At 58.9% G+C, this 57,671-nt stretch carries 49 protein-coding genes and 1 pseudogene (2 of these 50 cut by a window edge); 20 read left to right on the forward strand and 30 right to left on the reverse strand.

The window, feature by feature from the left end; all coding sequences use genetic code 11:
* Positions 1-948 carry the 5' portion of a mechanosensitive ion channel family protein gene (locus ACOQOY_RS10635; RefSeq protein ID WP_420585401.1) on the reverse strand. The gene continues 405 nt to the left of window position 1, outside the view, so only the first 948 of its 1,353 coding nucleotides appear in the window; it begins with the start codon at positions 946-948; its stop codon lies beyond the left edge, outside the window.
* 102 nt (positions 949-1,050) lie between these two features.
* On the opposite strand from ACOQOY_RS10635, the gene ACOQOY_RS10640 reads away from it, so the two are divergent.
* The 7 genes from ACOQOY_RS10640 to ACOQOY_RS10670 all read left to right on the forward strand — a co-directional run bounded on the left by ACOQOY_RS10640 (position 1,051) and on the right by ACOQOY_RS10670 (position 6,987).
* Complete coding sequence (locus ACOQOY_RS10640; RefSeq protein WP_420585402.1) at positions 1,051-1,146, forward strand: isopropylmalate isomerase; 96 nt, start codon at positions 1,051-1,053, stop codon at positions 1,144-1,146.
* 44 nt (positions 1,147-1,190) lie between these two features.
* Positions 1,191-2,594, forward strand: a complete 1,404-nt coding sequence (gene leuC / locus ACOQOY_RS10645; protein WP_420585403.1) for a 3-isopropylmalate dehydratase large subunit — start codon at positions 1,191-1,193, stop codon at positions 2,592-2,594.
* A gap of 37 nt (positions 2,595-2,631) precedes the next feature.
* Entirely contained in the window at positions 2,632-3,186 is a 555-nt protein-coding gene (locus ACOQOY_RS10650) for an HdeD family acid-resistance protein (RefSeq protein WP_420585404.1), read from the forward strand.
* A 42-nt stretch (positions 3,187-3,228) separates the two neighbouring features.
* On the forward strand, positions 3,229-3,834 hold the full coding sequence (leuD, locus tag ACOQOY_RS10655; protein ID WP_420585405.1) for a 3-isopropylmalate dehydratase small subunit: 606 nt from the start codon (positions 3,229-3,231) through the stop codon (positions 3,832-3,834).
* Positions 3,835-4,216: 382 nt separating this feature from the next.
* Positions 4,217-4,996 (forward strand): hypothetical protein, encoded by a 780-nt coding sequence (locus tag ACOQOY_RS10660; protein WP_420587235.1) that lies wholly within the window; start codon positions 4,217-4,219, stop codon positions 4,994-4,996.
* On the forward strand, positions 4,993-6,036 hold the full coding sequence (locus tag ACOQOY_RS10665; protein WP_420585406.1) for an endonuclease/exonuclease/phosphatase family protein: 1,044 nt from the start codon (positions 4,993-4,995) through the stop codon (positions 6,034-6,036). The genes ACOQOY_RS10660 and ACOQOY_RS10665 overlap by 4 nt, the downstream gene beginning before the upstream one ends.
* Before the next feature lie 57 nt (positions 6,037-6,093).
* Positions 6,094-6,987 (forward strand): LysR family transcriptional regulator, encoded by an 894-nt coding sequence (locus ACOQOY_RS10670; RefSeq protein WP_420585407.1) that lies wholly within the window; start codon positions 6,094-6,096, stop codon positions 6,985-6,987.
* Between the two features lie 3 nt (positions 6,988-6,990).
* On the opposite strand, the gene ACOQOY_RS10675 is transcribed toward ACOQOY_RS10670, so the two are convergent.
* Positions 6,991-7,518, reverse strand: coding sequence for a redoxin domain-containing protein (locus tag ACOQOY_RS10675; protein WP_420585408.1), 528 nt, complete (start codon positions 7,516-7,518; stop codon positions 6,991-6,993).
* A 91-nt stretch (positions 7,519-7,609) separates the two neighbouring features.
* Between ACOQOY_RS10675 and leuB the strand changes: the two genes are divergently transcribed.
* Entirely contained in the window at positions 7,610-8,713 is a 1,104-nt protein-coding gene (gene leuB / locus ACOQOY_RS10680) for a 3-isopropylmalate dehydrogenase (RefSeq protein ID WP_420585409.1), read from the forward strand.
* A 60-nt stretch (positions 8,714-8,773) separates the two neighbouring features.
* Here the strand turns inward: leuB and ACOQOY_RS10685 are convergent, their stop codons facing one another.
* Positions 8,774-10,960, reverse strand: a complete 2,187-nt coding sequence (locus ACOQOY_RS10685) for a transglycosylase domain-containing protein (RefSeq protein WP_420585410.1) — start codon at positions 10,958-10,960, stop codon at positions 8,774-8,776.
* A gap of 259 nt (positions 10,961-11,219) precedes the next feature.
* Between ACOQOY_RS10685 and ACOQOY_RS10690 the strand changes: the two genes are divergently transcribed.
* Together ACOQOY_RS10690 and ACOQOY_RS10695 are read left to right on the forward strand one after the other, a co-directional pair.
* Entirely contained in the window at positions 11,220-11,558 is a 339-nt protein-coding gene (locus ACOQOY_RS10690) for a P-II family nitrogen regulator (RefSeq protein WP_039541190.1), read from the forward strand.
* A 33-nt stretch (positions 11,559-11,591) separates the two neighbouring features.
* Positions 11,592-12,905: an ammonium transporter gene (locus ACOQOY_RS10695; RefSeq protein WP_420585411.1), complete on the forward strand. Its 1,314-nt coding sequence runs from the start codon at positions 11,592-11,594 to the stop codon at positions 12,903-12,905.
* A 55-nt stretch (positions 12,906-12,960) separates the two neighbouring features.
* On the opposite strand, the gene ACOQOY_RS10700 is transcribed toward ACOQOY_RS10695, so the two are convergent.
* The 5 genes from ACOQOY_RS10700 to ACOQOY_RS10720 form a co-directional block, all read right to left on the reverse strand.
* Positions 12,961-13,257, reverse strand: a complete 297-nt coding sequence (locus ACOQOY_RS10700; protein WP_420585412.1) for a YciI family protein — start codon at positions 13,255-13,257, stop codon at positions 12,961-12,963.
* A gap of 141 nt (positions 13,258-13,398) precedes the next feature.
* Positions 13,399-14,583 (reverse strand): aromatic amino acid transaminase, encoded by a 1,185-nt coding sequence (locus ACOQOY_RS10705; RefSeq protein WP_420585413.1) that lies wholly within the window; start codon positions 14,581-14,583, stop codon positions 13,399-13,401.
* Entirely contained in the window at positions 14,583-15,437 is an 855-nt protein-coding gene (sseA, locus tag ACOQOY_RS10710; protein WP_420585414.1) for a 3-mercaptopyruvate sulfurtransferase, read from the reverse strand. Before sseA ends, ACOQOY_RS10705 begins: the two co-directional genes overlap by 1 nt.
* A gap of 80 nt (positions 15,438-15,517) precedes the next feature.
* Positions 15,518-15,787, reverse strand: coding sequence for a CBU_0592 family membrane protein (locus ACOQOY_RS10715; protein WP_420585415.1), 270 nt, complete (start codon positions 15,785-15,787; stop codon positions 15,518-15,520).
* Positions 15,788-15,791: 4 nt separating this feature from the next.
* Positions 15,792-16,355 carry a helix-turn-helix domain-containing protein gene (locus ACOQOY_RS10720; protein ID WP_420585416.1) on the reverse strand — a complete coding sequence of 188 codons (564 nt, stop codon included), beginning with the start codon at positions 16,353-16,355 and terminating at the stop codon, positions 15,792-15,794.
* Between the two features lie 106 nt (positions 16,356-16,461).
* Between ACOQOY_RS10720 and ilvD the strand changes: the two genes are divergently transcribed.
* Positions 16,462-18,294: a dihydroxy-acid dehydratase gene (gene ilvD / locus ACOQOY_RS10725; RefSeq protein ID WP_420585417.1), complete on the forward strand. Its 1,833-nt coding sequence runs from the start codon at positions 16,462-16,464 to the stop codon at positions 18,292-18,294.
* A gap of 171 nt (positions 18,295-18,465) precedes the next feature.
* Positions 18,466-19,038, forward strand: coding sequence for a putative glycolipid-binding domain-containing protein (locus ACOQOY_RS10730; protein WP_420585418.1), 573 nt, complete (start codon positions 18,466-18,468; stop codon positions 19,036-19,038).
* 487 nt (positions 19,039-19,525) lie between these two features.
* On the opposite strand, the gene ACOQOY_RS10735 is transcribed toward ACOQOY_RS10730, so the two are convergent.
* The 12 genes from ACOQOY_RS10735 to ACOQOY_RS10790 form a co-directional block, all read right to left on the reverse strand.
* Positions 19,526-20,455, reverse strand: a complete 930-nt coding sequence (locus tag ACOQOY_RS10735) for an SMP-30/gluconolactonase/LRE family protein (RefSeq protein WP_420585419.1) — start codon at positions 20,453-20,455, stop codon at positions 19,526-19,528.
* Between the two features lie 42 nt (positions 20,456-20,497).
* Entirely contained in the window at positions 20,498-22,000 is a 1,503-nt protein-coding gene (locus tag ACOQOY_RS10740; RefSeq protein ID WP_420585420.1) for an aldehyde dehydrogenase (NADP(+)), read from the reverse strand.
* Position 22,001: 1 nt separating this feature from the next.
* On the reverse strand, positions 22,002-22,910 hold the full coding sequence (locus ACOQOY_RS10745; protein WP_420585421.1) for a dihydrodipicolinate synthase family protein: 909 nt from the start codon (positions 22,908-22,910) through the stop codon (positions 22,002-22,004).
* 3 nt (positions 22,911-22,913) lie between these two features.
* The gene (locus ACOQOY_RS10750) at positions 22,914-24,089 is read right to left on the reverse strand and encodes an L-rhamnonate dehydratase (protein ID WP_420585422.1); all 1,176 of its coding nucleotides are present in this window, start codon (positions 24,087-24,089) and stop codon (positions 22,914-22,916) included.
* 10 nt (positions 24,090-24,099) lie between these two features.
* Entirely contained in the window at positions 24,100-25,104 is a 1,005-nt protein-coding gene (locus ACOQOY_RS10755) for a 4-hydroxythreonine-4-phosphate dehydrogenase PdxA (RefSeq protein ID WP_420585423.1), read from the reverse strand.
* Complete coding sequence (locus ACOQOY_RS10760) at positions 25,101-26,051, reverse strand: YncE family protein (protein WP_420585424.1); 951 nt, start codon at positions 26,049-26,051, stop codon at positions 25,101-25,103. The genes ACOQOY_RS10755 and ACOQOY_RS10760 overlap by 4 nt, the downstream gene beginning before the upstream one ends.
* Positions 26,052-26,137: 86 nt before the next feature.
* On the reverse strand, positions 26,138-27,283 hold the full coding sequence (locus ACOQOY_RS10765) for a substrate-binding domain-containing protein (protein ID WP_420585425.1): 1,146 nt from the start codon (positions 27,281-27,283) through the stop codon (positions 26,138-26,140).
* A gap of 84 nt (positions 27,284-27,367) precedes the next feature.
* Entirely contained in the window at positions 27,368-28,495 is a 1,128-nt protein-coding gene (locus ACOQOY_RS10770) for an ABC transporter permease (protein WP_420585426.1), read from the reverse strand.
* An 11-nt stretch (positions 28,496-28,506) separates the two neighbouring features.
* Positions 28,507-29,268 carry an ATP-binding cassette domain-containing protein gene (locus ACOQOY_RS10775; protein WP_420585427.1) on the reverse strand — a complete coding sequence of 254 codons (762 nt, stop codon included), beginning with the start codon at positions 29,266-29,268 and terminating at the stop codon, positions 28,507-28,509.
* 119 nt (positions 29,269-29,387) lie between these two features.
* On the reverse strand, positions 29,388-30,434 hold the full coding sequence (locus ACOQOY_RS10780; RefSeq protein WP_420585428.1) for a substrate-binding domain-containing protein: 1,047 nt from the start codon (positions 30,432-30,434) through the stop codon (positions 29,388-29,390).
* Between the two features lie 20 nt (positions 30,435-30,454).
* On the reverse strand, positions 30,455-31,474 hold the full coding sequence (locus tag ACOQOY_RS10785) for an ABC transporter permease (RefSeq protein WP_420585429.1): 1,020 nt from the start codon (positions 31,472-31,474) through the stop codon (positions 30,455-30,457).
* Between the two features lie 11 nt (positions 31,475-31,485).
* Entirely contained in the window at positions 31,486-32,991 is a 1,506-nt protein-coding gene (locus ACOQOY_RS10790) for a sugar ABC transporter ATP-binding protein (protein WP_420585430.1), read from the reverse strand.
* A 127-nt stretch (positions 32,992-33,118) separates the two neighbouring features.
* Here ACOQOY_RS10790 and ACOQOY_RS10795 point away from each other — a divergent pair, with 127 nt between their 5' ends.
* A complete protein-coding gene (locus ACOQOY_RS10795; protein WP_420585431.1) occupies positions 33,119-34,168 on the forward strand; it encodes a LacI family DNA-binding transcriptional regulator in 1,050 nt (349 codons plus the stop codon).
* Positions 34,169-34,733: 565 nt separating this feature from the next.
* Here the strand turns inward: ACOQOY_RS10795 and ACOQOY_RS10800 are convergent.
* Positions 34,734-36,122, reverse strand: a pseudogene (locus ACOQOY_RS10800) (transposase).
* Between the two features lie 196 nt (positions 36,123-36,318).
* Positions 36,319-37,137, reverse strand: a complete 819-nt coding sequence (locus ACOQOY_RS10805; protein WP_420585432.1) for a sulfotransferase family protein — start codon at positions 37,135-37,137, stop codon at positions 36,319-36,321.
* A gap of 141 nt (positions 37,138-37,278) precedes the next feature.
* On the opposite strand from ACOQOY_RS10805, the gene ACOQOY_RS10810 reads away from it, so the two are divergent.
* Complete coding sequence (locus ACOQOY_RS10810) at positions 37,279-38,856, forward strand: DUF5928 domain-containing protein (protein WP_420585433.1); 1,578 nt, start codon at positions 37,279-37,281, stop codon at positions 38,854-38,856.
* Between the two features lie 36 nt (positions 38,857-38,892).
* Here ACOQOY_RS10810 and ACOQOY_RS10815 read toward each other — a convergent pair whose 3' ends face one another.
* The 7 genes from ACOQOY_RS10815 to ACOQOY_RS10845 all read right to left on the reverse strand — a co-directional run bounded on the left by ACOQOY_RS10815 (position 38,893) and on the right by ACOQOY_RS10845 (position 48,762).
* Positions 38,893-40,404 (reverse strand): aldehyde dehydrogenase family protein, encoded by a 1,512-nt coding sequence (locus tag ACOQOY_RS10815; protein ID WP_420585434.1) that lies wholly within the window; start codon positions 40,402-40,404, stop codon positions 38,893-38,895.
* Between the two features lie 3 nt (positions 40,405-40,407).
* Positions 40,408-41,514, reverse strand: coding sequence for a saccharopine dehydrogenase family protein (locus tag ACOQOY_RS10820; protein WP_420585435.1), 1,107 nt, complete (start codon positions 41,512-41,514; stop codon positions 40,408-40,410).
* Positions 41,515-41,789: 275 nt separating this feature from the next.
* Positions 41,790-43,499 carry an ABC transporter ATP-binding protein gene (locus ACOQOY_RS10825; RefSeq protein ID WP_420585436.1) on the reverse strand — a complete coding sequence of 570 codons (1,710 nt, stop codon included), beginning with the start codon at positions 43,497-43,499 and terminating at the stop codon, positions 41,790-41,792.
* A 4-nt stretch (positions 43,500-43,503) separates the two neighbouring features.
* A complete protein-coding gene (locus tag ACOQOY_RS10830) occupies positions 43,504-44,454 on the reverse strand; it encodes an ABC transporter permease (protein WP_420585437.1) in 951 nt (316 codons plus the stop codon).
* Positions 44,451-45,428 carry an ABC transporter permease gene (locus tag ACOQOY_RS10835; protein WP_420585438.1) on the reverse strand — a complete coding sequence of 326 codons (978 nt, stop codon included), beginning with the start codon at positions 45,426-45,428 and terminating at the stop codon, positions 44,451-44,453. Before ACOQOY_RS10835 ends, ACOQOY_RS10830 begins: the two co-directional genes overlap by 4 nt.
* 83 nt (positions 45,429-45,511) lie before the next feature.
* Positions 45,512-47,077: an ABC transporter substrate-binding protein gene (locus ACOQOY_RS10840; RefSeq protein ID WP_420585439.1), complete on the reverse strand. Its 1,566-nt coding sequence runs from the start codon at positions 47,075-47,077 to the stop codon at positions 45,512-45,514.
* Between the two features lie 104 nt (positions 47,078-47,181).
* A complete protein-coding gene (locus tag ACOQOY_RS10845) occupies positions 47,182-48,762 on the reverse strand; it encodes an ABC transporter substrate-binding protein (RefSeq protein WP_420585440.1) in 1,581 nt (526 codons plus the stop codon).
* Positions 48,763-49,174: 412 nt separating this feature from the next.
* On the opposite strand from ACOQOY_RS10845, the gene ACOQOY_RS10850 reads away from it, so the two are divergent.
* Positions 49,175-49,861: a sugar transferase gene (locus ACOQOY_RS10850; protein WP_420585441.1), complete on the forward strand. Its 687-nt coding sequence runs from the start codon at positions 49,175-49,177 to the stop codon at positions 49,859-49,861.
* Between the two features lie 85 nt (positions 49,862-49,946).
* Positions 49,947-52,070 carry a polysaccharide biosynthesis tyrosine autokinase gene (locus ACOQOY_RS10855; protein ID WP_420585442.1) on the forward strand — a complete coding sequence of 708 codons (2,124 nt, stop codon included), beginning with the start codon at positions 49,947-49,949 and terminating at the stop codon, positions 52,068-52,070.
* A 56-nt stretch (positions 52,071-52,126) separates the two neighbouring features.
* On the opposite strand, the gene ACOQOY_RS10860 is transcribed toward ACOQOY_RS10855, so the two are convergent.
* Complete coding sequence (locus ACOQOY_RS10860) at positions 52,127-52,378, reverse strand: hypothetical protein (RefSeq protein ID WP_420585443.1); 252 nt, start codon at positions 52,376-52,378, stop codon at positions 52,127-52,129.
* Positions 52,379-52,712: 334 nt separating this feature from the next.
* Here ACOQOY_RS10860 and ACOQOY_RS10865 point away from each other — a divergent pair, with 334 nt between their 5' ends.
* From ACOQOY_RS10865 to ACOQOY_RS10880, 4 genes are all read left to right on the forward strand, one after another.
* Positions 52,713-54,761 (forward strand): YjbH domain-containing protein, encoded by a 2,049-nt coding sequence (locus tag ACOQOY_RS10865; RefSeq protein ID WP_420585444.1) that lies wholly within the window; start codon positions 52,713-52,715, stop codon positions 54,759-54,761.
* Positions 54,758-55,399 carry a YjbF family lipoprotein gene (locus ACOQOY_RS10870; protein ID WP_420585445.1) on the forward strand — a complete coding sequence of 214 codons (642 nt, stop codon included), beginning with the start codon at positions 54,758-54,760 and terminating at the stop codon, positions 55,397-55,399. The genes ACOQOY_RS10865 and ACOQOY_RS10870 overlap by 4 nt, the downstream gene beginning before the upstream one ends.
* A 25-nt stretch (positions 55,400-55,424) precedes the next feature.
* Positions 55,425-56,804 (forward strand): polysaccharide biosynthesis/export family protein, encoded by a 1,380-nt coding sequence (locus tag ACOQOY_RS10875; protein ID WP_420585446.1) that lies wholly within the window; start codon positions 55,425-55,427, stop codon positions 56,802-56,804.
* A gap of 124 nt (positions 56,805-56,928) precedes the next feature.
* Positions 56,929-57,671, forward strand: partial view of a nucleotide sugar dehydrogenase gene (locus ACOQOY_RS10880; protein WP_420585447.1) — the 5' portion only. It continues 424 nt past the right edge of the window; the window shows 743 of its 1,167 coding nt (coding positions 1-743); the start codon lies at positions 56,929-56,931; its stop codon lies beyond the right edge, outside the window.

Below are 57,671 nucleotides of genomic sequence, written 5' to 3' on the forward strand. Positions count from 1 at the left end.
GCGCCCATCCCGCGTGACGACCGAGACATAGCGCGCGCCCAGCGCATTGATCCAACCGAAGGTATCGCCCAGAGAGATCACGTCACCGGGTTTGATCGACCGGTCCATCAGGATGATGATCCCCGAAATCAGGTTCGACACCACCTTTTGCAGCCCAAACCCGATACCCACACCAATCGCACCGGACAACAGCGCAATACCCGTCAGGTCAAAGCCCAGTGTGCGAATGGCCACCATGAAAACCGCGCCATACAGCAGCACCTGAATGCCCTTGGCCAGAAGCACCTGCATCGAAGGGGTGATGTCGTCATTGTTCATCAACCCCCGCTCGGCAGCGCGGGTCCCGACACGGGCCAGTGTCAGCAGGATGCCAATCAGCAGAACCGCCTTGAGAATCCCCAACGCCGAGATGTGCAGATCACCGATCGAGATCGCCACCCCGTCCAGAAACTCGGCCACATCATCGGTCAGATTCAGCGCAACCAGCGTTGCATAGACCCACATCGCCCATTTGAAGATCCGCCGCAGGGTGCGGTTGCGCACCAGCCGCGCCACCAATGCAATGGCCAGCCACGCCAGGGCCAGAGTCGCCACGACTCCGATGATATAACTGCGCGAGGGCCATGTGATGTGCTGCATCAGCAGGTACAGCGCCCAGGACATAACCACGAAATAAACCAGCGTCAGGCGCTGCATCAGTTGCACCAAAGTCCGCAGCCGCCATTTCGGCCAACCGGTGCGAGATCGCGCCCAGGCGTCCCACCGACCCTGAGTCACCAGTTTCAGGACATAAGCTAGCGCCCACATGGCAAGAATGATGACCAATTGATGCTGCCGCCAGCCCGGCGTCACGATCAGCTCGACAAGGTTTTCGAATTGCACGGAAAAGCCCGCGACCATGTTGTCATAAAGGTCCGACAGCGAGCTGGGGATCAGGTCCTGGTTCATACGGTCAGCTTGAACAGCGTTGCCGCGGGATGCAAGCCCGACCCCGTATTGAACCTTGATTGACGGCAAACCCCGATATATCTGGAGCGCATGAGACTCAATGTGGCCCAACTTCAGAATCTGGAAGACCGCGCGCGCCTGCGTGAACGGTTCTTTGGGGCTGCCCGCACGGTTCTGGCGCGCCTACGCGCGGCCTAAGCCACCTCGCCAGCTATTTCTCATTTACACACGGGAGAGGACCGATGTCCCCCAAAACACTCTATGACAAGATCTGGGATGCCCATGTCGCGCACGAAGCCGATGATGGCACCTGCCTGCTTTATATTGACCGCCACTTGGTCCACGAAGTGACCAGCCCGCAGGCGTTCGAAGGCCTGCGCATGGCCGGTCGCAAGGTGCGCGCGCCGGAAAAGACCATCGCCGTGCCGGACCATAACGTTCCGACCACGCCGGATCGTGCGAACGGGATCGAGAACCCGGAATCGCGCATTCAGGTCGAAGCGCTGGACAAGAACGCCAAGGATTTCGGCATTCACTATTACCCAGTGCACGATGTGCGTCAGGGCATCGTCCATATCGTCGGCCCCGAACAGGGCTGGACCCTGCCCGGCATGACCGTTGTTTGCGGCGACAGCCACACCGCCACCCACGGCGCGTTTGGTGCGCTGGCCCATGGCATTGGCACTTCTGAGGTCGAACACGTTCTGGCCACCCAGACTCTGATCCAGAAGAAATCCAAGAACATGAAGGTGGAAATCACCGGCAAATTGCAGCCGGGCGTGACCGCCAAGGATATCACTCTGGCCGTTATCGGTGAGACTGGCACCGCCGGCGGAACCGGCTATGTCATCGAATATTGCGGCGAAGCGATCCGCGATCTGTCGATGGAAGGCCGCATGACCGTCTGCAACATGGCCATCGAAGGCGGCGCACGCGCTGGCCTGATTGCCCCGGACGAAACCACCTTTGAATATGTCAAAGGCCGCCCCCATGCGCCGAAAGGCGCGCAATGGGAAGCGGCGATGGACTGGTGGAAGACGCTCTTCACCGATGAAGGCGCGCATTTCGACAAGGTCATCACCCTGCGTGGCGAAGACATCGCGCCTGTCGTCACCTGGGGCACCAGCCCCGAAGACGTGCTGCCGATCACTGCAACTGTTCCGAACCCTGAAGATTTCGAAGGCGGCAAAGTCGACGCGGCCCGCCGGTCGATCGAATACATGGGTCTGGAAGCTGGTCAAAAGCTGAGTGATGTCGAAATCGATACCGTCTTTATCGGGTCCTGCACCAACGGCCGGATCGAAGACCTGCGAGCCGCCGCCGAAATCCTCAAGGGCAAAAAGATCAAAGACGGCATGCGCGCCATGGTCGTGCCCGGCTCTGGTCTGGTCCGCGCTCAGGCCGAAGAAGAAGGACTGGCCGACATCTTCAAAGAGGCCGGTTTCGAATGGCGTCTGGCGGGATGCTCGATGTGTCTGGCGATGAACCCTGACCAGTTGCAACCGGGCGAGCGCTGTGCCGCGACCTCGAACCGCAACTTCGAAGGGCGTCAAGGCCGTGGCGGACGCACCCACCTGCTGAGCCCGGCAATGGCTGCCGCAGCGGCACTCACAGGGCGGCTGACAGACGTCCGTGAATTGATGTAAGGTCTCCTCATATCTAGATATTTGAGGGATTGAAAACATGAGTGACTGGATCAAATGGCTCCTGCTGGGGCTTCTGTCCATAGCGTTTGGTATCTTCATACTGGGCGCGCCTGTTGTGGCGTCGATTGCCGTGACGGTGGTGACCGGGGTGTTGCTGCTGATTTCCGGCGTGCTGCAAATTGTGGGTGGCTTTACTGTTGAAGGCACCGGCAACAAGATCCTGTCACTCATCATGGGTGTGGTGATGCTGTTTCTTGGGTGGTCCTTTTGGGCGCACCCGCTTGAGGGCACGCTGACACTGGCGACGGTTGTGTTGATCCTGTTCTTTGCAGGCGGCATCGCCCGGGTGATCCTGTCGTTCCAGATGCGCGGAACACAGTTTTTCTGGGCAACGTTGATCTCGGGCCTGATGTCGATTGTTCTGGCGATCATGATCTGGCGCTTTGCCAGCGTGGATCCGACCGTGATGGCGCAGTTGCTGGGCATCCTGTTGGGCATCGAGATGATCTTCAACGGACTCGGCCTTGTCTTCATGGCGTTCTACGTCAAGGACGCACCCAAAGACGAAACTACGGAAGCAAAACAAGCTTAAACGCGGGGCATGGGGTCGGCCCTCTCCCGCAGGAGTGTGAACATGGAAAAGTTTGACAAAGTCCACGGGGTGGCCGCCCCCATGCCGCTGATCAATATCGACACCGATATGATCATCCCCAAAGTGCACCTGAAAACCATCAAACGGTCCGGCCTTGGCGTCGTGCTGTTTGACGAGATGCGGTATCACGATGACGGGCAGGAGAACGAAGAGTTCGTCCTGAACAAACCCGCCTATCGCGAGGCCGAGATTCTGGTGGCCGGTGACAACTTTGGCTGTGGCTCGTCGCGCGAACACGCGCCGTGGGCGATCAAGGATTTTGGCATCAAGGTTGTGATCTCGACCAGCTTTGCCGACATCTTCTTCAACAACTGCTTCAAGAACGGCATCCTGCCTATCGTGGTTGAAGAAGAACATCACGCGGTTCTGATGGAAGACGCGCATAAAGGCGAAAACGCCCGCATGACCGTGCATCTGGAAGATCAGCAGATCACCACCTCGGATGGCGTGGTCATCGAGTTCGACATCGACCCGCACCGCAAGCACTGCCTGCTGAACGGTCTGGACGATATCGGCCTGACGATGGAAAAAGACCATCATATCGACAAGTTCGAAGAGCACGCAGGTCAAGCCCGTCCCTGGGTCTGATTCTGAGACCGAATCTGTGGATACTCAACTTTTTGGGGTCGCCAGGGCGGCCCCAATCGCATTCTTGGGGTTGTAAATTTAATAACCACAACATCTAGGTATCATATTGAGATACACGTCGGATTTGCGTCAAAATTGATGCAATCCCGCACCAGTTGCGCCATCTTTTTGCCCGAAATGGCGTGTTTTCTGCACCTCGGCTTGAGCGAAATGCCGCTTATCTCCAATGTGAACGAGATTAAGGCATCCGTCAGAAAACATACGCGGCGGGCTCAAGTTGGAATTAAGTCGGCATAGAATCGGCTACTCCGGTTTGGAAAGGGTTCGGATAGTGATTGCGCGCACAACAGGGGCGGCGATTCGGGGAATTTTAGTGGCATTGATGGTGCTGACCCCCGCGTTGTACCTGCCCGTATCGTCAACGAATGGTACCGAGATTGTCGTCTTTCTCGCCATTCTCGCGTTTTTCCTGACCTTTGCTGAATATAACTCGGCTTTTCCCAGCTTTATTGAATTCCGTGACGCGCCGCCGGTGAACCGTTTGCGATTTGTCGGGTTGATGACAATGGTCACGTTCCTGACGCTGATCTGCAAAAACGTCTATGCGCCGACCGATCTGACGGCGGCGGCGTTTGCGGTTGGCCGGGGCGTCGCCAATGTGGTCGATTTCCCGTATTCGCCGGTCCGCCTGATCGTGCTCATGCTGCCTGCGGATGCCAGCGCAGCGCTGATCGAGCTGGTGCGCATTTCCGCCAGCGTCGCCTATGTTGCCGCATTGGTCACAGTGGGCAGCTTTTACTATGCGGTGAAACTGCGCGGATGGCCCACAGGTAATGGCGCGTTTAACGTCTGGACCAACCTGCCCCTGTTCGATCCGACCAAGGGCGGAGACGTCGTGACCCGCCTGCAACGGGACGGTCGACTGAACATCTCGATCGGGGTGTTGCTGCCATTCCTGATCCCTGCCGTCATTAAGTTGCTGACTGACTACGCCAGCCCGATCTCGCTGACCAACCCTCAGACCCTGATCTGGACCATGAGCGCCTGGGCCTTCCTGCCCGCCAGCATGATCATGCGCGGCATGGCGACACTGCGCATCGCCAACCTGATCGTTGAAAAGCGCCGCGCCTATTCCACAGCCGAGTCCACTCAGGCCGCATGATCCGCGCCCTTCTACTGTTGCTGTTGCCGGTGATGGCACAGGCAGAGACAGTGCGTATTGCCACCTACAACACCGAACTGGGCCGCGACGGACCGGGCCTGTTGTTGCGGGACATCCGCCGTGGCGATTCACAGGTGAAAGCAGTTATCGAGGTAATGGTCGCGGCGCGGCCGGATATCGTCTCATTGCAAGGTGTCGACTGGGATATGGACGGCCTGGCCCTGTTGGCACTGGCAGACCAACTGCGCCGGGCCGGGCTGGACTACCCTTATCATTTTGCAGCCCAGCCCAATACCGGGCTTGAGACATCGCTGGACCTGAACGGAGACGGTCGCACCCATGGCCCGGCAGATGCGCAAGGTTGGGGTCGCTTCACCGGACACGGCGGGCTGGCATTGTTGTCTCGCTATCCCATTCTCGCCGACCAAGTGCAGGACTTCACCGACCTTCTGTGGCGCGACTTGCCGGGTGCGAAATTGCCGACCACCGAGGATGGCCCGTTCCCCTCGGAAGAGGCCCAGCGCATTCAGCGCCTCTCTGCCGTCGCCCATTGGATCGTTCCGGTTGAAACGCCTCTCGGCCGGTTGGAAGTGATGACTTTTCACGCCGCCCCCCCGGTCTTTGACGGCCCCGAGGACCGCAATGGCTTGCGTAACCGAGATGAGGTTCGCCTCTGGTCTGTAGTTCTGGACGGCAAACTGGGACGCAGGCCCAGCGGCCCTTTCGTTATCGCCGGGGATGCCAATCTGGACCCGGATCAGGGTGAGGGTCGCAAAGAGGCCATTCAGGCCCTTCTGGAGGACCCCCGCCTGCAAGACTCGCGCCCGAGTGACGCCATGGGCGCGTTGACCACAGTCGAATGGAAGGCGGTTGGCGAAATGCGCGTGGATTACGTGCTGCCCTCGGCCGACCTTCGGGTGACAGGGGCGGGCGTTCTCTGGCCGGAAAAAGATACGCCCCTGCGCACGGCAGCAGAGCAGGCCAGCAGGCACCGGCTGGTCTGGGTCGATGTGACCACACCGGATACACCTTTGAATTGACCTATTCGGGATTCATGGGGAATTGCCGCGACGCACACAACGTGTATTCATATCTGAATGGACAAATCTCTCACCCATGCGGACTGGTCACTGATCCAAAGTTTTTTGGCAGTGGCCGAAACCGGCTCACTGTCGGCGGCGGCGCGGCAGCTGGATCGCAGCCAGCCGACGCTGGGCCGCCATATCCACGCGCTGGAGGAGGAACTGGGCGTGTCCCTCTTTGACCGCCATGCACGTGGCCTGAAGCTGAGCGAGGTGGGTGCAGAGCTGCTGCCGATGGCAAAACAGATGCACGGGGCCATGACCGCGTTCAGCCTGACCGCAGCCGGGCAGGCACAGCAATTGGAAGGGTCAGTGCGCATCACCGCCTCGGTCTTTGCCTCTCACCACCTGTTACCACCGATTCTGGCCCAGATCCGGGCGCAGGAACCAGCCATTCAGCTGGAACTGGTGGCAACCGATACCATCGAAAATCTGCTGTACCGCGAGGCCGACATAGCCGTGCGTGGAAACCGCCCCGAGCAGATGGACCTGATCTCGCGCTATTTGGGGGATATCGAACTGTGCTTCTGCGCCGCCCGTTCCTATCTGGATCGCGCCGGGCGACCGGAAAAGCCCGAAGACCTGTTCACCCATGATCTGGTCGGGTTTGACGCCAATGAGCAGATAATCACCCGGATGCGCGCCCGTGGCTGGCCTGCCAGCAAGGACAGCTTTGCCACCAGATGCGATCTGCAAAGCGCCTATTGGCAGTTGGTGCGCGCAGGGTGTGGCATCGGCTTTACGCAGGTTCAGGTGGCGCAGGCCGACCCGGATATCGAGATTGTGCTGCCCGATCTTGAGGTATTGGCGCTGCCAATATGGCTGGCCGCGCCGCAAGCCATGCGCCAGACCCCGCGTAATCGCAGGGTCTGGGATTTGCTGGCCGCCGGGCTGAAAGCCAGCCTCTAGCGATTACACCGCGCCGGTATAGGTGCCGCGCGGCGGATAGCCGTTGTCCAACGCATATTTGATCCCACCGTGGATATCCGCCGTCGATGGGCGGGCAAAGGGTGTGGTCTGTTGCCAGGCGAAATACAGCGTCCGGTCGGGTGCGATATAGAAATGCCCCGGCTCGGCAAACAGTTGCGCCTCGGCCGTGCCTTCGCGCCCCTGCGACAGATGCAGGCCCCAGTCTTCGCGCGCAGCCGCCAGCGGCAGGCTGTGCCCCACGCGCAACCGGGTCGTCCCTGCCTTTTCCACGGTTTCGGCCGCGCGGTCGGCAGTGTCCGTGCTCAGCATGATGACCTCGACACCGATGGCTGCGAAATCGTCCAGCGCGGCCTCGACCTCTTTCATTTGGCGAATGCAGATGGGGCAGTGCAATCCGCGATATTGAATGACCAGCGTGCCATTTTCGCCTTTGTCAGCCTCAAGATCAAAGGTTCCATGGCCAACGGTTTCGATTTTCAGGCCTGGGACGGGATTTCCCGGTATCAACATGTGTTTTCCTCGTGATTCTGCCGGATCGTCTCATTGACCCGATGCGGCGCAGACGCTAGGGCGTGTGCGACAAAACGCAAGGAGACTGTCCATGTCCAACCCCTCGCTCCTCATCCTGCCCGGAGACGGAATTGGCCCGGAAGTTATGGCCGAAGTGCGCAGAATCATCGACTGGTTCGGCGACAAACGCGGCCTTCACTTTGACGTGAGCGAGGATCTGGTCGGCGGTGCGGCCTATGACGCCCACGGCAAACCCCTGTCGGATGAGACCATGGCCAAGGCGCAAGAGGTGGACGCAGTTCTGCTGGGCGCGGTTGGTGGTCCGAAATACGACGATCTGGATTTCAGCCTCAAGCCCGAGCGCGGCCTGCTGCGTCTGCGCAAAGAAATGGACCTGTATTCCAACCTGCGTCCTGCCCAGTGCTTTGACGCGCTGGCTGACTTCTCGTCGCTGAAGAAAGACATCGTGGCTGGCCTCGACATCATGATCGTGCGCGAGCTGACCTCAGGCGTCTATTTCGGCGAGCCGCGCGGTATCTTCGAGGAAGGCAATGAGCGCGTCGGCATCAACACCCAGCGTTACACTGAATCCGAGATCGAACGCGCCGCGCGCTCGGCCTTTGAACTGGCGATGCGTCGGAACAAAAAACTGTGCTCGATGGAAAAAGCCAATGTGATGGAGTCGGGCATCCTGTGGCGCGAGGTTGTGAACCGTGTCGCTGCCGATTACCCCGAGGTCGAGCTGAGCCATATGTATGCCGACAACGGCGCGATGCAGCTGGTGCGTGCGCCGAAACAGTTCGATGTGATCCTGACCGACAACCTGTTCGGCGACATCCTGTCCGACTGTGCTGCGATGCTGACCGGCTCGCTGGGTATGTTGCCCTCGGCCTCTTTGGGCGCGCCGATGGCCAATGGTCGCCCCAAGGCGATGTACGAGCCGGTACATGGCTCGGCCCCGGACATCGCGGGTGAAGGCAAGGCCAACCCGATCGCTTGCATCCTCAGCTTCGCCATGGCGCTGCGCTACAGCTTTGATCAGGGCGATGAAGCCGACCGTCTGGAAGCCGCGATCGAGAAAGTGCTGGCCGATGGCGTGCGCACCGGCGATTTGCTGGCGGATGAGGGCGTGACCCCGGTCTCGACCACTGAGATGGGCAATGCCATTCTGGCAGCGCTGGACAGCAGCCTCTGATCAGGCTTAAACTCGAATTGAAAAGGCGGTGCCGCGTGCGCCGCCTTTTTCTTTTGCGCCTCAGTTACCGAAGATGTTCTTGAACAGGTTGTTGATGGCCTCTTCAAAGCCACGCCCCTGACGGCGGCGCTGTTGTTGGGGCTGGGCCGTTCGAACGGGGGGATCGGGGGCAACCATCGGCAGCGGCGTGGGCGTCATGCCTTCGGTCACGCGCAGCATGGTTTCCTTCCAGATTTCGGCTGGCAACCCGCCCCCGGTGACACCGGACAGCGGGGTGTTGTCGTCATACCCCATCCAAACCCCGGTCACGTAATCCGCCGTAAACCCGATGAACCACGCATCCCGTGCCGCCTGCGTGGTACCGGTCTTGCCCGCCACCTGCCATCCGGGCAGCTGCGCTCGTCCTCCGGTACCTTCCGAGACCACGCGCTCCATCATCCAGGTCAGTTGCTTAGCGGCCTTGTCGTTGATCACACGCTCGCCAATACCCGTGGATTTGACCATCACCGGTGCTTCGTCGCCCAGCAGCTTCAACTCGGACAGACCGTAGGGTTCCACCGATGAGCCACCGTTAAGAATACCAGCATAGGCACCGGTCATCTCGATCAACGTGCTTTCCGACGCGCCCAGCGCCAGCGCAGGGCCTTGGGCCAGGTCGCTTTCAATGCCAAAGCCACTGGCCACCGTGCGAACATTGTCGAGCCCAGCAACCTCGGCCACTTTAACCGCCGGGATATTCAGCGAGTTCTTCAGCGCATCGGCCAGCGTGACCCGGCCATAGTATTTGTTGGTGTAGTTCTTGGGGCACCATTGGCCAGAGCCGGGAATGTTGATGCAATAGGGTTCATCCACCACCGTATCCAGCGGTGAATAGCCTAACTCCAAAGCCGTGGCGTATACGAAAGGCTTGAAGGACGACCCAGTCTGCCGCAGCGCCTGCGTGGCCCGGTTGAACGCACCGGACACCCGGGTTTTTCGCCCGCCGACCATGCCCCGCACAGCGCCATCCGCCGACATCACGACGATTGCGGCTTGAGCTTCTGAGCCTTGGCGCACTTTCTCCTGAAAGATGTATTTCAACGCTTCCTCGGCAGATGTTTGGATACGCTGATCCAGCGTGGTCTTGATCACGACGTCATCTTTGGAGTCGGTGCCGAAAAAGCTGGGCAGTTCCGTGATCACCCAATCGGCGAAATACCCACCTGCGCGCGCCGCTGCTGCGTCGGACAGTTGCGCCGGGTTGTTGCGCGCCTGACTGGCCTGCGCGGTGGTCAGGTAATCCTGCGCTTCCATCAGCCCGATCACCAGCCGCGCCCGCTCCTGCGAGCGTTGCAGGTTGTTGGTGGGGGCATAACGCGTCGGGGCAACCAGAAGGCCGGCCAGCATCGCAGACTGTGCCGGGTTCACCTCGGCAGCAGAGATGCCGAAATAGCGCTGGCTCGCGGCCTCAAACCCGCGCGCGCCCGCGCCCAGAAAGGCCCGGTTCAGATAGATCGTCAGAATCTCGTCCTTGGAGTATTTGACCTCCATCGCAATCGCATAAACCGCTTCCTTAGCCTTGCGCCACAACGAGCCCTGGCGGCAATCGGATTCATATGCGGCCTCGGATTCCCACTCACTGGGGACATACGGCACGCCAAGGCACAGCAGCTTGGCGGTTTGTTGCGTAATGGTCGAACCGCCGTGACCCGACAGCGGCCCGCGCCCCTCGCTCAGGTTGATGCGCACAGCGCTGGCGACGCCGCGTGGGCTGACCCCGAAATGGCGATAGAATCGCTTGTCCTCAGTAGCGACAACGGCGTTCTTCAGATGCGGTGAGACTGTATCAGCCGTAATCACCCCGCCGAACTGGTCCCCGCGCCAGGCAAAGACCTTGCCGTTGCGATCCAGCAACGTGACCGAACCGCGCGCGCGACCATCCAACAGCGCATCCACATCGGGCAACGAGGTGTAGACAACACCCACCGCCAGCGCCAGCAGCATCGCGGCCACTGCGCCCACGCGCCAAGTTATGCCCCAAAATACGCGCCAGACCCACCGGAAGAGGCGGCGGAAAAACCCGCCTCCATTGCCGCCGGATTTACGGCGTGTCTTCTTCCGCGTGATTTTGCGGGTCGTCGTCTTGCGCGCCGCCGCCTTCTTGCCCGCTGGCTTGGCAGCACGCTTGGCCGCCGTGGGCTTGCGCCCCTTCGACGGGTATCTTTTGTCCGCAACAAGCGGGGCCTTTCGGCGCCTGGACTCAGTCATGCTCAAACTCTGCCCGGTTCTCGTTTTGAGGCACCATACCCTGCCACGGCGATGAAGTAGAGGTCAGAAATACCTGCAACACCCCTCTTCAATCTGCACATTTTTTAATCACCCGTCACGTTTTGTGCAAAAAATGTGCAACTTGCCACATATTTCCCCAGCGTCTTACCCCCTTAACCGTTCCTTACTGCGGCCCGCCGCGCTCTTTTTCTGCAAGTGCAAAACAGACCGGACCGTCCGGAAAGCAGAGGGGATAAACGTGAAACTGATCATTGCGACAATCAAGCCGTTCAAGCTTGAGGAAGTGCGTGAGGCACTGACCAACGCAGGCGTACGCGGCATGATGGTGACCGAAATCAAGGGCTTCGGCTCGCAATCCGGTCACACCGAGATTTATCGCGGCGCCGAATACGCCGTGAACTTCGTACCCAAGATTAAGCTTGAGATCGTCGTGCCCGCGACAATGGCCGATCAGATCGTCGAGACCATCACCACCACCGCCAAAACCGGCAAGATCGGCGACGGCAAGATTTTCGTCCTCGATGTCGAGCAGGCCCTGCGCGTGCGGACCGGGGAAACGAACGAAGAGGCGCTGTAAGCGCCGCCATTCACCAACATTCGAGGACTGACAATGAACCTGATGAAATCTCTCATCCCTGCCGCCGCGCTTGTCGCGTTGCCGCAGATGGGTCTGGCGCAAGAGGCCGCCGCAACCGGTGAGGCCGCGCTGCACACCCAATATATCTTTACCACCCTGCTGTTCCTGATGGCAGGCTTCCTGGTGTTCTTCATGGCAGCGGGTTTTGCCATGCTGGAAGGCGGCCTGGTGCGCTCCAAAAACGTCGCCATGCAGATGATCAAGAACATCGCGCTGTTTTCCATCGCGGCGATCATGTACTGGCTGATCGGCTTCAACACGATGTATCCGGGCGATTTCAATGGCTTCTTTGCTATTGGCGGCCCGACCGTGCTTGATCCTGTGGGCGTTGGTGCCGACGCAGCGGCGCTGGACTATGCCTCGATCGGCTCTGACTTCTTCTTCCAGCTGGTCTTTGTAGCCGCCACCGCGTCGATCGTGTCCGGTGCCGTGGCCGAACGGATCAAACTGTGGCCCTTCCTGATCTTCGTCGTCGTCCTAACTGGTATCATGTACCCGATCTCCGGTTCCTGGAAATGGGGCGGCGGCTGGCTGGATGCGATGGGCTTCTCGGACTTCGCTGGCTCGACCGTTGTACACTCGGTCGGCGGCTGGGCAGCTCTTGCAGGTGCCATCATCCTTGGCCCGCGCATCGGCAAGTACAAAGACGGCAAAGTTCACCCAATGCCCGGCTCGAATCTGGCGCTGGCAACTCTGGGTACGTTCATCCTGTGGCTGGGTTGGTTCGGCTTCAACGGCGGCTCGCAGCTGGCAATGGGCACCGTGGGCGACGTATCCGACGTCTCGCGCATCTTCGCCAACACCAACATGGCCGCCGCATCCGGTGCCGTCGCAGCCCTGATCCTGACCCAGGTCCTGTACAAAAAGCCTGATCTCACCATGGTGCTGAACGGCGCACTGGCCGGTCTGGTGTCGATCACCGCTGAACCTCTGGCCCCGACCCTGTTCGGCGCGCTGTGGATCGGTGCTGTGGGCGGTATCATCGTGGTCTTCGCGGTTCCGATGCTGGACAAGTTCAAGATCGACGATGTTGTCGGTGCCATCCCGGTTCACCTGTTCGCAGGCATCTGGGGCACCATCGCCGTGATCTTCTACGGTGAAGCCAACCTGATCACCCAGCTGACCGGTATCGTTGCCTATGGTGTGTTCACCTTTGTCGGCGCGCTGATCCTGTGGATGGTGCTGAAGGCAACCCTCGGCATCCGTGTCAGCGAAGAGGACGAGATCAATGGCCTCGACATGGCGGAACTGGGTATGGAAGCATATCCTGAGTTCTCGAAGGGCTAACAACCTGAGTTAACCACTCGAAGGCCGGGCGTTCGCGCCCGGCTTTTTTTTGCATTCATGGGGTCACTGTTTGACCCTCCAACAGTTTCCCCCAAGAAAAAATTTCGAAACTGCGGTGCTCGGCTACGTAAAACGGATCTTTCTCTATCAATGCGACCACATCCGCTTTGCTGTCTGCCTCAACAACCCATAGCGCCCCGCAGAAGTCTTCGTCAGAGTTCGGCTTTAGTCCACCACCGATCAACAGCTCTGGATGCGCCTTTGCATAGGCGACATGTGCATCACGTAGATCGCGACGCGCCCGAATTTGAAGCATGTCTTTGGTGTCTCGGAATATGACCGCCCAACGCATTTTTTTCTCCTCAAACAATCTCTGAGGGGATGGTAAGAATGGCTTTCGCGAGACTGTAGGGCCAGTCCGTTGCAACCTGACAGCCCAGAATAAAAAAACCGCGCTGAGCTGCGCGGCTTTGCAATTTTTCGACGAGGTGATTCAAACCCCGACGTCTACAATCGCCTGAGCCAGAATCGGAACCGTGGTCGCGTTCAGACCGGCGATGTTCAGGCGGCTGTCGCCGACCATGTAGATGCCGTGAACGTTGCGCAGCTGCTCGACCAGTTCCGGTGCTGCCCCAAGGCGCGAGAACATGCCGCGGTGCTGGGCGATGAACCCAAACCGATCGGAGCCGCTGAGGCGTTGCAGCTCGTCAGCCAGTTGCTGGCGCAGGCCCAACATGGACAGGCGGACCTCTTCCAGTTCAGCGGCCCAATCAGCACGCAGTTCGTCGTCGGTCAGGATCGTGGTCACGACCCGCGCACCGTGATCGGGCGGGAAGGAATAGTTCTGACGGTTCAGAAAGGCCAGCGTCGACTGGTTCAGTGCCGTCTGTGCAGCATCATCGCTGATTGCCATCAGCAGACCGGTGCGTTCGCGGTATACACCGAAGTTTTTCGAACAGGACGCCGCAATCAGGCAGCGCTTGACCGAGGATGCGACCAGACGGGTTGCCTGCGCGTCTTCCTCAAGACCATCGCCAAAGCCCTGATAGGCAATGTCGATCATCGCCACGAGGCCAAGCTCGTTGATCAGGTTCACGACCTCTTGCCACTGGATCATGTTCAGATTGGCCCCGGTCGGGTTGTGGCAGCAGCCGTGCAGCAGAACCACATCGCCCGCTTTGGCGGTTTTCAGATCGGCGATCATGCCATCGAAATCAACGCCACGGGTTTCGCTGTCGAAATAGCGGTACTGAACCGTCTCCATCCCCAGATAGTTCAGGATCGACAGGTGGTTCGGCCAGGTCGGATTTGACACGAACACACGGGCCGAGGGGTTGGCCATGCGGATCATCTCAAACGCCTGACGGCAGGCACCAGTACCGCCCGGAGTCGCCACGGCGGCGATGTTGGCGCGCGGAACCGCGTCGCCAAGGATCAGGCCGATCATCGCATCCGCATAGGCGGGATCACCGGCCAGACCTGTGTAAGCCTTGCTCTCCTGCTCTTCCAGAATGCGCTTTTCGGCGGCTTTCACCGCGCGCATCACCGGGGTCACGCCCTCGGCATTCTTGTAGACGCCCACACCCAGGTCGATCTTCTGATCGCGTGGGTCTTCGCGGTACGCCTGCATCAGTGCCAGAATCTTGTCGGCGGGCTGCGGTTTGAGGTTCTCGAACATCAGTTCTCTCCGGTTGCGACGGGCAGGGTCGGGAAGGCACCCCATTCAGCCCAGGAGCCGTCATAAAGCGAGTGGTCTCTCTTGCCGATACGTTCCAACGCAAGGCTGAGGATCGCAGCGGTTACGCCTGACCCGCAGGATGTGATCGCGGGCTTAGACAGATCTACACCCGCAGCCTCGAACACGGCGCGGCAATCTTCTGGCGATTTCATCGTGCCGTTCTTATTCAGCAAATTCCCAAACGGCACGTTGCGCGACCCCGGAATATGGCCCGAACGCAGGCCTTCACGCGGTTCTGCCTCGGTCCCGGCAAAACGGCTGGCAGAGCGGGCGTCGATGATCTCATGATCCGCCAGCTTGGCCGCAGCCGACACCTGCGTTACGTCCCGCACCAGATGGTTCTGAACGCGCACCGTCATGTGGCGGTCGCGGATGACAGGGGGCAGGTCTTCGATCTCACGCCCCTCGGCCTGCCATTTCGGCAGACCACCGTCCAGAACGGCGACATTGTCTTGCCCCATCAGGCGGAACAGCCACCAGACCCGCGCGGCAGACATCAGCCCGGCGCCGTCATAGACCACCACCTGATGGCCATCGCCCACGCCCATCGCCCGCAGGCGCGACATAAATTTCTCGACCGGAGGCGCCATATGCGGCAGGTCCGAGCGCTGATCGGAAATGTCATCAATGTCGAAAAACCGCGCGCCCGGAATGTGGCCTGCATCATATTCCGCCTTGGCGTCCCGTCCCTGCTGCGGCAGATACCACGACCCGTCCAGAATCCGCAGATCCGGGTCCTTCATGTGGGCGGCAAGCCATTCGGTTGAAACGAGGGTTTTTGGATCGTCCTGCATCAAAGCCTCCCCAAAGCGCGGTTGGTTTGTCCCTATACGCGCAGGGATGCAGGTTCAAGGCTGGAAGGGGGTTTGCGGGTCTATCGCGCGCGTCTGAGACGGAAAAATTGGATGATCCCGATCAGACTGATCAAAATCCAGAACCCCTCGATCAGCATCGACGCCAGATTGAAGTTCTCAAGCAGCGAATGGACGATCAGAACTGACCCGGCGAGATTCAACACCGGAAAGGCCAGATCCTCGGAATTCATCATCCGCATCTGGGTTGCGAAATAAGCGGCCACAACAACCAGAGCCCCGAAAGAGCCGATGGCATCCGCCAGTGTCAGACTGTTCAGAAATGCGGTCATGGTTTCAACCGATCGCGGCAAGCGCATCCAACTGCGCATAATGGTGCATGTTCAGAAACGCCGCGCCCTGTTCCCCCGCGCGATAGCTGTGCGGCAGGTCCGCTGCAAAACGCAGCCCCTGCCCGGCCCGCAACGACACCCATTCTCCATCGCGCAAAATGTCGAGCGCGCCGGTCAGGACAAACACCTCTTCGGTGACACCTGCGGCATGGGCGGCGGATTCGTGAAGCTGATTGGGTGCGAGGTTGACGTGAAAGGTTTCGGCCCGCAGGCCAGCGTCAAACGGAAAAACAATCTTGACCTCAAGACTGCCGGGGAAGGTCACGGTGCGGAACACATCCGAACTGGGCGTATCCCGCAGAGTTTCCGAACCGATCAGGGCGCTCAGCGGTAGTTGAAAGCCCTTGGCGATCTTCCACAGCGTTGCGATGGTCGGGCTGGATTCGCCACGTTCTATCTGACCCAGCATGGCTTTGCTGACGCCGGTCATCTCTGCCACTTTGGACAGGCTCAGCCCTGCGGCGGCGCGCACATCACGTAGTTTCAGTGTAATATCGTCCGGTGCCATCTTACGTCTTCCGAATCCCCTTGTGCGTTATAGCGCACGTGTGTTACGTGCGCTATAACGCACAATCTCGACGTTATGCAACCCGAGGCAAAAGGGAAACAGCATCATGCCAATGTACCGATCCAGAACCTCCACCCATGGCCGCAACATGGCCGGTGCCCGCGGCCTGTGGCGCGCCACAGGCATGACCGAGAGCGATTTCGGCAAGCCGATCATCGCCATCGTCAACTCGTTCACCCAATTCGTGCCGGGCCACGTCCATCTGAAGGACCTGGGCCAGATGGTTGCGCGCGAGGTTGAGGCCGCAGGCGGTGTGGCCAAGGAATTCAACACCATCGCAGTGGATGACGGCATTGCGATGGGCCACGATGGGATGCTCTATTCGCTGCCCTCGCGTGAGGTGATTGCGGATTCGGTTGAATATATGGTCAACGCGCACTGCGCCGATGCGATGGTCTGCATTTCGAACTGTGACAAGATCACTCCAGGTATGCTGATGGCTGCGATGCGCCTGAACATCCCTGCGATCTTTGTCTCGGGCGGGCCGATGGAAGCTGGCAAGATCGACATCAAGGATCTGGACGCCAAGAAGATCGACCTTGTCGACGCGATGGTTGCCGCGGCCGATGACCGCTTTACCGATGAGCAGGTGCAGCATATCGAAGAAAACGCCTGCCCCACCTGTGGCTCGTGCTCGGGCATGTTCACCGCGAACTCGATGAACTGTCTGGCCGAGGCTCTGGGTCTGGCGCTGCCGGGCAACGGTTCAACCCTTGCCACACACTCGGATCGCAAAGAGCTGTTCCTTGAGGCTGGGCGCCGCATCGTTGAGATCACCAAGCGGCACTATGAGCTGGATGAAAAAGGCTTCCTGCCGCGCGAAATCGCCACGTTCGACGCTTTCGAGAACGCGATGAGTCTGGACATCGCCATGGGCGGGTCCACCAACACCGTTCTACACCTGCTGGCCATCGCGCATGAGGGCGGCGTCGATTTCACCATGTCCGACATGGACCGGCTGAGCCGCAAAGTGCCCTGCCTCTGTAAAGTCGCCCCCAACACCGAAAACGTGCATATGGAGGACGTCCACCGCGCTGGCGGCATCTTCTCGATCCTTGGTGAACTCAGCCGTGCAGGTCTGTTCCACGACCATTGCAGCACCGTTCACACACCCACAATGGGCGATGCGATTGCCAATTGGGACATCAAGATTGCAAACAACCCTGCTGCGCAGGATCTGTTCAAGGCCGCACCGGGTGGCGTCCGCACCACGCAGGCGTTCAGCCAGTCGAACCGGTATAAAGAGCTGGATACCGACCGCGAAAACGGCGTGATCCGCAGCAAAGAGCATGCCTTCAGTCAGGATGGCGGTCTGGCAGTTCTGTTCGGCAATATCGCGCGCGACGGCTGCATCGTGAAAACCGCAGGCGTGGATGCCAGCAGCCTGACCTTCACCGGTTCGGCTTATGTCTGCGAAAGCCAGGATCAGGCCGTGAACGATATCCTGACCAGCAAGGTCAAAGAGGGCGACGTGGTGGTGATCCGCTATGAAGGCCCGCGCGGTGGCCCCGGCATGCAGGAAATGCTGTACCCGACCTCGTACCTGAAATCCAAAGGCCTTGGCAAAGCCTGCGCCCTGCTGACCGATGGCCGCTTCTCGGGTGGTACGTCGGGTCTGTCGATCGGTCACGTCTCACCCGAAGCGGCTGAAGGTGGTGTGATCGGTCTGGTGCGCCAGGGTGACAAGATCGAGATCGATATCCCCAATCGCTCAATCCATTTGGCTGTGTCCGATGAAGAACTGGCGGCACGTCGCGAAGAACAGGATGAGAAAGGTTGGGTTCCCGCAGCGCCTCGCAAGCGCAAGGTATCCACCGCGCTGAAAGCCTATGCCAAGCTGACGACCAGCGCGGCAAAAGGAGCCGTTCGTCAGGTCTGAGTTAGAAATCACTCAACAAAAACAGTCCACCCATCAGGTGGGCTGTTTTTTGTTCTGCTGTGCGGACGTTGCCGTCATTCCTATCGGTGGCTCATAGGTCATCAAAGCATCCTTTACCGCCGTTCAGTGGCGCTATACGGTCGCATCAAACAAAATTCTGGGGTAGATACAGTGGCAGTAGTTCGTTGGCAGGACTGGGATAGACAGGGGCTGGAGCACTGCGTGTGCCTCCAGACATCTGACGGTATTTCAATTGAAGGTGTAGTGGCTGGCACGCGCCTTGGGCTCTATGGTGGGCATTACTCGGTTCGTACTGACGCGGTGTTCAGAACGCGCGAGGTTCGCGTTGACTATCTCAATGGACCGTCCCTCCATGTCGAAGCTGATGAGAGCGGAAACTGGTATGACCGGATCGGCAACCGGACACTCGACATACTACAGGGATGTTTTGACGTAGATATCGGCATCACACCAGCAACGAATACACTCCCAATTAAACGCTTATGTCTTCGAGAAGGTGAAAGTCGGGGCATCACGGTCGCCTACGTACCGCTGCCGGATCAGGTCGATGGAGCCTTTTTGCCCGAACCCGCTGAACAACGATACACCTGCCTGGTTTCGGGGCGGCGTTACAAATACGAGGGATTGTTCAGGGCGTTCACCGCTGAACTTGAAATCGATGAATCCGGTTTGGTTTTGGACTATCCAGAAACATTTAGAAGGCTTGCCAAAAGTACGTCGTGAAGGATCGCTATCGAATGATTGCTATCATTTGGGCTCTTCGCGGTCATCGGACGCACCGCAGCATCCGCTTAGCTGTGCGATTGCGCCACTTCGTGGACGGCCCATACCGGTCACTCAACCATGGTCTCGAATGCTGCGGACGCAGCCCGCTTAGCGGTCATTCGCTGCACTTGCAGTATTGGACACCAAGTGGGCTCACACATCGCGGACAAAGCTGCCGATTAGTCAGTTTGTCAGGATGTGTGACAACGGCCCAATCCTGTCATTCGACCGCGTACTTAAATGCTGCAGCCTTACTCACATTGCAGACCCTGGCACTATGATTTGTACGGCAGGCGCAATGAACGCTTTGAGAGCTTTTTCTTTAAAGAAGTAGCAGTCCTTTGATAACTTTGTGCTTTAACTTGTTCCAAAACTGTTCGATTGGGATTTGCGTCGGCTTCTGTAGCTGCCTCCCCTGCTTGCAACCCTACTGTAGCAAGTAAAATCAAACCGGTGAGACACCGTTTACATTGAGGTAGATCGCGTAAAGGCTGCTTGTTCCGGCTGCGAACAACCGGTTCAGTTTGGAGCCGCCAAAACATACATTTCCTACCATCTCGGGTATGTGCACCTTGCCGATCAGATTTCCTTGTGGGTTCAGGCAGTGAACACCGTCCGCAGCAGAACTCCAGATGCGGCCTTCGCGGTCCGGCCTGAAACCGTCGAACAAACCCGCGGAGCAATTGGCAAAGACTTCACCTCCCGTCAGGGATTTTCCGTCGCTTGAGACCCCGAATTTGCGGATATGCGCCTGGCCATCGGGATCATGCGTGACGCCGGTGTCAGAGATGTAAAGAAAGCTCTCATCCGGGGAAAAGGCCAGTCCATTGGGCTTCATGAAGTCGGTTGCAACCGCCGTTACTTCGCCCGATACCGGATCGACGCGATACACGTGGCACGCGCCAATCTCGCTTTCGGCGCGCTCTCCTTCATAGTCCATCATGATCCCGTATGAAGGGTCCGTGAACCAGATGGACCCATCCGATTTGACGACCACATCATTCGGGGAGTTCAGGCGCTTTCCCTGCCACGCGTCGGTCAATACGGTGATCGATCCATCATGTTCGGTCCGGGTAACGCGCCGGGTCAGATGTTCGCAGGACACCAGCCGCCCCTGCCGGTCCACGGTGTTGCCGTTGGCATTGTTTGACGGTTGCCGAAACACCGAGACCGATCCATCGGTATCGTCCCAGCGCATCAGACGGTTGTTGGGAATGTCCGACCAAACCAGATAACGCCCGGCGGCAAACCAGACCGGCCCCTCGGACCAGCGTGCGCCAGTCCACAGCCGCTCAACCCGCGCATGGCCGATGAAACAGGCCTCGAACTCTTTTTCTATGACCTCAAATCCGGTGCCGTCCAGAACGCCGTACATTCGTTTACTCCTCTGTTTGCCTTCTCGCCTGGGCCGTCTGCCTTAGCCTTTCAATTCACTCGGCAGCAAAGCATCAGGCATGTTCTGATAGCTGATCGGGCGCAGCCATCGCGCGATGCCCAGAGTTCCGACCGAGGTTGCGCGTACATCGGTGCTGGCCGGGTATGGCCCGCCATGCATCATTGAGGAACAAACCTCGACACCGGTGGGGAACCCATTGGCCAGCAATCGCCCGGCTTTTTCTTCGAGAATGGGCAACAGGTCGCCAGCAAAATCTTGATCGGCGTCGTCCAGATGCAGGGTCAGGGTCAACTGCCCTTCCAGAGCTTCTGCCACATCCCGCATCTCGTCCAACGTGTCGCACAGAACGATGATACCCGCCGCGCCAAAGACCTCATGCTGCAACTGGGGGGTCGCCATCCATTCTGCGGCGCTGACTTTGAACAGCGCAGGCAGGGCGGCGCGCTTTCCGGTTGCGGCACCGCAGGATGTGACCTCGGTCATCAGATCGCGGAAGGCGCGCACGCCCTGTTCATAAGCCGCGTGGATGCCGTCGGTCAGCATCTTCTGCTCGGCGGTTTGGTTCAGTGCGGCAACACAGGCGGTTTCCAACGCATCCGCATCCGGGCCTTTCAGCATCACGGCCACACCGGGATTGGTACAGAACTGCCCGGCCCCCATGGTCAGCGAGACGGCCCATCCCGCCCCGATCTCGGCTGCCCGGGTGCCCATCGCTGAGGGCAGACAGAACATCGGATTGACCGAGCCCAGCTCACCATAAAACGGGATCGGACTTGGACGCGCGTGACACAGATCATAAAGCGCCCTGCCCCCGGCCAGTGATCCGGTGAAACCAACCGCCCGAATATCGGGATGTTGCACCAGCGCCGACCCAACCTCGCGCCCCGACCCCTGCACGATCTGGAACGTGCCTGCGGGCATGTCGCAGATCTCAATCGCCTTGGCGATGGCCTGCGCCACCAGTTCAGCGGTGCCTGCGTGGGCGCTGTGGCCCTTGACGATCACCGGACATCCCGCTGCCAAAGCCGAGGCGGTATCCCCGCCCGCCGTGGAAAAGGCGAGCGGGAAGTTCGACGCACCAAAGACGGCCACCGGGCCGATAGCTTTGTGCGTCAGGCGCAGATCAGGACGGGGGAGTGGCGTCCGATCAGGAAGTGCGCCATCTTTGCGGATATCAAGATATCCGGTCTTGTCGATCAGGTCGGCGAACATGCGCAGCTGGCCGGTGGTTCGGCCACGCTCGCCCACCAGACGGGCCTCGGGCAGTCCGGTCTCAGCCATGCCGGTCTGGATAATCTCGTCCCCCAGCACATCCATCTGCTCAGCAATCGAGCGCAAAAACGTGGCGCGCTCGGCTCGCGATTTACCGGAATAGGCTCGGAAATCCCTGAGGGCAGCGCGGCAGGCCTCATCCACCTGCGCGGCGGTGGCTTGGGCAAAGCTCTGCCCTTCCAGATCGTCTGAGGCGCGCAGGTTTTCTGATCCGACCCAGTTTCCGTCGATCAGGTTTTGTCCAAGGATCATCTTACTTTCCCCAATTCAGGACCATCGGGTCCAACGGTTTCAAAAGGTCGATCAATCGGTCCCGGATGGCCGGTTGCAACGGATCAATGGGATGACGACAGAACTCGGACCGGATCACGCCGCCTTCAACCATCGCTGCCTTGCAAGATTGCCAGCCGCATTGGCGGTTTTCATGGTTGATCACCATCGCGACGCGCCCATAAGCGGCGGTGGCTTCGTCAATGCGGCCTGCATGGTGGTGGGAAATGACCGGCTTGATCTGATCGACAATCATGCCCGAGGTCATCGAGCCCGTGGCCCCCGCATCCAGATCGGCCAGCAGGGTGATGCCTTCCTCACCATCGAAAGGGGCTTCAATCGCGTCACCCCCTTCCGCGATCAGCGCGCGCAGCTTGTTGGCCGCGCGGGGGCATTCGATTTTGAACAGCTTCACCATGTCGATCTCTTGCGCCATGCGCACCAACAGCGGCACCGACAGATCGACCCCCGAAAGTGGTGCGTCTTGAACCATGATCGGAATGCCGACCTCACCCACGGCGGCAAACTGGTCGAATGTCTGTTGCGCGTTCCCTTTCAATAGCGCCCCGTGATAGGGCGGCATCATCATCACGATGTCTGCGCCCAGATCCTTGGCAAATTGCGCCCGTTCCACGGCGATCTGCGTGGCGAAATGGCTGATCGTCACGATCATCGGCACACGCCCGGCGACATGCTCAAGACTCAGCCGCGTCAGGATCGCGCGTTCCTCATCCGAGATCAGGAACTGCTCGGAGAAGTTCGCCAGAACACAGATCCCGTCCGCGCCCTGATCAATCAGACAGTCCAGAACCCGCTTCATCCCATCCAGATCGAGCGATCCGTCATCGTTGAACGGCGTCGGCGCAACAGGCCAGATACCAGAATAGCTCATAGTTTACTCCGTAATCTGGAAGTGTTTGAGGTGTTTGTCCGTAATTTCGATCCCCAGACCGGGCTTGCTGTCATCCAGATTGAGGAAGCCATCAACGGCTTCGGGGTCACCTTCGAAGATGTAGTAGAACAGCTCGTTGCCGACCTCGACATCGAAGACGGGGAAGTATTCGCTGATCATGCAGTTCGCGTTGGCCATAGTCAGATGGTAGTTGTGCATCTGCCCCGCGTGCGGGATGACCGGCACCTGGAACGCTTCGGCAATGGCGTTGATCTTCTGCGCTGCCGTAATCCCACCCACCCGATTGGTGTCGTATTGCAGGACCGAAACGGCCTTTTTCTCGATCAAGTCCTTGCAGCCAATGACCGAGAATTCATGCTCTCCGCCCGAGATCGGCACGATATTCATCGCATTCAGTTCGCGGTAGCCTTCGACATCATCGGCGATCACCGGTTCCTCCAGCCAGCGGGGTTCATATTTGACCAGTTTGGGCAGCATCCGCTTGGCGTAGTCGAGGTTCCAGCCCATGTAGCATTCCAGCATCAGGTCGACGTCATAGCCGATGACCTCGCGCACAGCCTCGACTCGCTTGAGGTTCTCGCGCATCCCGGCCATGCCGTCCTTTGGACCCCAGCCGAACCGCATCTTGTAAGCGGAATAGCCGTTCTTTTGCGCCTCGGCGGCCTCGGCCTGCATCACGTCGATGGGGCCGGAGTATAGCTTGGAGTAATAGACCGGGATCTTCTCTTTGGTGCGTCCGCCCAGCAGTTTGAACACCGGCTTGCCCGCCAGCTTGCCCATCAGATCCCAGATCGCCAGATCAACAGCCGAGATCGCCGTCATCCCGATCCCCTTGCGTCCCCAGGCATGGCTGCGGCGATACATCTTTTCCCACAGATAGGCATAATCGAACGGGTCTTCGCCGATCACCAGCGGGGCGAACCATTCGTCGATGGCGGCTTTGACCACCGAGGGCGCAAGCGCCGCGTTGCCGATGCCGATGGTGCCGTCTTCGGTCTCGACCTCGCAGGTCAGCCATTGATGGAACCGGAAGGACGACATCGCGTCGCCCTTTTCGTACAGCACGTCCGAGGCATTGGTGCAGAAATTGCCGGTAGGTGGTACGGTCGGCCCGGTCCAGTTCCAGACGCGGGTGCGCACGGATTTGATCTTCGTCATCTTGGTCTCCTCAGTCCGCGCTGCGTTCGGCGCGATGCGTTTTGGCCATGCGCACCAGCAGATCAAACGCCTGCCGGATTGCGCCGGGATTGGCTTTGTTCTGTCCGGCGATATCAAAGGCGGTGCCATGCGCCGGGGTGGCGACCGGAATGGGCAAGCCGCCTGCAACGGTCACGCCGCGTTCGAACCCCATCAGCTTGATCGCGATCTGGCCCTGATCGTGATACATGGTCACGACTGCATCGACCTCGCCGCGCTGTGCCTTCAGAAACACCGTGTCCGAAGGCCACGGGCCCGTGACGTTCATCTGTTGTTGCTGTGCCTTGCGCACGGCGGGTTCCAGAATGTCGATCTCTTCCCGGCCAAACTTTCCATTGTCACCCGCATGCGGGTTCAGCGCCGCCACCGCGATGTTCGGGCGCGCCTTGCCCGCCTTGCGCAGGGTGTCATTGGCCAGATTGACCGCCTTCAAAATCCCCTCTTCGGTGATATTGGCCGCCACATCCTTCAGCCCGATATGCGAGGTCACACGGGTCGTCATCAGTTCGTCTAGAACATTCAATTCTGAGTGATAGCCGGTGTGCCCCATGTAGCGCGCCATATAGCGATGCTCATCCTCGGCATTCAGCCCGGCGGCGGTCATCGCGGCCTTATTGAACGGGCCGAACAGGATGCCGTCCACTTGCCCGGCCATCGCCAGATCCATCGCTTTGTCGAGACAGCGCAGAGATGTAGTGCCACCCTCGACGGTGACCTCGGCAATCTTCACATCCTCGGGCGCGATGGTGTCCAGCTCCAGATGAGTCAGACCCGGTTGATCTGCCACCTCGGCCACCGTGTTCAGCGGCACGTCCAGTTCAGCCTGTTCCGCACCGCGCTGCCAGAGGTGGCTGTCGCCCACCAGCACAATATCTGCAGCCTCCGGCACACCCTCCTGATTGAGCAGTTTGGCGATCAGTTCCGGGCCGATCCCCGAAGGGTCGCCGGGAACAATAGCGATACGAGGCTTGGTCATGCCGCGCTCTCCCAGTGCTTGGAAAATCCGTCAGGCAGGATGACCATGACGTCCGGTTCCTTGCCTGTATCAAAGGTCTGCACAACCTCGAAGGTATCGAGGTTGAACCGCTGCACCTGTTCGCAATCAATCGCGATATATGCAAAGGCGGCTTCATCATCGATGCACAGCGCCAGCGGGTTTGCAGGTGTTTTCTGCTCGTGCAACATCTCGCCGGTCGCTTCATCGAACACCGAGAACGATCCGCCGAAATGGTTCATCGTCACCAGCCGATTGCGTTTCTCATCGTAATAGATGCGACAGGGATCATTTGGCGTCGGGAAAGTGCGCTCGATCTCAAGCGTGTCGGTGTTGATCACGGCCACAGTGTTCGAGATACGCTGCGAGGTATAAAGCGTCTGCGCCTCTTCCCGCAGGCAGCGCCCTTCGGGCTTGTGGCCGGTTTCGATCGAGATCGGCTCAACGGACGCATCATAAGGATTGAACACGGTCACATCGCCCGAGGTCAGGTTCATCGAATAGGCCGTGTGCCCGTCTTTGGTCAGCGCAAACAGATGACACTTGGTACCGCCAGTGGGCGTGATGTGATCCCATCCCTGATCGAAGGCGCGCGGGTTTTCCTTGACCAGCAGATGGCCCGTCCATTCCGACAGCACGTAAAGACGCCCCTGCCCGTCCAACCCAATCCCGTGCGGGCGCGCATGTTCACCCAAGTCATAAGTGTGCACGATTTCCTGTTTGCGGATGTCGATCACGATCACGGAACGGCCATCGGTGCCCTCAATGCCCGAGTTCTGCACGCCGTAATGACCGACATAGGCATATTGAAAATCATCATCGACCACGAATTCATGAGGGAAATGCGGCAGATTCAACCGTCCCTGACGGGCACCGGTTTCAATGTCGTACCAGCTTACGCAATGGCTGCATTTTTCAATTAACATCATGGATTGCGCCATTCGGGCTCCCTCCGTCTTTGGTAATTTCAGGTGCCTGCGGCCAACCCCTCACGGGCCAGCCGCAGGCGAGGTTCTTAACGTTCCAACGCGCCCACGCCTGAGAACCGGAACGCTTCCTGTTCCAGCGCGTCGATCTCTTCAGCACTCATCTGATCATGCGCGACGGTGATCCGGCCCAGGAAGACAAAGGGCAGTTCGTCCTGCCGACCCTCCATATGCGCCTTGATCGCTTCGGCTGTTGCCGCGCCCACATCGTCACCCATGCGCATCGGAGTTGCGTCCAATTCACCCCGGCGAATGGCGTCCAGCTCAAGGCCGGTGCCGCCCCAACCGGTCGAGAACACGTCTTTCTCTTTGCCGACCGCAAGCTGCGCCTCGACCGATCCCATCGCCATCGCGGTGTTGGCGTTATGGATGATCGTGGCTTCGGGATAGGCTTGCAGGATCAGGCTGGTGCCCTCAAATCCGCCTTCGCGCTGGTACTCACCGTAATGCTCGTAAACGGTGGTCCAGTTGCCTTTCTCTTCGACGCAGGCCTTGAAATCACCCGAGCGCTGATCGTCGGTGATACCGGGAATGCCACGGTTCATCGCCATGGTTACGTCATTACCCAGCCGTTCCAGCATGTAATCGCACATGGTCAGGGCACCAGCGGCCGAGCTGAAATCGAACCACGCGTCAGGCTGATTTTTCAACTCCTTTGGCGGCGTGTGGAAGGCCCAGACAAAGGTCGCAAACCCGTCATTTCCGGCCATCTTGTCGATATTGTCGGCCTGAATGGCCAGTTCAGACGGGCCGAAGATGACGAAATCATACAGATCCGCATCCTGAACCACCTGATTGGCATAGGTCGATTGCAGGCTGTGTTCGATCTGACGGCTGGCGAATTCGGTTGTTTCATATTCAATGCCCAGCTCGTCCAGACGTTTGGTCATCGCCAGATAGTTGCGCGCCCAGAAGTCCGACGTATCCGCGGATGGATAGATCAGGGCGATCTGTAACGGACCGTCTTGTGTGCCTGCGTAGGGTACGGCAGCGGCTCCGGTCATGGCCTGCAGGGCCTCCAGTTTGCCGTCGGCGTTAACCTCTCCGGGAACCCAGTAGTCGCGGTCTTCGATGCCGGGTAGTTCCCGCAGCGGCAGATCGCCCTCGGCAAGGGCCGCAGCGGCACACAGGCAGAATGCGCTTGTCGTCAGCAGTGCTTTGTTCAATTGTTTCACGGTAAGTCCTCCCTTTCGCGAACATTGTGGGGCCTTGCAGGTGCGCCAGGACTCCTACCTCCGGGCGCACCACTTTTGTTTGCCTTAGCCGCTTGGCGTAGGCTCGGTTGCCAGTCCCGCCCCAAGGGCCAGCAACAGGATCAGAGCGCCGATCAGTGCGGCAGAGAAGCGGATCAGTTTTTGCGCCTCTTTGGTGCGCAGACCCGCCAGCACGCCCTGCGCCCCGTCCCGATCTTTCTTTTGCATCCAAGTGTAGAGCGCGACCGAGCTGACGATCACCACGCCCGAGGCGACGGATTGCCAGAAGAACTCGATCCGCAGGGTCACCAGTGCGTTGATCATCATCGACAGCAGCAACACACCGGCCAGAGAGCCCAGCATCGAGGCACGTCCACCGAACAGCGAGGTGCCGCCTACGACAACCGCCGCAATCACATGCAGGTTGAAGTAAGGGGCCGAGGTCGCCTGAATGGCATTCAGCTTGCCGGTCAGCATGACACCGGCCATCGCCGCCGCAGCACCCATCAGCACATAGGCGTAGATCTTGTGCCGATCGACGGCCACGCCAGTCATTTCACTGGCCTCGGGGTTGGACCCAATAGCAATCGTGTAGCGCCCGAAATAGGTGCGCGTCAGCACGACATAGCCAATGGCCATCGTGATCAGGCCCAGCACCACCGGCACCGGAATAAAGCCCGGAATCTGACCGCGCCCGATCTCGGTGATCAGCTCGGGGAACCGCGCCAGCACCAGACCTTTTGCAATAACCAGGGCCAGACCGCGATAGACAAGGTCCATCGCCAGCGTTCCGATTAGGTCTGGCACTTTGAAGCGTGTAATAACCAGACCGTTGATCAGGCCCATGATCGCGCCCATCAGAATGGCCAACGGCACGGCCACCCAGGCCGGAAAGCCGTATTGCTTGACCAGAAAGGCCATCAGGATCGCCGAAAGCGCCGCGACCGAGCCAATCGACAGGTCAATCCCGCGCTGCGTGATGACAAAGGTCATCGCCATTGCCATCGGCATGTAAAGCGCCGCGTCCAGCAGGATCAGGTTCAGGTTCGTAAGGCGGAAATATCGCGCCGGTTCGGCGATCCCCATAAAGATGAGGATAGCAAGGATCATGACCATGGGACCGATGAAGGCCAGGTAGGGCTCTAGCCGGTCCATGAGGGTCTTGCGTTCGGGGTTTGTGGCAGTTGCCGACATGGTGTTCTCCTTCACGCGGCGGCGTCTTGGGCGCCGACAATCAGGCCCAGAACATCCTGCACTGAGCTTTCGGCCGTTTTGACGACGCCGACCGCGCGGCCCCGGCGCTGTACGTGGACCCGGTCCGCCACTTCGAACACGTCATCCAGCGAATGCGAGATCAGGATCACCGCCAGCCCCTGTTCACGCAGCGCCTTGATCAGCTTCAGCGTGCGCGCCGTTTCCTGCGGGCCCAGTGCGGCGGTGGGTTCATCCATCACCAGCAGGCGCAGGTCTTCGTGATACACCGCACGTGAAATCGCGACCGCCTGCCGCTGCCCGCCCGACAGGCTTTCGGTCATCACATCCATCGACCGCAGTCGGACACCAAGACGTTCTTCCAGAACCCGAGCGGCCTCGGACTTCATGCGTTTGTTGTCCAGAAACGGAATACCCAACACGTTCCTGGTCAGTTCATTGCCCAGAAACATATTGGCTGCCGGTGTCAGATGACCCGCAAGCGCAAGTGTCTGATAAACCGCGTCGATCCCGTTTGCGATTGCGTCCGAGTGGCTGGCCATCTCCAACGGTTTTCCATCCATCAGGATGTGGCCTTCGGTAGGTTGATAAACTCCGGTCAGGATCTTGATAAGGGTGGATTTACCTGCCCCGTTGTCCCCGACGATGGCGAGAACTTCGCCCGCATAGGCCGTCAGATCGACATCCTGCAGTGCGGTCACCCCGCCAAAGCGTTTGGTTATTCCCAGCATTTGAACCAATGGCTGTTCGCTCATGGTTTCCTCCTTTGCGCAAAGCTCCGCCATGGCGGTCGAAAGACCGCTGAGTTGGCTTTGCGCTGTGTCATCTTTTCGAGCGGGGCCCTCGCCGTTTCAGGCAAGGACCACCGGATCGGTTACTTGCCCCAGATCTTTGCGTAGGCTTCGCGATAGGGGCTGTCCGGATCGAACTGATTGCTGTCACCCAGTTTGGCCAGACCGTCCTCGGTCACCAAAGCGGGCGACGTGATGTAGCCCGAGCACGCCTCGCCCTGTATGGCGCGGTTCAGCTCGTCGACCAATTGCCAGCCTTGCAGGTTGAGTGGCTCGGCCACAGTAATTGTCTGGTAGTTGCCGCTGCGGATTCGCTGAAACGCGGCCTCAGACCCGTCCCCGGCGGACCCCGCTTGCGGCCCGTCATCGGACGAGATGCCAGCCGCCGCCAATGCAGGCCCCATGAAGTCAAAATACAGATCGTTGATCGCAAGCGCGTGAGTCCATTGGTCGCCATACTTCTGCAACAGGCTCGTTGTCAGTGGTCCCATCCGGGCCGAAGTATCTGCGATCGGTGTATCGACATATTCCAGAACTGTACCGCCCGCAGCTTCGATGGTTTCTTTGATCCGGTCGGCCTTATCGATGGCGATCTGATAGGTCGAGTCGGTGAAGATGATCGCCCCTACCCCGTCGCCGCCGTCTTCCATGGCCCATTCTGCCGCCACTTCGGATACCGTCATGGCGTCGGTCGAGACATTGGCAAAGATCCCTCCGGGCGCGTCACATCCGATCTTGGGACCGGAATGCCAGGCCACCATAGGAATGCCCGCGCTTACCACGCCTTCCAGAGCGGCCTGCTGTTCCACCGCGTCAAAACCGTTGATGATGATCCCGTCAGGTTGCAGGGCCAGCGCCTGGCCGATGGCTCCGGTCCGGCCCTGAATGGACCCGGCCCCGTCCAGCACGCGCACGTCCCATCCAATGGTGCCAACTGCTTCTTCGACGCCATTGGTGACCCCGAGAATACCACCGTTTTTCAGATCGCCCGCGACGACGACAATGGATTTGCCCTCGGCAGCCTTCGGTCCGCTGGTGGGGCCGTCAAACGCCGTCTCGGCGGTCACCGGAAATCCCAAACCCGTCAGAAGCGCGGCAGCGGATACCGCCATGAAAGTCCGTTTCAGCATAGTCTCCTCCCTTATGCTGTTTACTTTTTGGCGCCTTTGCGACGCTGGGCGTAACCGGCAATACCGATTGCAATCAGCAGCGTGACACCGTTGAACATCGGCTCGACCCAGAAGGATCCACCGAATTGCTGAATGCCCGAGATACCAACAGCCAGGATCGCGACACCCACGACTGTTCCCCAAACATTCACGCGTCCCGGCTTGATGGTCGTGGACCCAAGAAAGGCCCCGACCAAAGCAGGTAACAGGAATTCAAGACCGACCGAGGCTTGCCCGATCCGCAATTTTGACGCCAGCAACACCCCGGCAAAGGCGGTGATCAGCCCCGATGACATGAAAGCGCCAATAACGAATTTCCGTGTCGGAATACCGTTCAGCTGCGCAGCGCGCTGATTGGCGCCAATCGCATAGAGGTATCGGCCGATGGGCGTGTATTCCAGGATCAGCCACATCGCTACTGTGATCGCCAGCACATAGAACCCGGTGATCGGCAGGCCGAATACAAAAGTGCCGTTGATGGCGTAGAAGCTGTCCGGCAACGCGCCAACCATCTGACGCCCACCCGTGTGCCAAAGGGCCAACGCGTAAAGCACCGTGCCTGTACCCAGGGTGGCTATAAAGCTGTCGATCTTGGCAACCTCGACCAGCAGACCATTCAGGAACCCGGTCAGCAGACCCAGCGACAGGACGATGGCCACCGCAATCGGCCAAGGAATGCCGAACATTGTCTGTAGCGAGATCGCAAGGATGTGCCACAGCACGATCCCGTATCCGACCGTCAGGTCAATACGACCTGCTGCCATCGGGATCATCGCCCCCAACGACAGAAGCGCAATAATTGCCTTGTCCGAGATAATCGCCCGCAGATTCAAAAGCGTCGGGAAGGTGTTCGGCAGAAGGATCGAAAACAGGATGATCAGAAAACCCGTCAGCAGAACCAGCCCGTAAACCGGCAAGAACCTGAGAATTCGGGTTTTTAACGGGGCATCTTTCAGCTCGGCCTTGGTCGGTTCCAGCGCATTGGATTCAAGCGATTGCATAGTCGTATTCCTTAACTTGCCACGGCGTTCGAGGCCGAGGCAGCCTGTATCAGGTTTTCAGTGGTCAATTCGGTGCCGGTCAACTCGCGCACGATCTGACCCTGGCTGAAGACAATGGCGCGGTGACAGATGGCGGCGACTTCTTCGAAATCGGTTGAAACGACGATGATGCCGACGCCCTCTTCCATCGCGCGGTTCAACAACGCGTAGATTTCTGCTTTGGCCCCAACATCGACACCTGCGGTCGGGTCTTCGCAGATCAACAGTTTGCGTTTGGTTTCAAGCCAGCGCCCGATGACAACCTTTTGCTGGTTGCCCCCTGACAGGCTCTCAATCGCCATGCTTTGATCATTGGGAGACAAGGCCACGTCGGCACCGATCCGGGCGGCATTGTCTGTCTCCGATTTGTGGCTCATGAATGACAAGAGCGACCGCCCTATGGCAGCGGGGTTCAAGAATGTGTTCTCGCGGATGGTCAGCGACATGGCGACCGATTCCTCGGTTCTGTCGCGCGCCACCAAGCCGATCCCGGACGCCATCGCGGTCTGCGGAGAGCTCAAGTCAGGCGCTTCCCCATGCAGGGTTATCTGGCCACTAAACCCTTCCGACCCGAACAGCGCACGAGAGACATTTTCATGACCTGCCCCGCGCAGGCCGACAAGCCCGACGATTTCATTCGTCTGCAACTGGAAACTGACATTGTGCGCTGCTTCCATGTTGAGGCCCGACACCTCCAACAACGTTGCACCTGGTGGAGTGTCCGGCTTCATCACTTGCCGGGTCTTGCGGCCAACGATCATGTAAACCAGCTCTTCTGGCGTTGTATGGTCAATGCTGCGAAGGCCAACCATCTCACCGTCTCGCAAGACTGCAACCCGGTCAGCAATCTGAAATATCTCGTCCAGACGATGCGACACGTAAATCATGCCAACGCCCTGTTCCTTCAACGGGCGCAGCGCTTCGAACAGTCGCTCGACCTCATCCGCTGGCAAGGATGCGGTTGGCTCATCCAGAACCAGATAGTCGCAATCCACCGCCAGAGCGCGTGCAATCGCGACCAAAGATTTTTCGGTCCGGGACAAGTCCTGCACCCGCGTGGTCGGGTCGAATTCGCACCCAACCTTGTCCAGCGCGTTCTGCGCAAAGCTCTCCACGGACTTCCAATTGATCAATCCGCTTTTTCGGGAATAGCCAAGAGCAAGCGCAATATTCTCCGCCACGGTCATCCATTCGATCATACCCAGATCTTGGTGGATAAAGGCAACGGACTGGCGCTCACCGAACCCACCCGGGCGATGTTCGTAGGGTTCGCCGTTGATCAGAACCCGCCCTTCATCTGCCTTATGAATTCCACCAAGGATTTTGATGAGGGTCGATTTGCCCGCCCCGTTTTCTCCCAGCAGGGCAACAATCTCACCACGTTCAACGTTGAGCGAAACATCCCGCAACGCATAGGTGCCTCCGAAATGCTTCTTTATCCCGTCAAAGAACAGATTGTTTTGCGCTGTGCCGGGCACGGCTGCCTCCTCCTGGACCTGGGTAACCCTGATGCTCCTCAACATCGTATTGAGTTACCCGTAACGTTACGCTAGCATTCGCACAGACCCGGCCATTGTCAACAAAAAAGAGTTACCCGTAACGTAAATGAGCAGTGACACTGATAAGTCAAGTAAAAACAACAAGGTAAGCCTTGCCGAGGTGGCAAAGGCCGCGGGCGTGTCGAAGATGACGGCCAGCCGAGTCTTGCGCGACGAAGGTGGGTTTTCGGAAAAAACACGAGCCAAGGTGATGGCAGAAGTGGACCGGTTGGGCTACCTGCCGAATCGCTTGGCGACGGTTTTCGCGGGCGATAAGAAATCCACTTTTGTCGGGGTCAGCATCCCCGAACTGGGCAACGAAATCTTCGCGCAGGTTCTGGAAGGCATCGACCGCAAACTCGGTGCATTCGGGCATCAGACTGTCCTGGGCCTGACCGAGCATGAAATCGACCACGAAGAAAAATGGATTGAGACCGTATTGTCCTGGCAACCTGCTGGGCTGATCATTACCGGTCGCTCGCACAGTCAGAAAGCAATACAAATGTTGCGAGGCGCAGGTATCCCGTTGGTCGAAATCTGGGACTTCAATTCCAGTCCCTTGGATATGTGTGTGGGGCTGAACCATTTCGACAGCGGCTATAGCATGGGTCGCTATTTGGCCGGGATGAACTACCAGAAATTCGGCTATGTTGGCACCTCACATGACGTGGCAAACGCGGCAACCACGCGGCTAAACGGCTTCTCCAAAGCCATCGAAGATGCCAACGGGCGTCTCGAAAAACAATTGCTTCTGAAGGACACGCCCGGCTTCTATACCGGATATTACGGCACCGAGCAGCTGCTTGCCTCACACCGCGATATCGAAGTCATCTTTTATCAGAACGACAACATGGCGATTGGCGGGCTGCATTATGCGCAAAAAATCGGCCTGAGCGTCCCGGATGACATCGGAATTGCGGGATGGGGTGACTTGCCGATTTCAGCGATCCAACCCTATAGGCTGACGTCTATTGCAGTGCCCCATCTGAAAATTGGCCAGATTGCAGCGGAGATGGTTCTGGCCCAAATCAACGGCGAACCAGCCAAGTCCACTACGGATGTAGGATTTCGGCTTATTCCAGGGAGTACAGTAAGGAAGTCGAAACCGAATGAGTAAACACGGAAGCGGTGCGAGGAACGCAGGCCATTAGTCCCGGCCCATGCCGGACATTCGGCGCTAACGTTTGCGCTGCAGTGCAGCTTTCCAAGAATTGACTTTGATCAGTTCTGCAAGAGGCTATTATAAAGCGAAGGCTGCTGAGCATTCTCAACAGCCTTCTGTCTGATTTTCTTTGGCTATTCAGTGGGCTTATCTTTACGCTGGCCGGCGTAGGCATTGAGCATCAATTCCGTGTACTCAACAGTACTCGAGGTATGCTCTGTCTGACGTCAGCGCCAATGGGACAGTTTAGGTCGATTTGATAAGAGAGGGTTTCTGGCTCATCTCACACGCCACGGCTTGGCAGGTGAACGGCGAAATGGTGTCGGTTCGAACATAGCCGCGTTCGAACTAATGAGTCGGTAAAGAGCAGCCTACACAGGGCGATGATGCAAAGATCTCAGGGAAGTTCTATTGTTGGAAATTGGCTAAAGTTTGCAAAGTCCGCTTCCTGCGTGTTCCGTTGAAAAACTCTGCTTTTTCGTTCGTTTTCTCTTTGGGGTATTCTGCCCCTCCGCGCCCCTCACGCAGGATTTACGGCTGACGTTGGAGGGATGAGCTTTGCGAGCTTTCTAAGGTTCTGAGCGGTGGCGGCGAGGTGGAATTCGTCCCGTGCGCCGCATGGTCCACGTAGTCGGAGGCGCCCGAGACCGAGAATGCGTTTGAGGTGGGCAAACAGCATCTCGACCTTCTTTCTGAGCTTGCACGAGATCGCATATTGGCTGGTTTGGGCGATGGTGCGAGCCAAGTTGCGGGATGGTTCGTGGATCGACCTTGTTACCTTGCGCTGCGGCTCCTTCGGGCAGCATCGGCTTTTCAGAGGGCAGGTCTCACAGTCCGCTTTACGGGCGCGGTAGCGAAGTATGCCGTCCTTGTCTGATTTGGGCTCCCTCGGCTTTGTGAATGACCGGCGGTATTGCTTGAGTTCCTTTCCACCAGGACAGATGTAAGCGTCGTTCTCAGTGTCAAAGGTGAAGTCGGCGCGCTCGAAGGTTCCATCGTTGCGGCCAGATTTGTCGATAACCGGGATATGTGGAGCGATGCCGTGATCGACGAGCCAACTCAGCATGGGTCCAGAGCCATAGGCCGTGTCTGCTATCAACCGTTCCGGCTTGAATTCGTGGCGTTCGCGCACCCGACCAACCATGGTTCGGACAGAGCCGACTTCGGCCTGCCTGATCGACCGGGTTGCTTCGACATCCAAAATCACACCGTTGTCGGTGTCGATCAGATAGTTTGCTGAATAGGCAAAATAGGCGGGTCCACCCCGCGCACCAGTCCATTGAGAGGCTGGATCGGAATGCGAGGTGAACTTCGGCTACACCGGGCTTGCTGCGCCAAAGGCGGCGTCATCCAACGTATCCAGGTATTCCCTGACGGCGCGGGGTGCATCTCCAGGGACGATATTATCAGGCGACCAATCCTGCTGCGGTGAAGAGTTTTGCCGATTGGCGTCAGCTTGAATCAGACTGGCATCGGTCGCGAAGCGCTGGCCGCTTGCCAGCCCTTCCTCGATACAGCGCGCCACAATCATCTCGAACAGGTGCCTGAGCAGATCGCTATCGCGGAACCGTCCGTGCCGGTTCTTCGAGAAGGTTGAATGATCGGGCACCGGATCGGTAAGATCGAGGCGGCAGAACCAACGGTAAGCGAGGTTGAGATGCACCTCGTCGCAGAGCCGACGCTCAGATCTGATGCCCATTACGTAACCGACCAGCAGCATCCGGATCATCAGTTCCGGATCAACTGATGGTCGACCTGTCGAACTGTAGAATGGCGCAAGTTGCTGTCGTATATCAGACAGTTCGACGAACCGGTCTATACCCCGAAGAATATGGTCTTGTGGGACATGATCCTCAATCGAGAACTCGTAAAACAGTGACCCTTGTGCTTGCTGCCTTGGCCCCATCATCGCTCATTCTCCCGTTCAGTACGGGAATTGAATCAGCGACTTGCGCGTCGATCAAGGAAGAGTTTTTCAACGGAATATGCGCATCGCTGACATTGATGCGCTGAGCAGCATCGGTTGATTTGGGCTCAAAGCAGACACTCACCTGCAAATCATGTTCTGAACAGATACATCTCTGCCGGGGGCATCCTATTGCCCCTCAATCGCCCAGCTTGGCGTGAACCTCATCCAGATCAATCTCACCCACAGGCATCTTGTTGGCCGGGTTGTCGAAATCGTATTTGAACAGCTCAAAGTCCTGCTTGTAGATCTCGTACACCAGGTGCATCGACAGATCGTCGAAGTAATCCTCAACCGGATGGGCGCGTTTGGGGCCGTGGCCTTCGGATTCGTTGAATCGCGGGATATCCGACAAATTGACCGTATGGGGCGTGTCCAGATTGTCCAACACGCCCTGCATCCCGTCATTGAAATTCTCGGTCCAGAATATCCGGTCGTACCGCCCACCATTCACGATGAAGGTCGAGACATGCCCCGACATGGCCGACCAGTGAATGTCCGGGTCCATCGGCCTGCGCCAACGGATCGTATCCCGTGCAAACAGCAGAAAGCGGCGGAAACTGGCAATCTGATCGAATTCGCCCTTGCCGTCGTCTCCACCTACTTCGACCCCGTAATTATAGATCAGCGTCGGCACCAGATTGCCCCGGTACCGCTTGCCGTTGCGCTGGATGCCGCAGATCTTGTCGAAGAACGAGCTGAGGATCCGCGTGTAGGGGTTGCGCACGCAGGTAAAGGAATATGAACTGTGGTTGCGCACATTGTCCGAGATCGGCCCCTGACTGCCGTCAAAGGCCCATTTGTGCATCCCGTCACCGGCATCGTGAATATCACCGTCAAAAAACTGACCGTGATCCGAATAGTACATGATCTGCCCGATGGTTGAGCAGGCGCATTTCGGCACAACACGGTACACCATGCTTTCGCTTTCGGTCATCCATGTACCGGGAAAACCCATCTGCAGTGCCTCCTTAGGCGCTTAATCCTGCTACGCATGCTCGCTTTTGTAGCCAAAGAACCAAAAATATTCTGTTTATTCAATCGCTCATCCTCAGTATCACGGTCGGACACAGGCAGAAACGGGTAACACAGAAACAAGATGGCAAGGATTGCCTATATTCTACTATGCCACAAGGACCCTGACGCAATCATTGCGCAGGCCGAGCAGCTGACCGCCGCAGGCGACTGTATGGCGATACATTTCGACGCGCGCGCCAGTGCCGAGGCGTACACCCGCATTCGCGCCGCGTTGAAAGACAATCCAAACGTGACCTTCGCGGCCAAACGCATCAAATGCGGCTGGGGGGAATGGTCCCTCGTGCAGGCAACGTTGAACGCCGTGCAGGCCGCCGTTGACGCGTTTCCGCGGGCCACCCATTTCTACATGCTGTCCGGCGATTGCATGGCGATTAAAACGGCCGAATACGCCCACTGGTTTCTGGACGAGAACGACAAGGACTTTGTCGAAAGCCACGATTTCTTTGCCAGCAACTGGATCAAGACCGGCATGAAAGAGGACCGGCTGATCTATCGCCACCTCTTCAATGAGCGAACGCAACCCAAATGGTTCTACACCGCATATGAGCTTCAGAAACGGTTCAACCTGACGCGCGAGATTCCCGAAGATATTCAGGTCATGATCGGCAGCCAGTGGTGGTGCCTGCGCCGACGTACGGTGGAAATGATCCTCGATTTTCTGCGTCAGCGCCCGGATGTGATCCGGTTTTTCTCGACCACATGGATCCCGGATGAGACGTTTTTCCAAACCCTTGTCCGGCATCTGGTTCCCAAGGAACAGATTGAAAACCGCACCCTGACCTTCCTGATGTTCTCGGATTACGGGATGCCGGTGAGTTTCTATAACGACCACTATGACATGCTTCTGGGGCAGGATTATCTGTTTGCACGCAAGATCAGCCCCGAGGCGCATGAGTTGAAAGAGCGGCTGGGCAAGCTTTACGCCAGCACCGGGGTCGCGTTCAAAATTTCGGACGAGGGCCGCAACCTGTATGGCTTTCTGACCGGGCGCGGGCGGGTCGGTCGCCGCTTTGGTCAGCGTTTTTGGGAGGCTGGGAATACGCTTGGGCCAGAGCGCGAGGTTTTCATCATCGCTTGCAAAAAGTGGCACGTCGCCAAGCGTCTGGTCGATCAGATCGCCTCGGAAACCGAGATTCCTTGTGTCGAATACCTGTTCAACGAGGAAAACACGCCTTTGCCTGATCTGGGCGGGATCGAGACGACGCTGCTCAAACGCTCGCGCCATCGGCGCGCCGTTGTTCGCATGGTGTTTGAACATTTCGGGACCGACAGGCTGGTGCTTTGCGTCGATCCGGCCAATCTGGACATCATTCAGGATTTCTGCGCCGATCAGGCCAGAACCCATGTGCTTGAGATTGAGTGCGAGTATTCCGACGACTACCTGATCGGTCACGCGCGCCGGGTTGGTCTGGCCGGGGAAAACAGCCCGTCCGAGGCTGTGGCGCGTCTGGTGCCAACGCTGCGCAATTCTCTGGCCTATGAATCCGAGCTGATCCGGGGTGCGGGTCTGGACGGGTATCTGCGTATCCGCGAAAGCAATCCACGCGCGGAAAACGAAGCCGCCGTTGCCGCGTTTCTGGGGGTCTCGCAGGACAAGGCCCAGGCCGTGATGCGGCTGGATTACTTGTTCGCGGATTGATCCGGCGGCACCTTTTGGCACCGCCGGACCGATTGTTCAGATGTCGAACTTAACACCCTGCGCAAGCGGCAGTTCAGCCGAGTAGTTCACCGTGTTGGTCTGACGGCGCATATAGGCTTTCCATGCGTCCGAGCCGCTTTCACGCCCGCCACCGGTTTCCTTTTCACCGCCGAAGGCGCCACCGATCTCGGCCCCTGATGGCCCAATATTGACGTTGGCAATCCCGCAGTCCGATCCGGCGGCGGTCAGGAACTGTTCGGCCTCACGCATGTTCAGGGTAAAGACGCAGGACGACAGGCCCTGCGGCACATCGTTCTGAATGTCCAGCGCTTCGGCAAAGTCGTCATAGCCCATGACATAGAGGATCGGCGCGAAGGTTTCGGTTTTGACCGTCGCGGTCTGGGACGGCATTTCCACGATGGCCGGCTCCATATAAACACCCGCCGGGACATCTTCGGTAACACGATTGCCGCCGAACACCGAACCGCCATCGGCCTCAGCCGCTTTAAGTGCCGCAGTCATCGCAGCACCCGACGCTTCGTCCACCAGCGGGCCAATCAAGGTGCCTTCGGTCAACGGGTTGCCGATGGGCAGACCGGCATAGGCCTTTTTCAGGCGTCCAACCAGTTCTTCGCGGATCGAGTTATGCACGATCAGACGGCGCAGCGTGGTGCAACGCTGACCGGCAGTGCCAACCGCCGAGAACACAATCGCCCGCACGGCCATTTCCAGATCGGCCGAGGGGCCAACGATCATCGCGTTGTTACCGCCCAGTTCCAGAATGCATTTGCCGAACCGCGACGCCACGATCGGGGCCACAGCACGGCCCATGCGGGTCGAACCTGTGGCCGAGATCACCGGCACATCCTCGCTGGCGACCAGAGCCTCGCCCAGCGCGGCCCCGCCGATCAGAGTTTGCACCAGATGGTCGGGCGCGTCACCAAACCGGGCCAGCGCTCGTTCAAAGATCTTCTGGCAGGCCATAGCGGTCAGTGGGGTCTTTTCAGACGGTTTCCAGATCACCGGATCGCCGCAAACCAAGGCCAGCGCCGCGTTCCACGACCAGACCGCAACCGGGAAGTTGAAGGCCGAAATCACACCCACTGGACCTGCCGGGTGCCATGTCTCCATCATCCGGTGACCCGGGCGCTCGGACGCGATGGTCAGGCCGTAAAGCTGGCGCGACAGGCCGACCGCAAAATCGCAGATGTCGATCATCTCCTGCACTTCGCCCAGACCCTCGGACGTGATCTTGCCCGCTTCCCAACTGACCAGAGCGCCAAGATCGTCCTTGGCCGCGCGCAGCTCCTCGCCCAGCAGGCGGATCAGCTCACCCCGGCGCGGGGCGGGAACGGTGCGCCATGCCTTGAACGCAGCTTTGGCATTGGCGAACACGGCATCCATGTCAGCAGCAGGCGTTTCATGAAGCTCGCCCAGCACCGAGCCGTCGATCGGAGACGTCACCTTGAGAGTTCCGCCCGTCAGTTCGGCCTTGGTCAGGCCCAGATTTGCGAGAGTGGTGTCCGCAGTCATCACGATGTCCTTCATATCTCAGGCCGCCTTGTTCTGTGCAGTCACGTCACCGGCGCGATAGAGCCGGCCAAATTCAGTGGTCAGGAAGTCATCCAGTTTGACCTGTTCCTGCTTGATGAAACCGGTGGTAGGCAATTTGCCCTCGCGCATCAGATCCACTGCGCCAAGGATACCGGCGGCTGTAGTGACCTGAATCGCGCTCCATGTTGCGCCGCCGATCTGGCGAGAGAAGCTTTTGTTGATCAGGGATTTCTCGCGCAGCGACCCGTTGATCATGCCCTTGGCAGTGCAATAGACAAGAACCACGTCCTGATCGGTGCGCGGCAGAGCCGTCTCGAAAATCTCTTTCAGCAGGTCACGGCGACGCACCAGACCAAGATCGTTCAGCAACAGTTTCAGGATATCGCAATGGCCCGGATAGCGGATCGAGCGATAAGAGACATCCCGCGCCTTGCCATCCAGCGTCTCGGGCAGCGTACCCAGCCCGCCAGAGGTGTTAAAGCACTCATACTCGACCCCGTCATGACCCAGACGCTCGTAATCTTCCAGCGGTGCGGTCTTGACCAGTTCACCGTTCACGATGGCATCGCAGGGGTTGCAGTATTCGTTGATCAGCCCGTCGGTCGACCATGTCAGATTGTATTTCAGCGCGTTGGTCGGATAGAGCGGCAGCGCCCCCACCCGCATGTGCAGGCTGTCGAGCGTGTCGAACTCGGACGCCAAAGCAGCGCCAGCAATGCCCACGAACCCCGGAGCCAGACCGCATTGCGGCATGAAAGCGGTTTCGCTGTCTTCGGCCAATTCGCGCACGGCGTTGGTGGCCGCAACATCCTCGGTCAGGTCAAAGTAATGCGCGCCTGCCGCCTTGGCTGCCTTGGCGATGGCGGGGGTCAGGAAGAACGGAGCCGCAGACAGCACCGCATCAAAGCCTTTCAGCCCCTCGGCCAGGCCGGCCTCATCCTTGGCGTCGATCTGTTTCGAGGCCACACCCAATTTCGATATCTCACCCAGCGCCTTCAGGTCATGATCCGCAACGGTCACGTCGTAGTTCGGCGAGTTTTTCAGCAGGATCGCAATCATCTGACCGATCTTGCCAGCGCCCACAACACAAATATTCCAGGACATAAAAGCCTCCTCATTTCGTTTTTTGTAAGTATGAGGCGTAGGCTGTTCGGTCTGCAGGGGGTATCTTGACGAAAACGTCGATTGTTACGTCATATTGACGGTTTTTTTGTCATTTTGTCCGAGTTCAATTTGCACTATGGGCCAAGCCTTGACCACAGGCACGCCACGCCGCGTTACCCGCGCGACGAGGTCTGGTTCAAAATTTAACGGACTCGCCGAAAGCCCCCATGTCAGCAACAAGGGACTTTGGCAGGTGGGAATTTGAGTGGAAGGGCCTAGGCTTCGGCGCCTAACCCCTCGGTCGACAGATCGTCCAGCCGGGGCATCAACCGCAACAACTCGCTGGCATATTCTGTCTGAGGGTTGGCGAACAGCGCGTTGGTCTCTTGCAATTCGACCACCTTGCCCTGTTTCATTACGGCCACCCGGTCGCACATCTGGCGCACAACCGGCAGGTCGTGGCTGATGAACAGCAGGGTCAGGCCCAGATGCTCTTGCAAGTCCTTCAGGATGTTCAGAATCTGCGCCTGAATGGATACGTCCAGCGCGCTGGTCGGTTCGTCACAGATCAGGAACCGCGGCTGCGTGGCCAGTGCGCGGGCAATGGAAATCCGCTGCCGCTGACCGCCCGAGAACTCATGCGGGTATTTCAGCCCAGCCTCGGACCCCAGCCCGACCTGATCCAGCAACTCATCCACCCGGCGCTTGATATCAGCACCTTCCATCAGGCGATGATGGCGGATCGGTTCGGCCACGATCTCATCCACCCGCATCCGCGGATTGAGCGAGGAATACGGGTCCTGAAAGATCATCTGGATGTTCTTGCGATAGGCATCCAGCGCGGCCCGATTGGTCAGATCACTGACCACCTGACCCTGAAACGTGATGCTGCCACCGTCCACCGGGTAAAGCCCCGCAATCATCCGCGCGACGGTGGACTTGCCCGAGCCGGATTCACCCACAACGCCAAACACCTCTCCCGCGCGGATGTCAAAGCTGACATCGTCCACAGCGGTGAAATAGGTGCGGTCCCAAGGCAGCAGGCCTTTGCGTTGCAGAAATTTCTTGGTGAGGTTGCGGATTTCAAACACCGGCTTGGTCGTGTCATTGTCCACTTTGGGCCAGTGACGGGCCATGTCGTCGATGGCGAACCGGGTCTCGCGCCCGCCATAGCTGATCTGTGGGAAACGATGCAGCTTCAGCGTCGGGCGCGGCACAGCAGCGATCAGAGATTTGGTGTATTCGTGGGTAGGCTGGCCCATGACCTGCGCGGTCGGGCCGCTTTCAACTACCTTGCCCGCATACATCACCGTGACTTTGTCGGTGGTGTCGGCAATCACACCCATATCATGCGTGATCAGGATGACGCCGACCTGACGTTCCTGCGCCAGCTCCTTGATCAGGTCCAGAATCTGCGCCTGAACCGAGACGTCCAGCGCCGTGGTCGGCTCGTCTGCGATGATCACATCCGGTTCGGTACAAAGCGCCAGCGCAATAACCACACGCTGCCGCATCCCGCCCGAGAATTGGTGCGGGTACTGGTCCAGCCGCGTGTCCGGGTCGGGGATGCCAACCCGGTCGATCAGATCGCGGGCGCGTTGGTTGGCCTCGGCGTCCGAACCGCCCAGATGGGCCTGAATGGTCTCGACCAATTGCTCGCGCACCGTGAACAGCGGGTTCAACGAGGTCAGCGGGTCCTGAAAGATCATCGAGATCTTCTTGCCGCGCAGCCCCCGCATCGCCTCAGCGTCCAGACCGCTGATCTGATCTCCGCTGAGTTTGATCATACCGCTGGCAATACGGCCGGGGCGGTCCAGCAGGCCCATGATCGCGGCACCGATGGTGGACTTACCGGCACCGGATTCGCCCACAAGACCGTGGATTTCGCCGGGCTCAACCGACAGGTCGACATGGTTCACGGCAGTGAACAATTGGCGGCGGGTCGGGAATTCGACCGTCAGGTCATTGATCGTCAGAAGGCTCATGAAATCACCGCAGCTTGGGGTTCAGCGCATCGCGCAGCCAGTCGCCCAGCAGGTTCACAGACAGGGCCAGCGCCAGAAGGGTGCAGGCCGGGAAGAACAGGATCCACCACTCACCCGAGAACAGGAACCCCTGCCCGATGCGGATCAGCGTACCAAGCGAGGGCTGGGTCGGAGGCGCGCCAACGCCGAGGAAGCTTAGCGTCGCCTCGGCGATGATCGCCAGCGCCAAAGAAATGGTGGCGATCACCAGAACCGGGCTGAGGACGTTGGGCAAGATATGGCGGAACATAATCGGGAAAGACCCGCGTCCAATCAGACGCGCTGCCTGAACATATTCCTTGTTCTTTTCCACCAGCGCAGCGCCGCGCACCACACGGGCAAACTGCACCCAGTCCGACAGGGCAATGGCGATGATCAGCACGTAGATCGCCATCTCATTGCGGTATTCCGGCGGCGTGAACCCTTTGGCGATGCCAAAGATCAGCATGGCGACCAGAATGGCTGGGAAGGTCAGCTGCACATCGGCGATCCGCATGATCAGGGTCTCGATCCAGCCTCCGAAATAAGCGGCAACCAGCCCGAGGATCACGCCGATGATCATCGCCAGCAATACCGCAGACGCGCCGACAAACAGCGAAATCCGCAGGCCATAGAGGATGGTCGAGAACACGTCCCGCCCCTGATCGTCGGTACCCAGCAAGAAGGTCTCTTGCGTAAAGGCGTTCGGCGTACCCGGCGGAGTAAAGCCGTTCATCAGGTTCAACGTCGCCGGATCAAACGGATTATGGGGCGCGATCAGCGGTGCAAAAATCGCTGCCAGCACAAGGATCACCACCACCAATGAGGCGATCACGGCCACCGGAGAATGCCGGAATGACCAAGCAAAATCGCTGTCCCAGAACTTGGCGAAACGCGACTGCGGCGCGGGTTTCGGGGTTTCGATGGTATCGGTCATGTGGCCCTCGCGTCGACACGCAGGCGCGGGTCAATGGCATAGTAAAGAAGATCGACGATTAGGTTGATCGTCACGAACATGACCGAAATCAGCATCAGATAGGCGGCCATGACGGGGATATCGACAAACTGGATCGCGTTGATGAACAGCAGACCAACGCCCGGCCATTGGAACACCGTCTCGGTGATGATCGCGAAGGCGATGATCGAGCCAAGTTGCAATCCGGTAATCGTGATCACCGGCACCAACGTGTTCTTCAGCGCGTGGCGGAAATTGATCACCCGGTCCGACAGCCCTCGGGCGCGGGCAAAGCGAACGTAGTCGGCGCGCAGCACCTCAAGCATCTCCGACCGCACCAGCCGCATGATCAGCGTCATCTGATAGAGGCCCAGCGTGATCGCCGGCAGGATCAACGCCTTGAGCCCCGAGGCCGTCAGGAACCCTGTCGACCAATTGCCAATCATAACGGTCTCGCCCCTCCCAAAGCTGGGGAGAAGGTCGAGTTCCACCGAGAAGACATAGATCAGCAATATCCCGATTAAGAATGTAGGCAGGGACACCCCGATCAATGACACGGTCATGATGACATTCGCGGCAATCCCTTGTCGTCGGATCGCCGTAAACACGCCCAGCGCAATGCCCATGGTGATGGCCAGAAAGCCCGAGACAAAGGCCAGTTCCAGCGTTGCGGGCGCGCGCTCGATCAGGATGGTCGAAACCGGGCGGCCCTGGCGATAGGACACGCCAAAATTGCCCTTCACCGCGCCTTGCAGGAACTTGGCGTATTGCACCACAAACGGCTGATCCAGCCCAAGCTCGGTGCGCAGCCTGTCGATATCGGCTTGCGTGCGCTCTTGCCCCAGCATGTTGTCGATCGGATCGCCGACAAAGCGGAACATGGAAAAGGCCACCAAACCCACGACCAGTAGCACGATCACGGATTGGAACATCCTTCGGACAATATATGCGAACATTCGTTTCCCTCGTTGATCGGTCTCTCTAGGCCGGTTTTGACCAAGCGGTCAAGATATCGCTAACAGACAGACGTGGCGTTCCATCAGTTCACCGTCACCCAGCGCAGCAGAAAGAAATTGTCCGGGCGCTGCGTCAGTTCGACATTGCTGCGCGTCCCCCAAAGCAGCGGTTGCACGTACATCGGCACATAGACCTGTTCATCCTGAATGATCTGTGTGACCTCATCCAGCATGGCCTGTCGTTTGGCCTGATCCAGTTCCGACTGGATCATTGGCAACAGCTCATCCACCCGCGCGTTCGAAAAGCCGCCGAAATTCCAGCTGCCCAGCTTTTTCTCTTCGTTCGGCGTGGCCACAAGGAAGCGCACCGGATGTTCGGCGTCAAAGGTACCCGGGCTCCAGCCCAGCAGGTACATGTCGTAATTGTCTTCGCGCAGCTCGGGCCAGTAGTTGCGGACAGGCATCGCGTCCAGTTCCGCGGTGATGCCGATTTGGGCCAGCATGGAGACCACAGCCTGACAGACAGCCTCATCGTTCAGATAGCGGTCGTTGGGGCATTTCAGCCCGAACGAGAACCCGTCACCGTAGCCTGCCTCGGTCAATAGAGCCTTGGCGGCCTCAACGTCAAAAGCGGGGCGGTCGGCATTGGCTGCGGAATATCCGCTCATCGCGGGGCTTACGAGTTGCGAGGCCGCCTCTGCATTGCCGCGCATGATGGTGGCCAGAATGGCGTCGACATTCACCGCCTGCGCAACGGCCTTGCGCACACGGGGGTCGCGGAACGGGTTGGGTTTGCCCGCATCATCGGTGTATTTCAGCGCCTCGGCCTGATGATCGAAGCCCAGCATGATGACGCGCGCCTCAATGCCCTGAATAACCTCGACATCGTCCTGTTGTTGCAAGCGCGCGACGTCCTGAATCGGTACCGGGTTGATCATGTCCACATCGCCCGACAACAGCGCCGCAACGGCGGTGGCCGGGTTCTGGATCGGCGTGAACTCGGCACTTGTGATGTTATGTTCGGCTTCGCCCCACCAGCCGTCGAATGGCTCCAGCACGGTACGCAGGCCGGGTTCGCGCGCGGTGACTTTGAACGCGCCGGTGCCATTGGCGTTCAGCGTGGCGTAATTACCGGTTTCCTTGTCAGGGACGACCGCGTCATTCGCCTCGGTCCAGCCCTGATCCATGATCATCCAGTTGGCGATTGAGGACGGAAACAGCGGGTTCGGCGCGGTGGTCATGAAATCGACGGTATAGTCGTCGACGACCTTCACGTCGCTGATCGGCGCAAACCAGCTGCGGGTGTCGGCTGCCTCGCCCGAGGCGCGCTGATAGCTGAACAGCACGTCTTGCGCATCAAATGTGCTGCCGTCGTGGAAGGTCACACCCTCGCGCAGATTGAAGCGCCAGCCCTCACCATCGCCGATCGGCTCCCAGCTAACCGCCAGAGCAGGTTCGACCTGCATGTCCTTATCCCGGCGAACAAGCCCCTCGTAGACGTTGTTCAGGAACCCCAGAACCGGGGCAGAGTTGACCGCATGCGGGTCCATCGTCTGCGGATCGGTGGTTGAGGCCCATTTGAATTCGGCCGCCTGCGTGCTGGTGGCAACCAGCAGGGCCAGACCAATGGCGCTGTGTCTGAGGATCATGGCGAAATCTCCCTGAATGTTCCGCAATGGGACGCGATGTTGAAGGATAACGCAAAAGGCAGGGCGCGAAGATCACGCCCTGCCAAGCTACTGGTATTGCTGAGTTAGTTCAGCGTGAAGTACTTGATCTTGGGCGAGTCTTCCGGCTCGACCACAGTGCCTACGTTGGACTTCATACCCCAGTTCAGCACCTGGTGGTGGATTGGGATATACAGCTGTTCGTCCTGTACCACCTGCCAGATTTCAGCGATCTGCTTGTCACGCTCGGGCAGATTGGTTTCCGACGCCAGACCCTGAATTTTAGAATCCAGTTCCGGGTTGGAATACCGGGTGCCGTTCCACGAACCATACTTCTCACCCTTGGTGTGGGCGAGGAAGTTGAAGATGTATTCCGAGTCGTAGGTCGGAACGCCCCAGCCCAACATGTAGAAGTCGGTTTCCAGGTTGTTGATCAACGGGAAGTGCTGCGCCTTGGGTTTGGCGTCCAGGTTCACGGTGATGCCGATCTGCGCCAACATGCCGACAGCGGCCTGACAAATCGCCTCATCATTGATGTAGCGGTCATTCGGGCAATCAAGCTGGATGCTGAACCCGTCCGGATAGCCCGCTTCGGCCATCAGCGCCTTGGCGCCTTCGATATCGGTGGTCGAAGAGCTGTCCATGCCCTCATCCCAGCCGTTGACGAAAGGCGGAGCGATCATGCCCGCGGGGGCCGACTGGCCGCGCATCACGACCTGTTTGATGGCATCGCGGTTGATCGCCTTGGACATGGCCTGACGCACACGCACATCGGACAGAGGGTTCTTGCCGTCGACATTGTCATTGGCCAGATCCGCATCGCCCATGTTCATCCCGAAAAAGATCACCCGGTTCTGCGGTGCAGTGCGCACGTCCAGTCCATCAGCGCCGGCAACACGCTCAAGGTCTTGCACCGGCACGTCCTGAATGAAGTCGACCTCACCCGACAGCAGCGCTGCAACACGGGTCGCGGCGTTCTGAATCGGAGTATAGACAATCTCGGTTACGGCCAGCGGGAACTCATCCTTGCCCCAATAGCCGTCATAGGCCTGTAGAACGGTTTTTACGTCCGGCTCGCGGCTGATCAGCTTGTAGGGGCCGGTGCCGTTTGCATTCTTGGCCGCGAACGTGTCTTCGCCACCCTCATAGTCCTGCACCTTCACGGCGTTGTTCGCCTCGGCCCAACCTTTGTCCATCATGAACATGTTGGTCAGGTTGTTGGGCATGATCGGGTTCGGACCATCGGTTTCGATCTCAACCGTGTATTTATCCGGCGCGCGCACCTCTTTCACCGAGGCCAGCAGTTCCTTGTAGTCGGAATCCGGCGTCATCGCGCGATTCAGCGAGAAGACAACGTCTTCGCTGTCGAACTCAGCGCCATCATGGAAGGTCACGCCTTCGCGCAGTTTGAACACCCAGACATTCGGGTTGTCTTCGGACGGTGCCCATTCGGTGGCCAGCGACGGCACAAGTGCGCCGGAATGGTCGCGCATCACCAGCGTTTCCATAATCTGATGCGCCAGCGCCGAGGTCGGGCCTTCGTTCTGCGCATGCGGGTCCAGCGTCAGCGAGTCACCCGCCCGCGCCCAGCGCAAGGTGTCAGCAGACGCACCCGCCGCCATCAACGCAGTAGCGCTGGCAGCAATCATCAGGTTTCTCAAAGTCATATTGTTCTCCCCGTTTTTGTTAGCGCCGTCATTGCGACGGCTGGCCGCTTGCTGCGACCATGGTGCAACCGATCATCCAGATCATTTTGACGGTTGCAACAATAGATTGTGAATTATCGTGACGACGCGGGGGAAATCCAGATCGCCCGGTCATTCTGGATGCAGCCCATCCCGATATGACTCTGCCACGAGACCCGCCGATACTCTTCTTTAAGGAGAGCGTCGGTATCTCAGAACTTTACCCCTCAGAAAGAACGCCCAGGTTGTTGCCCCAAACAGAATCGGGAAAGACGAGGTTAACAATCACTGGCTGTGATTCAGCTCGATTTACTAAGCCTTAAGTTAATCAAATTTTAAAACTTTCAATCAAATTTTGCATCAATCTTTCCCATCGGGCAGTCGGGTTTTAACGATGCTGGACTTTACGTCTTCTACACTTCTTCCAGACAGCGCAGTAACGAAACCAAAACGCCATTTGCCACCGGCAGGAATTTATTCCGGACCGGGAAAACGCGCCTTTGACATCCTGTTTGCGTTGTTGCTGCTACCGGCTGTGGCACCGGTCATTGGTGTCTTATGGAGTCTTGTCCGCCTTGATGGCGGCCCCGGGTTCTTTGGCCATACGCGGATCGGAAAAGGCGGCAAGCCATTTAAATGCTGGAAAATTCGCAGCATGATTGCGGATGCCGAAACCCACTTACAGGCGTATCTGAAGGCCAATCCCGACGCCGCAGCGGAGTGGGAACGCGACCATAAACTGACCAGCGATCCCCGCATCAATCGGCTGGGTCACATCCTGCGCAGGACCAGCCTGGACGAGTTGCCGCAAATCTGGAACGTCCTGAAAGGTGACATGAGCTTTGTCGGCCCCCGGCCCGTCGTGGCCGTCGAACTGGTCAAATATGGCGGTTCGGCTTCGGCTTATCTTGCCCAGAAACCGGGAATAACCGGGCTGTGGCAGGTCTCGGGCCGCAATGATGTCAGCTATAGCCATCGGGTCGCGCTGGATGTCGATTACCTGACGCGGCGCAGCTTAGCCGAGGATGTCAGAATCCTATCCCTGACCGCCGCTGCGGTTCTGCTGCGCACCGGCCGGTAATGAGTTTGCTTTCCCGTCGAGGTCATGAGACAAACGGCGTTAACACGCATTACGTGTGCTATTCCCACGGAACCGAAGACGGCCAATGAAGCAATCGCCCGATCACGACGCGCAGTTCAGACCGGCCCGACCGCTCGACGCGGACGCAATGGATGACGGGATCATCGACCTGAACGCTTTGCTGAAAGCACTCTGGCGGGGAAAATGGATCATCGCTCTGACCACGGCCACTCTGGTGACGCTGGGTGCGATCTTTGCCTTCGTCATCGCGGTGCCGCAGTACAAATCCAGCGCCGTTGTCATGCTTGAAACCAACCAGCACAGTATCGTCGACCTGCAAAGCGTGGTGGGCGGGCTGGCCGGAGAGACGACCGAAGTCAATTCCGAGCTGGAGGTGCTGAAGTCCCGTGGTCTGATGGGCAAGGTGGTGGACCAGCTGGATTTGATTGCGGACCCTGAGTTTAACGAGGCGCTCCGCCCTGTGTCCCTGCTGGGTGGTTTGAAACAATCGTTGACCGCAGGCTTCCAGAAACAGCCCGCGCAGATTCCCGATGACCTGTCAGACCAGCTGACCCGCGATGACGTCATCACCGCCCTGCTGCAACAGGTATCCGTTCGCAACGTCCCGCTCAGCCTTGTGTTCGAGGTCACGGTTGAAACCGAGTCCGCCCGCAAATCTGCCCTGATCGCAGATGCGATCGTGGCGCTCTATGTCCAAAATCAGCTCGACGTAAAGTTTGAGGCTACCGAACAGGCCACAAATTGGCTGGCCGGGCGTGTGGCCGAACTTCGGATCGAGCTTGAGACCGCAGAGACCCGAGTCAGCGCGTTCAATGCGACCACGGCTCTGGTCTCTCGTGACGCGCTGAAAGTACAGGAGGTTCAACTGAAGGACCTGCGGGAGCGTATCGCCTCGGCCGAAGCTGCGCGGGATACGGCGCAGGCGCGAAGTGATGCGCTGCGGGCTGCCGGAGATCGCTTGGCACAGGCCACCGCCAGTCAGGACCCGCAGTTGCTCCGGCTCTATGACCAGATCGAAGAAACAGGGACCGAGGCATTTGACGCCGCCTATCAGCACCTGATCGCGCGCACCGCGCAACAGGCGAATAGGGCGGCGCAACAGGTTCAGACTTTGCGTGCCTCGATCCAGGAACTGGGACAGCAGATCGCGCAGCAAAACGCAGACCTGATCACCCTGCAACAACTCGCGCGCGAAGCTGAATCCGTTCGCCTGCTGTATGAGCATTTCCTTGCGCGGCTCAAAGAGACCTCAGCGCAGGAAGGGATTCAGAAGGCCGACAGCCGGCAACTGTCGCGCGCGGTGATCCCAAGCACCCCTTCGTCGCCGCGCAAACCGCTGATCCTTGCGACCTCTGCCTTACTGGGGGTTCTGCTGGGCGCGGTCATTGTCCTGCTGCTGGAGGCGCAGCGCAGTGGCTATCGCGCGGCATCCGAGCTTGAGCGCAAGACCGGATACAAAGTGCTGGGCCAAATCCCGACCTGCCCCGGTCGCGAGCGGCACAAGATATTGCAATACCTTGCCGCGAAACCGTCCTCGGCCATGGCAGAGGCGATACGAAATCTGCGCACCTCTTTGATGCTGTCCAATTTGGATCGCCCGCCTCAGGTGGTGATGATCACATCCTCGCTGCCGGGCGAGGGCAAGACCACCAATACGCTGGCACTGGCGCAGAACTTTGTCGGGATCGGCAAGAAAACCCTGTTGATCGAGGGCGATATCCGTCGTCTGACCATGACCGGGCAGTTGCAGGACGGACCGAAGCAAGGGATCGTTTCGGTCCTGTCGGGCGACATCACTCCACAGGACGCGATTTGTCAGGACCCGCTGTTGGGATGTGACGTTCTGGTCGGGGAACAGACCTCGGTGAATGCGGCAGACTTGTTTGCCTCGGACAGGTTCCGGGCCTTTCTGGACGAGATGCGTCGCCAGTACGACGTGATCCTGATCGACACGCCACCGGCCTTGCTGGTCTCGGACGCCCGTCTGATCGCTCGGAACGCGGATGCGGTGCTGTTGACGGTGAAATGGAATGAAACCACCGCGCAGGATGTGGCCGAAACCCTACGGCTGTTTCACACGGACAATCAACGGCTCACCGGACTTGTGCTTGGACAGATCAATCCCCGCAGCGCCAAAAGCCACGGCCACGCCTACGGTCGCTACGCCAGCCAGTATTACAACAGCTGAGCACCGAACTTCGTAAGGTAAAAACAGATACACCACCTAAATTTGGTTCAGACCGATCAGTTCGCGTTGACAGTACCGGTTGTCGAGGACGTTGAACCACCCCCGCCTGCTGCCGCAAGGCCCGCTGCGGCCCCCAGTACACCCAGTGTCGGGGCCACAAGTGGCACAAACCCGGTCACACCGGCAGCCTCGGCCGCCGCGATGGCGGCTTCGGTGTCAATCTCGGACGTGGGTTCAGGGGTCTCGGCATCTTGCGCGAATACACTTGAGGTTGAAAGTATTAAAAGAAAAATGGTCTTTCGGATCATCCAAACTCTCCTAATTCAGCCCTGACGCTCGTGTGCAAACAGCTGAATGACGCAAGACCCTTCCACCGTAAAAAGGGGCTAAAACAAGGTTTATGAACTGTTACATTCCAAACCTTTACAGAAAGTAAACAGGATCACTGCGCGCTTAAAAGGCCACAGATTTAACCTTCCATTGACGAAACTGAACTGATTGCTCACCTTCGCTTGAAGATTCTTCTTATAGGTGAATTATGATCTCCAAAAACTGAGACAGCTGTTCAGGCGACAGGACACAAAACGGCACCACAACGTGAAGATTCGAGCGGTAAGAACAAGGCGGAAAAGCCTGCTCGCCTTGCTATGCCTTGCCGTCGCGGGCACGGCACAGGCGCAATCCGTTTCGACCTACGGCACACCCGGCCTGCTGGAACTGCCCACTGCCGAAATGTTTGACGACGGCACCCTTGTCTTTACCGCCGCGGGACTTCGGAACACCGGGCGTGGCACGATGACCTTTCAGATGTTGCCGTGGATCCATGGCAGTTTCCGATACGCCTATATCGAAGGCTTCGATGGCGGCGCCAATGACCGCTATGATCGCAGTTTCGACCTGCATTTCCGCCTGCGTGAGGAAAGTTCGAACAGCCCCGCAGTCGTCGTTGGATTACGCGATTTCGGCGGCACCGGCATCTATGCCGCGGAATACATCGTGGCCACCAAAACCATTCGCGACCGGCTGAAACTGACCGGCGGGATCGGCTGGGGCCGGTTGGCGGGCCGAGGGGCTTTTTCCAACCCGCTGGGGGTTTTCAGCAGTCGGCTGGACACGCGCGATGCCTCGGGAGCGGGTGGAATTTCAGAGACCGGCCAATTGGATTTCGGCAACTGGTTTCACGGAGATGCCGCCCTCTTTGGCGGTGGCAGCTGGACATATAACGACCGTTTGACCTTTTTGGCCGAATACTCACCGGACCTCTATACCGCTGAACAGGACAGCATTGGGTTCGATGTCAAAACGCCGATCAATGTCGGGGTCCAGTACCGGTTTAAAAACGGATCGCAGCTGACGACTTCGGTGCTGTACGGCACCACGCTGGGCCTGACCTACAGCTATTTCATTGACCCACGCCAATCGGCGGTTCCCGGTGGACAAGGGGCCGCGCCACCGCCTTTGCGCCCACCCAAGGCACGGCAGGCACAAGACCAAAGCGACATCCGGGAACAGCTGCAAACCGCGTTGAAACAAGAAGGGCTGCGTCTGGTCTACTTGTCCGAGAGTGACGATAGCGTTCAGGTCGGTGTCGAGAACACCACCTATGGACAGGCCGCGCAGGCCCTTGGCCGCACCGCCCGCGTCCTCGCGAATGAACAACCACCACAGATCGAACATTTCGACATCGCCCTGATGTCCAGCGGCGTGCCGCTGAGCGCGGTGCGGATCAACCGCGCCGATCTTTATGAGCTTGAGCATGACCCGGATAATGCCTGGCGCAGTTTTGCGCGGGCCGAGGTCTCGGACACGCTGCCGCTGGTGCAGGGCGGTGTGCTGACCGACGCCTTTCCACATTTCTCATACCGGTTCGGGCCATATCTGAACTTTTCGTTCTTCGACCCGGATGACCCGCTGCGATACGAGGTCGGGGCGGCCTTGGGGCTGGACTACACGCTTTCGCCCGGCTTTACCCTGTCCACTGGCCTGCGCCAGCCGATCCTCAGCACGTTGGACGACAGCACACGGCAATCGGATTCCACCCTGCCGCGGGTGCGGTCGGACTGGCCGATCTATGCCCGAGAATCCAATCTGCGGATCGAGCATATGACCGCCGAATACCTTTGGCGGCCCGCCCCGAATTTTTATGCCCGCACCACGCTGGGCTATCTGGAATCCATGTTCGGCGGGCTCTCCTCGGAACTGTTGTGGTATCCCACCAACAGCCGTCTGGCCCTTGGGGTCGAGGCCAATTACGTCGCGCAGCGCGATTTTGACGTACTTTTTGGCTTTCAGGACTACACCGTCGCGACCGGTCACATGTCGGCCTATTACGATCTGCCGGGGGAGTATCACGCGCAGGTCGATATCGGGCGCTATCTGGCCGGAGATTATGGCGCAACCTTCTCGCTGGATCGTGAATTCACCAACGGGTTCAAGGTCGGGGCTTTCTTTACCCTGACCAATGTCAGTTCAGAAGAATTTGGCGAAGGCTCGTTCGACAAAGGTATTCGGCTGGAAATCCCGGTGTCATGGCTGACCGGCCGGCCGTCCCGCAACAAGATCGCTCAGACCATCCGCCCGGTCCTGCGGGATGGCGGTGCGCGGCTGCATGTACGCAACCGGCTTTATGGCGTAACCCGCGAGGCGCGCGCGCAGTCTCTGTCCCGCGGCAGAGGGAGGTTCTGGCGATGAAAGCGCTGCGTTTTGCACTGCTGTCCCTGTTGCTGACCTCCTGCGGTGAGGCGCAGCAGGATTTCGACCTGCTGAAGGGTGCGCTGACCCCCAACGCCGCCCGCTTTCACCCGCGCGCCAGCGCGTTGGTTTCACGCCGCCCGATCCCGCCCCGGCTTGAGGTCGCCTTTCCCTCGCGCGATCTGAGTGGCGTGATGCTGCTTGAGGCCCAGCGGGACGGCGTCCAGACCTGGCTGAGCGCGGACGGCGCGACAATCACACTGAAGCAGGGGCTGCTGATATCTACCAAAGGGTTCGGCAGCGGATTGGCCGGATCGGATCTGCGCCAATCTGCCGATCTGATCCGGAACGGCCATGAAGGCCAAGCCGAACGGTTCCACAGTTTTCTGAACGGCAATGATGAGATCGAGCTGCACGCCTACAGATGCCGGATCGCTTCCATCGGGGCCGAGGACGTCCTGCTGCTGGGCAATCCGGTTACCACAGAGAAGTGGCAGGAAGCGTGCCATGGCGTGACCCAGCAGTTCAGCAACACTTACTGGGTGCAGGACAGCACCGGCCAGATCGTACAGTCCTCGCAATGGACCGGCGATTTTCTGGGCAACATTTTCATCAAGGTCATCCCGGATGGGACCTGAGATTTCAAACAGCGGAGGGCCTCTGATGCGCCGAATTCCATTCTTCCTCAGCCTGCTGGCCCTGAGCGGCCTGATCGCCGGGTGCTCGACCATCTATCGCAGCCCATCGGTGACGGCAGGGGTATCGGACAGCGGCAAGGTGCGTGTGGTGCCGGTGACGCCGGAAACCGTATTGGTGGCCAACCGGTCATCTTACGCGCCCAAGACGCTGCCTTCGGTCTTTGGGCTGTCCGCCGGGTCCGGAGCGGGAACCATCCCGCGCGGCCCTGGCGCGCTGCCTCAGGCGCCGTCGACACAGGATGGCTCGCGCGCGGGGCTGGAACTGGACCCGCCACCGCAGGTCAACCCCGGCCCCTACACGATCGGCGTCGGTGACGTATTGGTGCTGTCGACCCCGTCCACCCAAGGCACCGCCGCCGAGCTGTCCGGTCTGCTGGCCGCGCAGAACAGCCGCAACGGCTATACCGTGCAGGATGACGGTGCGATCAACATCCCCGATGTCGGCCGCGTCCGGCTGGTTGACCTGACGGTGGACGAAGCCGAAGCCGTGCTGTTCCAGCGCTTGGTGGAAAACCAGATCGACCCCACCTTCAGTCTTGAGATTGCTGAATTCAACTCGCGCCGCGTTGCGGTTGGCGGCGCGGTGGGCCGACCCGGCGTGCAGCCGATCACCCTGACCCGGCTGACCTTGGGCGAGGCACTTTCGGCGGCAGGTTCAGTGTCGGTCAGCGACATCGACACCTCTTCGGTGCGGATATACCGGAATGGACGGATGTATCAGATCCCGCTTGAGGACCTCTATGCACAGACTGCTTTGCAGAACCTGAACCTGATCGCAGATGACTCAGTCTTTGTAGACATCGACTATGATCTGGACCGGGCTGAGCGCTATTTCGCGCAGCAGATCCAATTGCGCGAAACCGCGCTGGAGGGTCGCCAGACCGCTCTGCAAGAGCTGAACACCACGGTCAATCTGCGCCGCGCCGACCTGAATGAACGCCGCGACAACTTCCGCCAGTCGGTCGAACTGGATGCGGTTGATCGCGACTATGTCTATCTCAGCGGCGAGGTGCGGACCCAAGGCCGCTATGCCCTGCCCTTTAACCGCAGCGCAACGCTGGCGGATGCGCTGTTTGATACGGGCGGCGGGATTGCCAAGGAAACCGGCGACGCCTCAGAGGTCTACGTTCTGCGCGCCTCGCAGGATGTTCGCGAATTCGGCGCGGTGACGGCCTGGCATCTGGACACCCGCAACGCGGCAAACCTGACGCTGGCCGCCCAGTTTGAGCTGCGCAGCAACGACATCATTTTTATTGCCGAAAATCCGGTGACCCGCTGGGGCCGCACCATCAGCCAGATCACCCCGTCGCTGATCACAACCCCGGTCAATGCGGCGGTGAACTGATCGGCAGCGGCACGCACAGGCTGGCCTGTATTGCCCGGCTGGCTTTGACCGCCTTTCTGTGCCATGACACTGCGACCAGATAAGGACCGGATGCACGGGCCAAAAAGGAATAAGGAACTGCAATATGAAAATTGCGATTGCCGGGATCGGCTATGTCGGCCTGTCCAATGCCGTATTGCTGGCGCAAAACCACACAGTGGTCGCTCTGGACATCTCGCAGGACCGGGTGGACATGATCAATCGGCGCGAAAGCCCGATTCAGGACCCCGAGATCAAAGAGTTTCTGGCCAACCGCACGCTGAACCTGACAGCCACCACCGATGCCGAAACCGCCTTTGATGGCGCGGAATTCGTGATTGTGGCTACGCCCACCAATTACGATCCGCGCAGCAACTATTTTGACACCAGCTCGGTCGAGGCTGTGATCGAACAGGTGACCACGCTCAACCCGGACGCTGTTGTCGTGATCAAGTCGACAATCCCGGTGGGCTTCGTGACCGAGGCGCGACAGCAGTTCGACACCGAGAACGTGATCTTCTCGCCCGAGTTTCTGCGCGAAGGCCGGGCGCTGTATGACAATCTGCATCCCAGCCGGATCATCGTAGGCGAACGATCTGACCGGGCTAAAATTTTCGCCGACCTGCTGCTGGAAGGGGCCGTGGACAAGGATGTACCGGTGCTGTTCACCGACGCGTCTGAGGCCGAGGCCATCAAGCTGTTCGCCAATACCTATCTTGCCATGCGCGTCGCCTTCTTCAACGAGCTCGATAGCTATTCCTTGGCGGGCGGTATGGACTCGCGCCAGATCATCGAAGGCGTCAGCCTCGATCCGCGTATTGGGGCGCAGTACAATAACCCGTCCTTTGG

Source organism: Ruegeria sp., from assembly GCF_965221235.1.
GTDB lineage: Bacteria > Pseudomonadota > Alphaproteobacteria > Rhodobacterales > Rhodobacteraceae > Ruegeria.

What these genes read in the sequence shown, in the direction of transcription:
- ilvD (WP_420585417.1), top strand. Translation starts at nt 16,462, where the DNA reads ATGCCAATGTACCGATCCAGAACCTCCACCCATGGCCGCAACATGGCC.
- ACOQOY_RS10740 (WP_420585420.1), bottom strand. Translation starts at nt 22,000, where the DNA reads ATGATCCTTGGACAAAACCTGATCGACGGAAACTGGGTCGGATCAGAA.
- ACOQOY_RS10760 (WP_420585424.1), bottom strand. Translation starts at nt 26,051, where the DNA reads ATGATGTTAATTGAAAAATGCAGCCATTGCGTAAGCTGGTACGACATT.
- ACOQOY_RS10820 (WP_420585435.1), bottom strand. Translation starts at nt 41,514, where the DNA reads ATGTCCTGGAATATTTGTGTTGTGGGCGCTGGCAAGATCGGTCAGATG.
- ACOQOY_RS10845 (WP_420585440.1), bottom strand. Translation starts at nt 48,762, where the DNA reads ATGACTTTGAGAAACCTGATGATTGCTGCCAGCGCTACTGCGTTGATG.
- ACOQOY_RS10715 (WP_420585415.1), bottom strand. Translation starts at nt 15,787, where the DNA reads ATGACCGCATTTCTGAACAGTCTGACACTGGCGGATGCCATCGGCTCT.
- ACOQOY_RS10855 (WP_420585442.1), top strand. Translation starts at nt 49,947, where the DNA reads ATGAAGCAATCGCCCGATCACGACGCGCAGTTCAGACCGGCCCGACCG.
- ACOQOY_RS10675 (WP_420585408.1), bottom strand. Translation starts at nt 7,518, where the DNA reads ATGTTGATACCGGGAAATCCCGTCCCAGGCCTGAAAATCGAAACCGTT.
- ACOQOY_RS10795 (WP_420585431.1), top strand. Translation starts at nt 33,119, where the DNA reads ATGAGCAGTGACACTGATAAGTCAAGTAAAAACAACAAGGTAAGCCTT.
- ACOQOY_RS10875 (WP_420585446.1), top strand. Translation starts at nt 55,425, where the DNA reads ATGCGCCGAATTCCATTCTTCCTCAGCCTGCTGGCCCTGAGCGGCCTG.
- ACOQOY_RS10815 (WP_420585434.1), bottom strand. Translation starts at nt 40,404, where the DNA reads ATGAAGGACATCGTGATGACTGCGGACACCACTCTCGCAAATCTGGGC.
- ACOQOY_RS10850 (WP_420585441.1), top strand. Translation starts at nt 49,175, where the DNA reads ATGCTGGACTTTACGTCTTCTACACTTCTTCCAGACAGCGCAGTAACG.
- ACOQOY_RS10720 (WP_420585416.1), bottom strand. Translation starts at nt 16,355, where the DNA reads ATGGCACCGGACGATATTACACTGAAACTACGTGATGTGCGCGCCGCC.
- ACOQOY_RS10750 (WP_420585422.1), bottom strand. Translation starts at nt 24,089, where the DNA reads ATGACGAAGATCAAATCCGTGCGCACCCGCGTCTGGAACTGGACCGGG.
- ACOQOY_RS10700 (WP_420585412.1), bottom strand. Translation starts at nt 13,257, where the DNA reads ATGCGTTGGGCGGTCATATTCCGAGACACCAAAGACATGCTTCAAATT.
- ACOQOY_RS10775 (WP_420585427.1), bottom strand. Translation starts at nt 29,268, where the DNA reads ATGAGCGAACAGCCATTGGTTCAAATGCTGGGAATAACCAAACGCTTT.
- ACOQOY_RS10660 (WP_420587235.1), top strand. Translation starts at nt 4,217, where the DNA reads ATGGTGCTGACCCCCGCGTTGTACCTGCCCGTATCGTCAACGAATGGT.
- sseA (WP_420585414.1), bottom strand. Translation starts at nt 15,437, where the DNA reads ATGCAGGACGATCCAAAAACCCTCGTTTCAACCGAATGGCTTGCCGCC.
- ACOQOY_RS10695 (WP_420585411.1), top strand. Translation starts at nt 11,592, where the DNA reads ATGAACCTGATGAAATCTCTCATCCCTGCCGCCGCGCTTGTCGCGTTG.
- ACOQOY_RS10670 (WP_420585407.1), top strand. Translation starts at nt 6,094, where the DNA reads ATGGACAAATCTCTCACCCATGCGGACTGGTCACTGATCCAAAGTTTT.
- ACOQOY_RS10745 (WP_420585421.1), bottom strand. Translation starts at nt 22,910, where the DNA reads ATGAGCTATTCTGGTATCTGGCCTGTTGCGCCGACGCCGTTCAACGAT.
- ACOQOY_RS10705 (WP_420585413.1), bottom strand. Translation starts at nt 14,583, where the DNA reads ATGTTCGAGAACCTCAAACCGCAGCCCGCCGACAAGATTCTGGCACTG.
- ACOQOY_RS10830 (WP_420585437.1), bottom strand. Translation starts at nt 44,454, where the DNA reads ATGACCGATACCATCGAAACCCCGAAACCCGCGCCGCAGTCGCGTTTC.
- ACOQOY_RS10780 (WP_420585428.1), bottom strand. Translation starts at nt 30,434, where the DNA reads ATGCTGAAACGGACTTTCATGGCGGTATCCGCTGCCGCGCTTCTGACG.
- ACOQOY_RS10840 (WP_420585439.1), bottom strand. Translation starts at nt 47,077, where the DNA reads ATGATCCTCAGACACAGCGCCATTGGTCTGGCCCTGCTGGTTGCCACC.
- ACOQOY_RS10835 (WP_420585438.1), bottom strand. Translation starts at nt 45,428, where the DNA reads ATGTTCGCATATATTGTCCGAAGGATGTTCCAATCCGTGATCGTGCTA.
- leuD (WP_420585405.1), top strand. Translation starts at nt 3,229, where the DNA reads ATGGAAAAGTTTGACAAAGTCCACGGGGTGGCCGCCCCCATGCCGCTG.
- ACOQOY_RS10870 (WP_420585445.1), top strand. Translation starts at nt 54,758, where the DNA reads ATGAAAGCGCTGCGTTTTGCACTGCTGTCCCTGTTGCTGACCTCCTGC.
- ACOQOY_RS10810 (WP_420585433.1), top strand. Translation starts at nt 37,279, where the DNA reads ATGGCAAGGATTGCCTATATTCTACTATGCCACAAGGACCCTGACGCA.
- ACOQOY_RS10770 (WP_420585426.1), bottom strand. Translation starts at nt 28,495, where the DNA reads ATGTCGGCAACTGCCACAAACCCCGAACGCAAGACCCTCATGGACCGG.
- ACOQOY_RS10860 (WP_420585443.1), bottom strand. Translation starts at nt 52,378, where the DNA reads ATGATCCGAAAGACCATTTTTCTTTTAATACTTTCAACCTCAAGTGTA.
- ACOQOY_RS10685 (WP_420585410.1), bottom strand. Translation starts at nt 10,960, where the DNA reads ATGACTGAGTCCAGGCGCCGAAAGGCCCCGCTTGTTGCGGACAAAAGA.
- ACOQOY_RS10785 (WP_420585429.1), bottom strand. Translation starts at nt 31,474, where the DNA reads ATGCAATCGCTTGAATCCAATGCGCTGGAACCGACCAAGGCCGAGCTG.
- ACOQOY_RS10665 (WP_420585406.1), top strand. Translation starts at nt 4,993, where the DNA reads ATGATCCGCGCCCTTCTACTGTTGCTGTTGCCGGTGATGGCACAGGCA.
- leuC (WP_420585403.1), top strand. Translation starts at nt 1,191, where the DNA reads ATGTCCCCCAAAACACTCTATGACAAGATCTGGGATGCCCATGTCGCG.
- ACOQOY_RS10755 (WP_420585423.1), bottom strand. Translation starts at nt 25,104, where the DNA reads ATGACCAAGCCTCGTATCGCTATTGTTCCCGGCGACCCTTCGGGGATC.
- ACOQOY_RS10805 (WP_420585432.1), bottom strand. Translation starts at nt 37,137, where the DNA reads ATGGGTTTTCCCGGTACATGGATGACCGAAAGCGAAAGCATGGTGTAC.
- ACOQOY_RS10825 (WP_420585436.1), bottom strand. Translation starts at nt 43,499, where the DNA reads ATGAGCCTTCTGACGATCAATGACCTGACGGTCGAATTCCCGACCCGC.
- ACOQOY_RS10650 (WP_420585404.1), top strand. Translation starts at nt 2,632, where the DNA reads ATGAGTGACTGGATCAAATGGCTCCTGCTGGGGCTTCTGTCCATAGCG.
- leuB (WP_420585409.1), top strand. Translation starts at nt 7,610, where the DNA reads ATGTCCAACCCCTCGCTCCTCATCCTGCCCGGAGACGGAATTGGCCCG.
- ACOQOY_RS10735 (WP_420585419.1), bottom strand. Translation starts at nt 20,455, where the DNA reads ATGTACGGCGTTCTGGACGGCACCGGATTTGAGGTCATAGAAAAAGAG.